51 protein-coding genes and 2 riboswitches (1 of these 53 cut by a window edge) are annotated in these 57,671 nt (G+C 25.2%); of the genes, 10 read left to right on the top strand and 41 right to left on the bottom strand.

Going from position 1 to position 57,671, the window contains the following annotated elements; translation table 11 throughout:
* The 11 genes from nagB to T364_RS0107875 all read right to left on the bottom strand — a co-directional run.
* A protein-coding gene (gene nagB / locus T364_RS0107925) for a glucosamine-6-phosphate deaminase (protein WP_027129103.1) crosses the window boundary here: on the bottom strand, positions 1–25 show its start. It extends 815 nt beyond the left edge of the window; only the first 25 of its 840 coding nucleotides appear in the window; it begins with the start codon at positions 23–25; its stop codon lies beyond the left edge, outside the window.
* Positions 26–53: 28 nt separating this feature from the next.
* Positions 54–908: a MurR/RpiR family transcriptional regulator gene (locus T364_RS0107920; RefSeq protein ID WP_027129102.1), complete on the bottom strand. Its 855-nt coding sequence runs from the start codon at positions 906–908 to the stop codon at positions 54–56.
* A complete protein-coding gene (gene mnmL, locus T364_RS0107915) occupies positions 892–1,827 on the bottom strand; it encodes a tRNA modification radical SAM protein MnmL/YtqA (RefSeq protein ID WP_027129101.1) in 936 nt (311 codons plus the stop codon). The genes T364_RS0107920 and mnmL overlap by 17 nt, the downstream gene beginning before the upstream one ends.
* Positions 1,820–2,479 (bottom strand): epoxyqueuosine reductase QueH, encoded by a 660-nt coding sequence (locus T364_RS0107910; RefSeq protein WP_027129100.1) that lies wholly within the window; start codon positions 2,477–2,479, stop codon positions 1,820–1,822. The genes mnmL and T364_RS0107910 overlap by 8 nt, the downstream gene beginning before the upstream one ends.
* A gap of 317 nt (positions 2,480–2,796) precedes the next feature.
* Positions 2,797–4,359 carry a hypothetical protein gene (locus T364_RS0107905; protein ID WP_027129099.1) on the bottom strand — a complete coding sequence of 521 codons (1,563 nt, stop codon included), beginning with the start codon at positions 4,357–4,359 and terminating at the stop codon, positions 2,797–2,799.
* Positions 4,360–4,384: 25 nt separating this feature from the next.
* Positions 4,385–6,118: an adenine deaminase gene (gene ade, locus T364_RS0107900; RefSeq protein ID WP_027129098.1), complete on the bottom strand. Its 1,734-nt coding sequence runs from the start codon at positions 6,116–6,118 to the stop codon at positions 4,385–4,387.
* Between the two features lie 29 nt (positions 6,119–6,147).
* Positions 6,148–7,929: an adenine deaminase gene (locus tag T364_RS0107895; protein ID WP_027129097.1), complete on the bottom strand. Its 1,782-nt coding sequence runs from the start codon at positions 7,927–7,929 to the stop codon at positions 6,148–6,150.
* 333 nt (positions 7,930–8,262) lie between these two features.
* Positions 8,263–8,946: a hypothetical protein gene (locus tag T364_RS0107890; protein ID WP_035945574.1), complete on the bottom strand. Its 684-nt coding sequence runs from the start codon at positions 8,944–8,946 to the stop codon at positions 8,263–8,265.
* Positions 8,947–8,968: 22 nt separating this feature from the next.
* On the bottom strand, positions 8,969–10,414 hold the full coding sequence (locus T364_RS10975; RefSeq protein ID WP_051532695.1) for a toxin-antitoxin system YwqK family antitoxin: 1,446 nt from the start codon (positions 10,412–10,414) through the stop codon (positions 8,969–8,971).
* Entirely contained in the window at positions 10,414–10,635 is a 222-nt protein-coding gene (locus T364_RS0107880; RefSeq protein ID WP_027129095.1) for a LemA family protein, read from the bottom strand. Before T364_RS0107880 ends, T364_RS10975 begins: the two co-directional genes overlap by 1 nt.
* 26 nt (positions 10,636–10,661) lie before the next feature.
* Positions 10,662–11,135 (bottom strand): DUF3592 domain-containing protein, encoded by a 474-nt coding sequence (locus tag T364_RS0107875; protein WP_027129094.1) that lies wholly within the window; start codon positions 11,133–11,135, stop codon positions 10,662–10,664.
* 353 nt (positions 11,136–11,488) lie between these two features.
* On the opposite strand from T364_RS0107875, the gene dinB reads away from it, so the two are divergent.
* The 7 genes from dinB (at position 11,489) to T364_RS0107840 (ending at position 17,306) form a co-directional block, all read left to right on the top strand.
* Positions 11,489–12,538 carry a DNA polymerase IV gene (gene dinB / locus T364_RS0107870; RefSeq protein ID WP_027129093.1) on the top strand — a complete coding sequence of 350 codons (1,050 nt, stop codon included), beginning with the start codon at positions 11,489–11,491 and terminating at the stop codon, positions 12,536–12,538.
* 62 nt (positions 12,539–12,600) lie between these two features.
* A complete protein-coding gene (locus tag T364_RS0107865) occupies positions 12,601–12,783 on the top strand; it encodes a hypothetical protein (protein ID WP_027129092.1) in 183 nt (60 codons plus the stop codon).
* A gap of 248 nt (positions 12,784–13,031) precedes the next feature.
* Entirely contained in the window at positions 13,032–13,514 is a 483-nt protein-coding gene (locus T364_RS0107860; protein WP_027129091.1) for a precorrin-2 dehydrogenase/sirohydrochlorin ferrochelatase family protein, read from the top strand.
* Between the two features lie 69 nt (positions 13,515–13,583).
* A riboswitch (FMN riboswitch) is annotated at positions 13,584–13,697 on the top strand.
* Between the two features lie 141 nt (positions 13,698–13,838).
* Positions 13,839–14,300: a 6,7-dimethyl-8-ribityllumazine synthase gene (gene ribH / locus T364_RS0107855; RefSeq protein WP_027129090.1), complete on the top strand. Its 462-nt coding sequence runs from the start codon at positions 13,839–13,841 to the stop codon at positions 14,298–14,300.
* Positions 14,301–14,302: 2 nt separating this feature from the next.
* Positions 14,303–15,421, top strand: a complete 1,119-nt coding sequence (gene ribD / locus T364_RS0107850) for a bifunctional diaminohydroxyphosphoribosylaminopyrimidine deaminase/5-amino-6-(5-phosphoribosylamino)uracil reductase RibD (protein ID WP_245596693.1) — start codon at positions 14,303–14,305, stop codon at positions 15,419–15,421.
* A gap of 1 nt (position 15,422) precedes the next feature.
* Positions 15,423–16,073, top strand: coding sequence for a riboflavin synthase (ribE, locus tag T364_RS0107845; protein ID WP_027129088.1), 651 nt, complete (start codon positions 15,423–15,425; stop codon positions 16,071–16,073).
* An 18-nt stretch (positions 16,074–16,091) separates the two neighbouring features.
* Entirely contained in the window at positions 16,092–17,306 is a 1,215-nt protein-coding gene (locus T364_RS0107840) for a bifunctional 3,4-dihydroxy-2-butanone-4-phosphate synthase/GTP cyclohydrolase II (RefSeq protein WP_027129087.1), read from the top strand.
* A gap of 200 nt (positions 17,307–17,506) precedes the next feature.
* Here T364_RS0107840 and nrdG read toward each other — a convergent pair whose 3' ends face one another.
* The 5 genes from nrdG to htpG form a co-directional block, all read right to left on the bottom strand.
* A complete protein-coding gene (nrdG, locus tag T364_RS0107835; protein ID WP_027129086.1) occupies positions 17,507–17,980 on the bottom strand; it encodes an anaerobic ribonucleoside-triphosphate reductase activating protein in 474 nt (157 codons plus the stop codon).
* Positions 17,981–17,989: 9 nt separating this feature from the next.
* The gene (locus T364_RS0107830; RefSeq protein WP_027129085.1) at positions 17,990–19,333 is read right to left on the bottom strand and encodes an amidohydrolase family protein; all 1,344 of its coding nucleotides are present in this window, start codon (positions 19,331–19,333) and stop codon (positions 17,990–17,992) included.
* A gap of 127 nt (positions 19,334–19,460) precedes the next feature.
* Complete coding sequence (lysA, locus tag T364_RS0107825; protein WP_027129084.1) at positions 19,461–20,765, bottom strand: diaminopimelate decarboxylase; 1,305 nt, start codon at positions 20,763–20,765, stop codon at positions 19,461–19,463.
* A gap of 98 nt (positions 20,766–20,863) precedes the next feature.
* A riboswitch (Lysine riboswitch) is annotated at positions 20,864–21,037 on the bottom strand.
* Positions 21,038–21,115: 78 nt separating this feature from the next.
* A complete protein-coding gene (nrdD, locus tag T364_RS0107820; protein ID WP_035945572.1) occupies positions 21,116–23,311 on the bottom strand; it encodes an anaerobic ribonucleoside-triphosphate reductase in 2,196 nt (731 codons plus the stop codon).
* A gap of 399 nt (positions 23,312–23,710) precedes the next feature.
* The gene (gene htpG / locus T364_RS0107815; RefSeq protein ID WP_027129082.1) at positions 23,711–25,543 is read right to left on the bottom strand and encodes a molecular chaperone HtpG; all 1,833 of its coding nucleotides are present in this window, start codon (positions 25,541–25,543) and stop codon (positions 23,711–23,713) included.
* Positions 25,544–25,736: 193 nt separating this feature from the next.
* Between htpG and T364_RS0107810 the strand changes: the two genes are divergently transcribed.
* On the top strand, positions 25,737–26,237 hold the full coding sequence (locus T364_RS0107810; RefSeq protein WP_027129081.1) for a DUF2628 domain-containing protein: 501 nt from the start codon (positions 25,737–25,739) through the stop codon (positions 26,235–26,237).
* Positions 26,238–26,317: 80 nt separating this feature from the next.
* Here the strand turns inward: T364_RS0107810 and T364_RS0107805 are convergent, their stop codons facing one another.
* The gene (locus T364_RS0107805; RefSeq protein WP_027129080.1) at positions 26,318–26,809 is read right to left on the bottom strand and encodes a hypothetical protein; all 492 of its coding nucleotides are present in this window, start codon (positions 26,807–26,809) and stop codon (positions 26,318–26,320) included.
* A 73-nt stretch (positions 26,810–26,882) separates the two neighbouring features.
* Positions 26,883–27,209, bottom strand: coding sequence for a hypothetical protein (locus T364_RS0107800; protein ID WP_027129079.1), 327 nt, complete (start codon positions 27,207–27,209; stop codon positions 26,883–26,885).
* Positions 27,210–27,378: 169 nt separating this feature from the next.
* Here T364_RS0107800 and T364_RS0107795 point away from each other — a divergent pair, with 169 nt between their 5' ends.
* A complete protein-coding gene (locus tag T364_RS0107795) occupies positions 27,379–28,692 on the top strand; it encodes an MATE family efflux transporter (RefSeq protein ID WP_027129078.1) in 1,314 nt (437 codons plus the stop codon).
* Between the two features lie 126 nt (positions 28,693–28,818).
* Here the strand turns inward: T364_RS0107795 and T364_RS0107790 are convergent, their stop codons facing one another.
* The 9 genes from T364_RS0107790 to T364_RS0107750 form a co-directional block, all read right to left on the bottom strand.
* Positions 28,819–31,269, bottom strand: coding sequence for a glycogen/starch/alpha-glucan phosphorylase (locus tag T364_RS0107790; protein WP_027129077.1), 2,451 nt, complete (start codon positions 31,267–31,269; stop codon positions 28,819–28,821).
* Positions 31,270–31,464: 195 nt separating this feature from the next.
* On the bottom strand, positions 31,465–32,895 hold the full coding sequence (gene glgA, locus T364_RS0107785; protein WP_027129076.1) for a glycogen synthase GlgA: 1,431 nt from the start codon (positions 32,893–32,895) through the stop codon (positions 31,465–31,467).
* Positions 32,896–32,917: 22 nt separating this feature from the next.
* A complete protein-coding gene (gene glgD / locus T364_RS0107780; protein ID WP_027129075.1) occupies positions 32,918–34,030 on the bottom strand; it encodes a glucose-1-phosphate adenylyltransferase subunit GlgD in 1,113 nt (370 codons plus the stop codon).
* A gap of 21 nt (positions 34,031–34,051) precedes the next feature.
* Positions 34,052–35,191: a glucose-1-phosphate adenylyltransferase gene (locus tag T364_RS0107775; RefSeq protein ID WP_027129074.1), complete on the bottom strand. Its 1,140-nt coding sequence runs from the start codon at positions 35,189–35,191 to the stop codon at positions 34,052–34,054.
* 18 nt (positions 35,192–35,209) lie between these two features.
* Positions 35,210–37,243, bottom strand: a complete 2,034-nt coding sequence (glgB, locus tag T364_RS10740; RefSeq protein ID WP_035945570.1) for a 1,4-alpha-glucan branching protein GlgB — start codon at positions 37,241–37,243, stop codon at positions 35,210–35,212.
* A 15-nt stretch (positions 37,244–37,258) separates the two neighbouring features.
* Positions 37,259–37,699 carry a 2-thiouracil desulfurase family protein gene (locus T364_RS0107765; protein ID WP_027129073.1) on the bottom strand — a complete coding sequence of 147 codons (441 nt, stop codon included), beginning with the start codon at positions 37,697–37,699 and terminating at the stop codon, positions 37,259–37,261.
* A 9-nt stretch (positions 37,700–37,708) separates the two neighbouring features.
* The gene (locus T364_RS0107760; protein ID WP_027129072.1) at positions 37,709–38,584 is read right to left on the bottom strand and encodes an RluA family pseudouridine synthase; all 876 of its coding nucleotides are present in this window, start codon (positions 38,582–38,584) and stop codon (positions 37,709–37,711) included.
* A 146-nt stretch (positions 38,585–38,730) separates the two neighbouring features.
* Complete coding sequence (nagA, locus tag T364_RS0107755; protein ID WP_027129071.1) at positions 38,731–39,885, bottom strand: N-acetylglucosamine-6-phosphate deacetylase; 1,155 nt, start codon at positions 39,883–39,885, stop codon at positions 38,731–38,733.
* Between the two features lie 101 nt (positions 39,886–39,986).
* Entirely contained in the window at positions 39,987–40,625 is a 639-nt protein-coding gene (locus T364_RS0107750; protein ID WP_027129070.1) for a helix-turn-helix transcriptional regulator, read from the bottom strand.
* Between the two features lie 271 nt (positions 40,626–40,896).
* Between T364_RS0107750 and corA the strand changes: the two genes are divergently transcribed.
* Positions 40,897–41,946: a magnesium/cobalt transporter CorA gene (gene corA, locus T364_RS0107745; protein ID WP_027129069.1), complete on the top strand. Its 1,050-nt coding sequence runs from the start codon at positions 40,897–40,899 to the stop codon at positions 41,944–41,946.
* 35 nt (positions 41,947–41,981) lie between these two features.
* Here the strand turns inward: corA and T364_RS0107740 are convergent, their stop codons facing one another.
* The 14 genes from T364_RS0107740 to T364_RS0107680 form a co-directional block, all read right to left on the bottom strand.
* A complete protein-coding gene (locus tag T364_RS0107740) occupies positions 41,982–43,211 on the bottom strand; it encodes an ABC transporter permease (protein WP_027129068.1) in 1,230 nt (409 codons plus the stop codon).
* A complete protein-coding gene (locus T364_RS0107735; RefSeq protein WP_027129067.1) occupies positions 43,208–43,885 on the bottom strand; it encodes an ABC transporter ATP-binding protein in 678 nt (225 codons plus the stop codon). Before T364_RS0107735 ends, T364_RS0107740 begins: the two co-directional genes overlap by 4 nt.
* Complete coding sequence (locus tag T364_RS0107730) at positions 43,860–44,972, bottom strand: efflux RND transporter periplasmic adaptor subunit (RefSeq protein ID WP_027129066.1); 1,113 nt, start codon at positions 44,970–44,972, stop codon at positions 43,860–43,862. The genes T364_RS0107735 and T364_RS0107730 overlap by 26 nt, the downstream gene beginning before the upstream one ends.
* Positions 44,969–45,688 (bottom strand): TolC family protein, encoded by a 720-nt coding sequence (locus T364_RS11295; protein WP_245596665.1) that lies wholly within the window; start codon positions 45,686–45,688, stop codon positions 44,969–44,971. The genes T364_RS0107730 and T364_RS11295 overlap by 4 nt, the downstream gene beginning before the upstream one ends.
* A gap of 121 nt (positions 45,689–45,809) precedes the next feature.
* Positions 45,810–46,217, bottom strand: coding sequence for a hypothetical protein (locus tag T364_RS11290; RefSeq protein WP_245596663.1), 408 nt, complete (start codon positions 46,215–46,217; stop codon positions 45,810–45,812).
* A gap of 283 nt (positions 46,218–46,500) precedes the next feature.
* Complete coding sequence (locus tag T364_RS0107720) at positions 46,501–47,088, bottom strand: hypothetical protein (RefSeq protein WP_027129065.1); 588 nt, start codon at positions 47,086–47,088, stop codon at positions 46,501–46,503.
* A gap of 81 nt (positions 47,089–47,169) precedes the next feature.
* Positions 47,170–48,375 carry a type III-A CRISPR-associated RAMP protein Csm5 gene (gene csm5, locus T364_RS0107715; RefSeq protein ID WP_027129064.1) on the bottom strand — a complete coding sequence of 402 codons (1,206 nt, stop codon included), beginning with the start codon at positions 48,373–48,375 and terminating at the stop codon, positions 47,170–47,172.
* Entirely contained in the window at positions 48,375–49,367 is a 993-nt protein-coding gene (csm4, locus tag T364_RS0107710; RefSeq protein WP_027129063.1) for a type III-A CRISPR-associated RAMP protein Csm4, read from the bottom strand. The genes csm5 and csm4 overlap by 1 nt, the downstream gene beginning before the upstream one ends.
* Before the next feature lie 14 nt (positions 49,368–49,381).
* On the bottom strand, positions 49,382–50,074 hold the full coding sequence (gene csm3 / locus T364_RS0107705) for a type III-A CRISPR-associated RAMP protein Csm3 (protein ID WP_027129062.1): 693 nt from the start codon (positions 50,072–50,074) through the stop codon (positions 49,382–49,384).
* A 12-nt stretch (positions 50,075–50,086) separates the two neighbouring features.
* Positions 50,087–50,560, bottom strand: a complete 474-nt coding sequence (gene csm2, locus T364_RS0107700) for a type III-A CRISPR-associated protein Csm2 (protein ID WP_027129061.1) — start codon at positions 50,558–50,560, stop codon at positions 50,087–50,089.
* Between the two features lie 11 nt (positions 50,561–50,571).
* A complete protein-coding gene (gene cas10 / locus T364_RS0107695; RefSeq protein WP_027129060.1) occupies positions 50,572–53,094 on the bottom strand; it encodes a type III-A CRISPR-associated protein Cas10/Csm1 in 2,523 nt (840 codons plus the stop codon).
* A gap of 18 nt (positions 53,095–53,112) precedes the next feature.
* Complete coding sequence (locus T364_RS0107690; protein WP_027129059.1) at positions 53,113–54,885, bottom strand: hypothetical protein; 1,773 nt, start codon at positions 54,883–54,885, stop codon at positions 53,113–53,115.
* A gap of 72 nt (positions 54,886–54,957) precedes the next feature.
* Complete coding sequence (locus T364_RS0107685) at positions 54,958–55,452, bottom strand: hypothetical protein (protein WP_027129058.1); 495 nt, start codon at positions 55,450–55,452, stop codon at positions 54,958–54,960.
* A 114-nt stretch (positions 55,453–55,566) separates the two neighbouring features.
* The gene (locus tag T364_RS0107680; RefSeq protein ID WP_027129057.1) at positions 55,567–55,770 is read right to left on the bottom strand and encodes a hypothetical protein; all 204 of its coding nucleotides are present in this window, start codon (positions 55,768–55,770) and stop codon (positions 55,567–55,569) included.
* Between the last annotated feature and the right edge of the window lie 1,901 nt (positions 55,771–57,671).

The raw sequence follows: 57,671 nt of genomic DNA, 5'->3' as shown, positions 1-57,671 counted from the left end.
TTTTTTCTGTGATTATTAATCTCATTATTATCCTCCTATCTAGATTTGTTTATTTATAATTTAAATTTACTAACTATTTCTATGGCATCTCCAATATATCTTTCTGCTAATTTTTTATCACCAGCAATTAGAGATACATATATTACATCTATTATTGTAAGCTGAGAAATTCTAGAATATAAAGATGTTGACCTAAAATTATTTTTTTCTATAACTGTATTAAGTTGAATATCTGCTAATTTTTTTATAGGATTATCACTTTTTTGAGTAACTGAAATTATTTTTATTTTTCTTTTTTTTGCTAATTCCACAAGATGATAAATTTCTAAAGTTTTACCACTTTGAGAAATTACAAATAATACATCATTTTCTTCTAAAGTAGGAATAATAGTTAACTGTGTATGATAATCTTTTTCACATATTGAGTTCATTCCTAATTCTAAAAGTTTATAATGTAAATCTTTTGCTACAACTCCTGAATATCCAGCACCTATAATCATTATTTTTCTTGCTTTTTTTAAAGATAAAACTGTTTCTTGAATAGTAGCTATATCTATCATTGAATAAGTATCTTCTATTATATTTGTATTAATTCTTATAACATTTTTTATAACATCATGAATTTCTCCATTTTCAGAAAAGTTTTCATAAGTAAAAGTTACTTTTTCTTTTGCTTCTCTTCTTCCAAGTTCTTTACTAAAATCTACTTTTAACTCTGGAAATCCAGAATAACCTAATTTTTTTGCAAATCTTACTACAGATGCTTGACTTGTATTACATTCTTCTGCTATTTCATAAGTATTCATATACATTATTTTATCTGTATTTTCTATAATAAATTTATAAATATCTTTCTCTTTAGATGTAAATTTATCTTTTAGAGAATTCATTCTAAATATTATACTCATTTTTGCCTCCTACTTCTTTGCTTTGGAATGTATCTTTTATTTTTAATTTTTTTTCAATTTCATTAAGAATTCCTCTTTTATTTGAACTCCATTTTGGTTCAAATAAATCTTCTTTTTTAGCATCTCCTGTAAGTCTATGTACAACTATATTTGAATCTAACCTTTCCAATAATTCTACCACTATATCTGTATATTCATTTTGAGTATAAATTTTGAAAGGAGATTTTTCATAATATTTTAATAATTTACTATTTTTCAAAATATATAATAAATGAATTTTTATTCCCCAAGACTTAACAAAATTTATAATTTCAATAGTTTTATATAAATCTTCTTTTGTTTCATTAGGTAATCCAACTATCATATGAGTAACAAACTTTATATTTTTTTCTCTTAAATTTTTTGTAGCCTCTAAATAACAATCTAATTTATATCCCCTATTGATAATTTTAGCTATTTCATCATTGGCAGTTTGAAGTCCTAATTCTATCCAAAGAAATGTTTTTTTATTAATTTCATTCAAAAGTTCTATAATTTCCAAAGAAAGACAATCAGGTCTTGTTGCTATTGCTATCCCTATCACTTTCGGATGCTCTAAAGCTTCATAATATTTTTTTCTCAAATTTTCAACACTATCATAGGTATTGGTAAAATTTTGAAAATAAGCAATTACTTTTTCATCTTTTATTTTATTTTTCATAAAGTTTAATTGCTCATCTATTTGTTCTCTTATACTTTTACATCTACTTCCAGCAAATTCTCCACTTCCAGAATCACTACAAAATAAACATCCTTCTCTTGAAATTTTTCCATCTCTATTTGGGCAAGTAAAGCCACCATCTAAAGAAACTTTATATATTTTTTCTTTAAAATTTTTTCTAAAAAAAGAATTAAGTTTATAAAATCTATCATTATTCATTTTCTTTATTTTTTTCCTCTAGTTTAGATTTTCTATAATTTTCAGCTTCAATTTTTGAAAAAATACATCCACAATAATCTTGCCTATATAAATTATATTTATGAGAGATTTTTATCCCTTCTTGATATCTTCCTTTCTTTTTAAAATCTCCATACAAAAAGTTTATAGAATATTTTTTTCCTAAATCTTCTCCAATTTCATTTATCCAATTTGCTTTTTTTAGAGGACTGATTGATAATACTGTTGTAAAATAATCAAAATTATTTTCAAATGCAAACTTTGCTGTTTCTTCCATTCTAAGAGAGTAACATTTATAACATCTTTCTCCACCCTCTTTACAATTTTCAAAACCTTTTACTTTAGCAAAAAAATCTTCTACAACATTATATCTTCCTTCTATTACTTTAATATCCTCTCCTATATCACTAACATATTTTTTCATCTCTTCAAGTCTTAAAATATATTCATCTTTCTCAGTTATATTAGGATTATAGAAAAATATTGAAATATCAAAATAATTTTTTAAAGTTTCTATTACCATTGTGCTACAAGGAGCACAACAAGTATGAAGTAAAAGTTTTGGTTTATTTTCAAGAATTTCTATTTTTTTTAATTGTTCCATCATTTTTAAATCATAATTTATTTTTACCATTTTCTACCTCTTGCTTATATTGTAATACATTATCTTTTTAATATCAAGTATTATTTTTACAAAAAATATATATTTTTGAATTTTTAAATCATAATTTTTTCATAAATATTTTTTCTAAAAATTTAACACATTTTTTATTTATAAAATTTTTTATATTATACTTTTTTTACATAAAAATTTAAAATTATTTTTTATTTTTCTAATACTTATAAAAAAAAGGATTAATAATTTTCTTTTATAAAATAAAAGGATTGATTTCTAAATTAAGAAATCAATCCTCAATATTTACATCATTCCCCAAAAATTATTACTAATGTTTATACATAATCAAAATTATCTTGAGATTCTAACCAACTTTTACTTCCTATATGTAAAACAAATAATAATACTGCTGATATTATATATCCTAAAACAAATTGAGATGTTGGATAAAATCCTAAAGAAGCACTATGAACAAATCCAAATAAAGATAATATAGCTGCCACTAACATTGTCATTGCTGCTTTATTTAATTTTCTTTCTATTATAAAAGCTGTCATAGCTCCAGCTAAAATTCCTACAATAATTGCTCCAGCTTTTACCTCTGGAATTCCTCTCCACATAACTCCAGCATTCATTATCATAGTAGTTACTTCTGGATTATATCCATTTACTCCAGAAGCTGTAACTTCAGTCCAAATATTTGCAAGTCCTATAGAACCAGTTATCTGGGTAAATAAAAAGTCTGCTACTGGTGGAACCATTGATACTGTAATAGCTGCAAAATATTTTCCTTCACATACTCTAAATGCTTGTGAAACCATTATAACAGCACACCATAAATAAGTTATTCCACATATAGCTGGTGGAACTAACTCGCTAAAGAAAGTAAATAATCCAAATACTCCAGCTACAAAAAAGATTAATCCTGATACTAATGAGAATCCTATTCCAGCATCAGCTTTTTTAAGTCCAGCATGACCTAGCCAAACTGTATTAGGGACAACCCCTCCAAATAAAGCTGAAACCATAGTACAAATTCCATCAGCGAATTGAGCTTCTCTTACACTATAATTGTCTCCAGCTGCATTAGCTGCCTCAACATTATCCATTGTTTCAACAAAATTATAAATTTCAATTGGAATTATAATTGTTAAATAAGGAGCAACCACAGTAAATCCATTTATTAAATTTTGAATAGTATTTACTGGATTAGGAAAATAAATACCAACTCCTGTAAAGTCAATTTGAGTTCTTCCTAAACAAAAAGCATAAATTACCCCTCCAACAACAGCTACTACTAAAGGTGGAAGTTTTTTAGGAAATAAATATCCACCAAATAATCCTACCATAGCAACTATAAAAATTGGGAATCCTACAACAGGGTCACTAAATATATCAAATAATCCTTGAGTAGCCATCCAAATAAACCCTATTCCAGCAACTGTTCCTAAAAGAGCCGCACGAGGAATATTATTTTTCATCCAAGGACCTATAAATCCACCTGAAAATTCAACTACTCCACCTATAAAACAAGCTGCCACAGCTGCTGACCATGTAAGTTGAGGGTCACCTAAAGCATAATGAAGTGGCATTATAACTCCATATAAAATAACAAACATTGCTGGAGTTGATACTCCTGATGGAAGAGCTGTTACATCATTTCTTCCCTCTTTTTTAGCTAGTTTCATAGCCATATAAACATAATAGATACAACTTAAAGCTAATCCTATTGACATTCCAGGGATAACTTCTCCATAAACTATTTCATTTGGCCATCCCAAAACTCCTGATAAAGTAGCAATTACTATAAGATAATTTATAATGTTGTTTGTTACAACATATGTAAGAGCTCCTATATCTCCCTTTTTAAACCATGGTATTTTATAATTATCTATCATTATTTCTCCTTATGAAAATCTAAATTTATTCTGCCTCTAAACTAATAAAATCAAATTTTAAAACATCAAAAAGTCCTCTATCAGTTATTTTTATTTCTGGGATAACTATTAAAGACATAAAACATAAAGTCATTACAGGTTCAACATTTCCATGAATTCCTAATTCTTTATAAGCTTTTTCATGAAGTGAAGTAAGTTTTTTATCTACCCATTCTCCAGTTTGGTCACTCATAAGACCAGCTATTGGCATAGGCATACTCTCTATTACTTCATTACCTTTTACTAAAATAACTCCTCCCTCTTGTTCTATTAACTTTTCAACAGCAAGAGTCATCTCTTCATTACTTGTTCCTACAACAATTATATTATGAGAATCATGAGCTACTGATAAAGCTACAGCTCCTTTTTTAATTCCATATCCTCTTAAAAATCCTACTGCTACATTTCCTGTATTTTTATGTCTTTCTATCACAGCAACTTTTACTATATCTTTTTCTTCTTCAAATACAAAATCATTATTTTCATCAAGAGTAATTTCAGCTACACTTTTCTTTGTAACAACTCCTCCTGGTAAAATATCAATTATATGTACTTTATTTGATTTTAAATTAAGTTTTAATTTTTCAATAGAGAAATCTTTAACATGCATACTTCCTCTAACAGAGCTAGTATCATATTTTTTAGTTTCTAAAAGATATTTTCCATCTCTTGCAACTTCTTTTCCTTCTATAAAAACATTTGTAACTTTGAAATCTTTTAAATCTTCTAATAATACTATATCAGCACGAAGACCTGGAGCAATAGCTCCTCTATCATTTAATCTAAAACATTCAGCAGCATTTATTGTGGCCATTTGAATAGCTGTTATTGGGTCAATTCCCTCTTCTACACAAATTTGTAAATGATTATCTAAATGTCCTAATTCTAATATTGTTTTTGGTTGTCTATCATCAGAACATAGTAAACATCTTCTACTATTTTCTTTAGTAACACCTTTTAATAAATTTCTTAAATCATGACAAGCTGAACCTTGTCTTAATAAAACATAAATTCCTCTTGAAATTCTATCCTCTAAATCTTCAACTGTTGCACACTCATGGTCTGTTCTCACTCCAACAGAAGCATAAGCATTTAGATTATTTCCAAAAAGACTTGGACTATGTCCATCTATTAATTTATTAGATTCTTTAGCCACCATAACTTTATCTAAAATATCACTGTCAGCTGCTACTACTCCTGGGAAATTCATAAGTTCTCCAAGTCCTAAAACATTATCTCTTAAAATTGGCTCTTTCATTTCCTTAGCATTTATAATGGCTCCAGCATTTTCAAATGGAGTACATGGAACACAAGATGGTATCATATATTTTATATCTAATACTGTATTTTTGGCAGCTTCCATCATATAATCTAAACCATTTATTCCACAAACATTTACTATTTCATGTGGGTCAGCTATTATACAAGTTCCCCCATGAGGCACCAAAAGTCTTCCAATTTCTTCTGGAGAAACATAAGATGATTCTATATGAATATGACTATCTATAAAACCAGGTGTAGCATATTTTCCACACCCATCTATAGTTTCTTTTCCTTGATAACTTCCTATTCCAGCAATTAATCCCTCTACAACAGCTATATCTCCTTCAATAATTTTTGAAGAATATACATCTACAACTTTACAATTTTTTATAACTAAATCGGCTGGTACTCTTCCAGCAGCAACATCAACAAGTTTCTTTAAAATTTCTTTAGTCATTTTATCCTCCTAAAAAATATTATAAATTATTATAAATTTTCTTCTAGTATAGGGTTAAATGTTTTTAAAGCTATACAATCTACAGGTCCAACATCTGTAATTGCATAATCAGGAATTGCTGTAATTGGTAAGAAGAACATATACATTAAAGGTTCTGGTAAATCACATCCTAATTCATTAGCTGCTTTAGATAAAAGTTTTTCAATTCTTGCTATTTCTTCTGGTTCATCATCACTACAAATTCCACCAACAGGTAATGGTAAAAATTCTATAACTTTTCCATCACATACTACAACTTGTCCTCCACCATTTTCAATTAAATGATTTACAGCCACAGCCATGTCCTCTGGATTTGCTCCTAATACAACTATATTATTATCATCTGGAGCTGCTGAAGAAGCCATAGCTCCTTTTTTCAATTTCCATCCAGAACAGAATCCTAAAGATTTATTTCCATTTCTTCCAAATCTCTCTATAACTGATACCATTAAAACATCATTTTCAACATCTGGTTGAACAAAATGATTTTCTACATTAAGAATAGCATCTCTTCTTTTTCTTACAAAAGGTCCAATAACATTCATAGATAAAACTTTAACTTTTCCATCTTTTTGAGCAACTTTAAATTTAAAGTCTTCTCCTGTTACCTTGTCACATTTTAATTTACTTGTTAATACTGAACTTCTTTTTGGTGCTTTTAATTCATATGTAAGTTTTTTATTTTTAGCTACGATTTTTCCATTAGTAATAACTGTATCTACTTTAAAGTTTTCTAAATTATCTACTAATAATATATCAGCAATTTTTCCAGGAGTTACAGACCCTATTAAGTGGTCTATTCTATAAGCTTCAGCACTATTTATAGTAGCCATTTGAATAGCTGTCATAGGGTCGATTCCTTGTTCTATTGTAAGTCTTACAACATTATCTAAATGTCCTTTTTCTAATACATCACTTGCTGTAACGTCATCAGTACAGAAACTTACTCTTCTAGCAAAAGCTGGGTTAACTTCTGTTACAGCTCTCATATTTTCTTTTAAGAAATGAGTAACAGAAGATTCTCTTATAAGCATATGCATTCCATTTCTCATTTTTTCTACTACTTCTTCATGGTCATAACTTTCATGGTCTAAACGAACTCCACCACACAAGTAACCGTTTAATTCTTTTCCTCTAGCCATTGGTGCACAACCAAATACTGGTAAACGATTTTTATTTGCTTCTACAATAGCTCCTAAAGTATTTTCATCTTCCTCTTGAATAAATTCTCTAACTGTTTCCCAAACACCAAAACATTGACTCCATTTTTGAACTTTTTCATGAGTTTCTTTTGTGAAATTACATGCTATTGTTGATTGAGGAATTGTATATGGAGTTTGATGTGGAGCTCCCCAAAATACTTTTAATGGACTTTTTTCAATTTCGTCAAAAATTTCTTTTAATCCTTCTAATCCTGCAACAGAAATATATTCATCTAATCCAGATATCATACTAGTAGTTCCACAAGGTACTACTGCTTTAGCATAACTTGTGATACTTAATTTACTACACTCACTATGGATATGTCCATCAATAAGTCCAGGAGTTATATATTTTCCTGTAGCATCTACTATTTCGGTATCTTTTCCAATATAATCTTCTACATTTCCTATGGCAACTATTGTATCTTTGTAAACAGCCACATCAGCTTTATAAATCTCACTTGACATAACATTTACAAGAGTTCCATTTTTAATTACCATTGTTGCTGGGATTAATCCTCTACCAGCTCTTACTAATTCTTTTAAACTTTCTACTGTTACTTGTTTCATTTTTCCTCCATTTTTATTTAAAAAGTAATATTAAAAATAAAAAAACACCATACGGCATGTGCAAATCAGGTTTCCCGTCCTGCGTCTAGTGTTTCAAATGGAATTTTTATTTAGTTGTTTAAAATTATGTGAGCATTTTATCATATTGTTTTTTATTAGTCAATATGTTTTTTAAATTTTTTTATAAATAAAAAATGAATTTTAAATTAAAAGTTATTATAGACTTTTTAATAAGTTTTATTCTATGTTATTTTTCACCTCTAATATATAAAATTATTAAATAAAAAATTAGGTAGAAAATTTTCTACCTATATTTTCTTATTTTTTAATTATTTAGTTTTCTATATTTTTTAGAGGTGTTTCATTTAATATTTCTACTTTAAATGGTTTATTTTCTAAATCAAAATATATACTAACACTTCTTTTATTATTATCTATAGTATATTCTGTTGAAATTCCAAATTCTGGGTGATTTCTATAATTTGTTGGAATATGTTGCCAACCATCATTTAAAGAATAATCTTTTATTAAAATATCTGGTGTTAAATCTCTTAATTCTCTATTATTCAATTTTATACTATTAATCATTTTATTGTAAAAAACTAAAATAGAATTAACTACCCCTTCTTCAATTTTTTGATATTGCTCATCATTTTCAGAAATATTCTGATTTGTTATAGTTACTTCTAAAAATATTCCATCTTTTTCTAGAAGTCTAATAATTTTTCCTCCTTTAATAATGCTTTTTTTATCTTCTGATAATGACCAATCTTTTCTTACTTCATAATAATCTTCCCCAACTAATGGATTTAAAAAATATGGTGTTTCATCACTTATTTTCCAACCATCTTTAATAAGTTTCTCTAAAGTAATTGGAACAGGAAAATATTTGTTATTAATAGTTAATCCAAAATCAATATCTTTTTCCATTTTATTTTCTACCTCCATATCTTTCCCATATAAATTCAAAGAAATAATTAGTAATAAATAGCCTACAAATATTAATATTTTTTTCATCAATATCCCCTCCAAAATTATTTTAAGAGTAATTTTTTATAGAAATAGTTATATCAAAAAATTTAGCCTCCTTTCCTTCCACTTTATAAAAATCATCTATTATAGGATAAACTAATTCTTCAAGATACTTTCTAATTTCCTTTTCATTATTTTCTCTAAATTTTTTATATTCTTCAAAAAATAATTTATGTTCCCCACTTTTATTTTCTTTTAACTGAACCCACAAATAATTATTATTTTCAATAGGAATATTAACTCCATATACTCCATTTTTATAATTTCTTTTATAAGGAATTTCATCCTTATCATTTATTTTTAATTTTTCTTCAGATATTTCTATTTTTTCAAAACTCATAAGGTCTATATAGACAAGATTAGAAATTATTAAAGTTTCAACCATAGAATTAAAAGCATTTCCTATTGTTTCCCCTAAAAGTTCTATCTCATCATTTCCCTCTTCTAATTTTTCTGTTTCTTTTTTATTATTTTGAGATTCTGATATTATATTTCCCTTATCATCAACTTCCTTTATAGTTATTTCTTCCTCATTCTCTGTGATATTACTTTCCTCAAAAGCACCAACAACAGTTTCACTTACAAATACCTTATCATCATTTTCATCATAAATTGTTCCATCTCTATTAAATCTTTGTTCCTCTATAATTTTCCCTCCTTTTATTTTAGCTTTTAATTGAGGAGTTCCATCTTTATAATAAACTTCATAAATTCCTTCTTGAATATTATTTTTAAATTCACTTCTTGTCCAAACTTTTCCATTATCATAATAATCTTCTTTTAATCCATTCATTTCTCCATCTTTATAATTTACTATTGATTGTAAATTACCTTTTTCCAAATAAAATTTCCACTCTCCATTTTCTAAACTTTTTTTATAATTCCCAACAAGCCTTAAATTTCCATTTTCATAATACTCTTTAATTTCTCCATTCATCTCTCCATTTGTATAAAATACTTCTCCTTGTAAAGCTCCACTAGGATAATAAGCCTTATATTTTCCATCAAGTACTCCATTTTTAAAGTTTGCTGCTATCCTTAATTTTCCTGTAGCACTATAATATTGTTCTGTAAGACCATCTCTTTCTCCATTTTTAAAATTAGCATTATCAACTAAGATTCCATCTTCTGTATACATTTGAAAAAGTCCATTTTGTTTTCCTTCTTTCCAATGACCTATCTCTTTTATTTTATTTTTATAATATATTACATTTAATCCATCCAATTCTCCATCTTTGTAAGAGTAGATATTTAAGTAAGAATCACTTCCATTTTTAATTCTTCCACTAAATGCTTTACCATCTTCATCACACCATTTAAAATTGATACTTTGAAGTTTAGACTCATCTTCAGCAGGTAAATATCTATAAAAAGAATATTTATTTTGATAAATATATGTTCCAACTGCTATTCCTAATATAGTTATCACACTTAAAACTATTTTTACTTTCATTATTTACCTCCATAAAAATCAATATTTATATTATTACTTGCTTTTTCATCAGCTTTAAAAAACTTTTCTTCACTAAAATTAAAAAAGTTAGCTATTATATTTCCTGGAAACATTTTAATATTTTCATTATATTTTGTTACTGTATCATATAAATCCGTCTTTTGTATTTCTATTATTATTCTTAAATTATCTATTGTATATAATTGATATATCTTTATCAAAATATATTAACCTTTTTTCTATCTTTCTAAAATTTTAATTTAATAAGTTTTAAAATAAAAGATGCCATTAAAAACATAATTCCTATCCCTATCCAAATATATTCTCTTCCTTTATTAGTCCCATCTTCTGCTATCCAATATTCTTTAGGGTTATTTTTATTCACTAATAATTTATATTCTTTTCCAATTTCATATTCTATATAATTAACATCTTTTAATTTTTTTATAATTTTTTTAGTTGCTTTTGGCATTTCATCAATATTTATATTTTTTAATTTTTCTATTTTTTCTTCACTTTTGTAAACTCCTCTATATTCTTCCTCATAAATTACTCCATCCACTGTATATCTAAATACAGGAAAATATCTATTTACAGATGGAGAATAACTATAATCAATAAGAGTTCCATTTACATAAAAATTTCTCTCTGTAGCTTTTTTATATTGAAAAAGGTTAAAAGTTCCTACAATTATAAGTATTATTCCGACTATCTTTAACATAAATATCCCTCTCTTTTCTTAAAAATTTTAATAAAAAAAATGCTCATGACAAAATTATCTTTTAATTTCTAAAAAATAATTTCTCATAAGCATCACCTCATTTTTATTAAGTAAGTAATAATAAAAGAAAATAAATATAACATTCTATTAATATTATACCATATTTTTTACTAAATATTATTTTTTGTTTTATTTATAATAATTATATTAAGTTTTTCGATAATAAAATATCTTTTAAATATTTAATTTTATTTAATAATTTTTAATTTTGACTTTTTTATATAGGTATATTATAATATCTATATATGTATATATTTTTATCTATAATTTTATTTTTATGAAAGGTGGTTAAATTGGATAGGGTTATTCTCCACTATGATATGGATTGTTTTTATGCTTCTATAGAAATTAGAGATAATAAAAAATATCGTGGAAAACCTTTAGTTGTTGCTGGGGGAGTAGTTACAACAGCTAGTTATGAAGCTAGAAAATTTGGTATTCATTCAGCAATGAGTTTATTTGAAGCAAAAAAACTTTGTTCTCATCTAATAGTAGTTCCTCCTGATAAAGAAAAATATATAAAAGAATCTGAAAAAATTCATAATTTAGTATTAAAACTCACACATAAAATAGAATTCATAGCTCTTGATGAAGGCTATATAGATGTAACTGAAATTATAGATAAATATACTTCCAAAGAAAAATTTGCAAAATTATTTAGAGAAAGAATTTTTAAACATACAAAACTAACTTGTTCTATTGGAATTGGTTATAATAAACTTTCGGCTAAAACAGCCAGTGATATCAATAAACCAAATGGACAATTTATTTTTAATTCTCAATCAGAATTTATAGAGTATATAAAAGATAAAAAAATTAGGAGATTACAAGGAATAGGAGAAAAATTTGAAAAAATTTTAAACAAAGATGGATATTTTTATGTAAAAGATATTTTTCATCTATCTTTAAAAGAACTAACAACAAAATATGGAAAATCAAGAGGAGAATTATTGTATCTTTCTAGTAGAGGGATAGATTATAGTGAAGTGGAATTTGATAGGCCGACTCATTCTGTTGGAACTGAAAATACCTATTCTTATCCCTTGAATACAGAAGAAGAATTTAATATGAAAATAGATGAAGTATTTGAAATATCTTATGAAAGATTAAAAGAAAAAAATTTTTTGACAAAAACTGTTACTATAAAAGTGAAATATAGTAATATGAGAGTAATTAGCAAATCTAAAACTCTTTCTTTAATAACTAATGATAAAGAGCAATTAAAAATTATTGTTAATGATTTATTCAGTTCTTTAGAAGAAAAAACTGATATAAGGCTTTTGGGAGTTTCTTTTAAAAATCTTATAGAATTTTCTTCAAGACAGCTTTCTTTTAAAATTTAACTTGTAATATAAATTTAAAGTGATAAAATATCTATATAAATATTTATTTATGGAGGAAAATTATGACTTTAGAAGAATTAGAAGAATTTAATGCTAAACCAATTACAGAAGAACAATTAGAAGAACTTAAAAATTGTGATTTAGTTGATAATGTTCAAGATAATGGAAGTGCTCCTATGTATCCTAATCTTAATTGGTTTGTTATAACATTAATAAATGGTAAAGAGGTAAATGTTTTTGTTTAAAATTGAAAAATTCTTTTAAAAATATTTGGAAAGATTGTTGTAAAATTATTAATAAAAAATAATTTATAACAATCTTTTTATATACAAAAAATTATAAATTAATTTTTTATTTTTTTATATCAATCAAAAATTAATATATAGTAATTTTTATCGGACTAATAAAAAGTGTTATTTTATTTTTATTTACAATTAATATTTTGTATGATAAAATAAAAAATATCATTTATTTAAAAGGAGCTGATATAATAATGGCTAAAAATAATTTTTTCCCATTTTTCATTGATTTAACAGGAAAAAATATTTTAGTAATAGGAGCTGGAAAAGTGGCTGCTCGAAAAATCACAACACTTCTTTCTTTAGGAGCTCATATTCTAATCTACACAAAACAAATAAAAGATAAATCTATAACATCTTTTTTATTTGATAAAAAAAATATTCAATTAATTATGAAAGAGATAAAAGAAGAAAATTTTGAAGAGTTTATTACAAAAGATGCTTTTATGGTTATAGCTGCTACTGATGATAAAGAGTTAAATGAACAAATTACAAATTATTGTAAAGATAAAAATATTTTAATAAACAATGTTTCTTCTAGTGATAATATGACTGTGAGATTTTGTAGTGTAATTGAAAATCAAAATTATAAAATTGGAATTTCTGCCAATGGTGACCCTAAAAAATCCTTGCTATTAAAGAATAAAATTGAAAAATTTTTAGAAAATAAAAATTAAATTTATTTAGCTTGACAAAGGAATTAAAGTGCTATATAATTTAGTTAGATATAAAACTAAATTAAAATTGTAAAACTTCAGGGCAGGGTGAAATTCCCGATCGGCGGTAAAGTCCGCGAGTGTTATCACTGACTTGGTGAAATTCCAAGACCGACAGTATAGTCTGGATGGAAGAAGATTACAAAGTACATAATTTATAAATCATTAAATAAATTTTATATTTATTATATTCTTTATTTATTTGTATACTTTGTTATAAATGCCCGAAAGTTGATTTCGGGTTTTTCTTTTTCCCTGTAAGTTTCAAAAAAACAGGAGGAAATAATGAGAGTTTTAGAAGGAAATTTTGATGGAAAAGGATTAAAAATAGGAATAGTTGCTGGAAGATTTAATGAGTTTATCACTTCAAAATTAGTTAGTGGAGCTAATGATGCTTTAAGAAGACATGGAGTTAATGATGATGATATTACTCTTGCTTGGGTTCCAGGAGCTTTTGAAATTCCTGTAGTAGTTCAAAAAATGGCTGAATCAGGAAAATATGATGCTGTCCTTGCTTTAGGAGCTGTAATAAAAGGAGCTACTCCTCATTTTGATTATGTGTGTGCTGAAGTTTCTAAAGGATGTGCTACTATATCTTTAAAAACAAATATCCCTGTTATGTTTGGAATTCTTACTACTAACAGTATTGAAGAAGCTATTGAAAGAGCTGGAACTAAGGCTGGAAATAAAGGATTTGATGTAGCAAATGGTGCTATAGAAATGTGTAACTTATTAAAGGGGATGTAATAATGGATACTAAATATATGGAATTAGCTCTTGAACTTGCTGTAAAAGGAAAAGGTCAAGTTAATCCAAATCCATTAGTAGGAGCAGTAGTTGTAAAAGATGGAGAAATAGTAGGTAAGGGGTATCATAAATATTATGGTGGTCCTCACGCTGAAGTTTATGCCTTAGATGAGGCTGGAGAAAAGGCTAATGGAGCTACTTTATATGTAACTTTAGAGCCTTGTTCTCATCATGGTAAAACTCCACCTTGTGTTGATAAGATAAAAAAAATGAAAATAAAAAGATGTGTAATTGCTGTTCTTGACCCAAACCCTCTAGTAGCAGGTAGAGGAAAAAAAATTCTTGAAGAAGCTGGAATAGAAGTTGTTGTAGGTGTCTTACAAGAAAAAGCATTAGAAATAAATAAAGTTTTTTTCAAATATATTCAAACAGGTAAACCTTATCTTTTCTTAAAATGTGCCATAACTTTAGATGGAAAAATTGCTACATCTTTTGGAGATTCAAAATGGATTACAAATGAAAAGTCAAGAGAAAAAGTACAATATTTAAGAAATGAATATACAGGTATAATGGTTGGAGTTAATACTCTTATAAAAGATAATCCTAGATTAAATTCTAGAATTGAAAATGGAAGAAATCCATATAGAATAGTTATTGACCCACATTTAAGAACACCTTTAGACGATTGTCATTTTATAGAATATGAAGATTCAAAAAGTATAATAGTTACCTCTATTGAAAATACAAAAAGTAATAATAAAAATGTTTTAAGTTATCAAAGACTTTTAGATAGAGGAATAAAATTTATTTTATTAGATGGGTATGATTTTTCTGTAGATGAAGTATTAGATAAACTTGGAGAAATGAAAATAGATTCTGTTTTATTAGAAGGTGGTTCTCATCTAATTTCTAGAGCTTTTAAAGAAGATAGAATAGATGGTGGAGAGATATTTATTGCACCTAAAATTTTAGGTGGTGGACTTTCTTTTATAGATGGATTTAGTTTTAGAGAAATAAAGGATTGTTTTCATTTAGAAAATGTAAAATATAATATTATAGATGATAATGTATCTATTGAATTTCATAAAAATATAAATAATAGCCTTAAGGTAGGTGATTAATATTTTTACTGGATTAATTGAAGAAATGGGACAAGTTTTATCTATAACAAATGGAGATAAATCTGTTCAATTAAAAATTAAATGTAATAAAGTATTAGAAGGAGCAAAATTAGGAGATAGTATTGCTACTAATGGTACTTGTCTTACTGCTATTGAAATAGGAAAAGATTATTTTATAGCTGATTGTATGCACGAAACTATAAAAAGAACTAATCTAAAAAGATTAAAACCAGGAAATATGGTAAATCTTGAAAAATCTATAACTCTTTCTACTCCACTTGGAGGACATTTGGTTACAGGAGATGTAGACTGTGAGGGAAGAATCTCATCTATAGAACAAGATGGTATTGCAAAAATTTATACTTTTGAAATAGAAAATAGATTTATGAAATATGTTGTAGAAAAAGGAAGAGTAAGTATAGATGGTGCTAGTCTTTCTATCGTTGGGCATAAAGATAATACTTTATCAGTTTCTTTAATTCCACATACTCAAGAGATGATTACTTTAGGAAAAAAGAAAGTTGGAGATTATGTAAATATCGAAACTGATTTAATAGGAAAACATATTGAAAGACTTCTAAATTTTAAAGAAGAAAAAGAAGAAAAATCAAAATTAGACTTGAATTTTTTAGCTAAACATGGATTTTTCTAAAATTTTAAGGAGGAACAAATGTTTAATACAATAGAAGAAGCTCTTCAAGATTTAAGAGCAGGAAAATCAATTATTGTTGTTGATGATGAAAATAGAGAAAATGAGGGAGATGTTATTTGTGCTGCTGAGTTCGCTACATTGGAAAATGTAAACTTTATGGCTACTCATGCAAAAGGGCTTATTTGTATGCCTATGTCTGATTATTATGTAAAAAAATTAGATTTACCTCAAATGGTAACTAATAATACTGATAATCACTGTACAGCTTTTACTGTATCTATAGACCATATAGATACTACAACAGGAATTTCTGCTTATGAACGTTCTGTTACAGCTATGAAAGTTGTTGATGAAAATTCAAAACCAAGTGATTTTAGAAGACCTGGACATATGTTTCCATTAAGAGCTCTTCCAAAAGGGGTACTTGAAAGAGATGGACATACAGAAGCTACTGTTGATTTAATGAGACTTGCTGGACTAAAAGAAGTTGGACTTTGTTGTGAAATTATGAAAGAAGATGGAATGATGTCTAGATTAGATGATTTATTAGAATTTGCTAAAGTCCATAATTTAAAAATAATTTCTATCGAAGATTTAATTCATTATAGAAAAGTTCATGATGAATTAGTAAAAGTAGAGTGTTCAGCAAAACTTCCTACTGATTCTGGAACTTTCGAATTAGTTGGATTTGATAATCAACTAGATGGTAAAGAACATATTGCATTAGTTAAAGGTGAGGTTTCTGGAAAAGAAAATGTATTAGTAAGAATCCACTCTGAATGTTTCACAGGAGATATTTTAGGTTCTTATAGATGTGATTGTGGTTCTCAATTAAAAAGAGCTATGAAAGAGATTGATGCTAAAGGTGAAGGAATTATTTTATATCTTAGACAAGAGGGAAGAGGGATTGGGCTTATTAATAAAATAAAAGCTTATAAATTACAAGACAATGGTTATGATACTGTTGAAGCTAACCTTGCTCTTGGATTTGGTGAAGATGAAAGAGATTATGCAGTAGCAGCTCAAATGTTAAAAGCTCTAGGCGTAAAATCTGTAACTCTTATGACAAATAATCCTGCTAAAATTTCTGGACTTGAAAGTTATGGAGTTAAAGTTGAAAAAAGAGCCGAAATAGAGATTGCTCCTAATAATGTTAATGAAAAATACTTAAGAACTAAGTTTGAAAAAATGGGACATAAACTTCATTTTGATTGTTGCAAAGAAAATAAATAAAAACAAATTCTATCTATCCCAAAAAAATCTTTTATGAATATTTTTTCGTAAAAGATTTTTTTATTGATAAATTATGTTAAAAAATAAATTATTAAGATTCTGTAAAAATATTCAATTAAATTTAAAAATCCATATAAAACTTTTTATAAAAATTTATTAACTATTAATAAAAGCTCGAGAAAATTTTCTCGAGCCTTTTTTTAATTTATTTTATCTATATCTTTCATCTCAATTCCCTTATGAAATACTCTCTGGTTAGAGCTTCCACGAAGTTTTAGCCTTAAATCTTTTCTATCAATTTCAAATCTTCCTTCTATAAGATAATCAATGATACTTGGGTCAATCCATTCTTGAATTTCTTCTATAGTATATCCTGTCCATAAATAAATATTTTTACTCGTATTTTTTTTAATGAAATAGATAAGCTCTATGACTTCTTCTCTATTTTTAAAATAAAATGGATCCCCACCTAAAAAAGTTACATTTTTCCAACGAGAATTAAGAATAAGTTCTTTTATGTCTTCTATCTCATATTCTTGACCACTTTCATAATCCCAAGTATTTTGCGAAAAACACCCTTTACAATAATGGTCACACCCTGCAAAATAAAATGTTAAAGTGAAACCTGTCATACTATTTATTGGGTCATTTTCTACTATTGATATTATTTTCATTTTTCCTCACTAGAACTTTCTTATAGATTTTCCTAAATTAGAATTCATTATTTTTCCATTTTCTAAAGCAACTTCTCCATTAATTAATACATATACTATTCCATCTGATAATAATTCTGTATTTTCAAAAGTTGCATAATCACGAATATCTTCTAAAGAGAAAATTGTAATATCTGCATCAGAACCTATAGATAAATTTCCTTTATTGATTCCTAAAATTTCTGCAGGTTTTGATGTCATTTTCTCTACTGCTTCATATAAATCAAGAACTTTAGCATCTCTTGAATATTTTCCTAAAACTCTAGGGAAAGTTCCTGTTGCCCTAGGATGACCTATATTTTTTGCATTAAGTATTCCATCACTACCTATAACTGTATAAGGATATGATAGAGCCTTTTCCATATCTTTTTCATTAATTGTATAAGCTATTATCATTGTATCTGGTGCTTCTTCTCTTAAAGTATTAAAGAATTCTTCGGTACATCTTTTTCCTCTATATTTTCCTTCCATAACCTCTAATTTATCATAAGTAATATTATATCTTTCTAAAAATCCTTCATCAAATGTGATAGAACCTATTTTAGCACTAAAAGCTGTATAAGGATAACAATCACAATATACATTTATTCCTTCTTCTCTTTTTTTATCTAACATTTCTAAAGCTTTATCCATTTGACCAAAACCAGCCATACTTCCAATATGTGATACTAAATAATTAGCTTTTACATAATTTCCTAAATCTAAAAATTCATCTATTGCATTAAATATATTTTTAGCATCTTCTCTTAAATGTGCTGCAATGATTTTATGTTGTCCAAGCTTCCCAAGAGTTGTCATCTCATTAAAATCTATTCCAGGAACATATCTAAGACCAAAACTAATTCCTAATAGCCCTGATTCTCTCATAATTTTCTTCCCTATTTCATACATTTTTTCTACTTGGTCATTTTCAAGACTTACATATCTATCAACACCTATTTTTTCTCTTAATATTCCATGTGGTAATAACATTCCAAAGTTAATAGGATGTCCTTCATCTACTCCATCTAAAAATTCCTTTGGATTAGAAACTCCTATTCCAGAATTTCCCCCTATTCCTGTAGTAACTCCCATAGATAACATTCTTTTAAATATTTCTCTATCTGGTGTTGTTCCATCAGTTAAAACTTCATGCATATCAATATCTATAAATCCAGGACAAACACACATACCTACTGCATCTATTTCATGATCTCCAGTTAATATCTGATGAGATATTTCTACAATTTTTCCATTTTCTATTGCAATATTTAATGGCTCATATAAACTATTTTTTGGGTCTATAACTAATCCGTGATTTATTACTGTTCTCATATCCTAATTTAAGTTACATTTTTTATATTGTAACTTTCCTCCCTTCTTTATTTGTTTGTATATCTAAGTTGTGTTATAAAATAATTATATCATATTTTAATAATTTCCGCATATTGTTTTTTAGATATTATAATTCTATAAATACATCATTAGCTACTAAATCTTCAAAAGATTCTCTTTTTATTGAAAGATAAGATTTTCCATCTTTAACAAATACAACTGCTGGTCTTGTAGCTTTATTGTAATTACTAGACATTGAATATCCATAAGCTCCTGTTGTAGATACAAATATATAATCTCCCTCTTGAGCTTTAGCAAGTTTCATATCTTTTCCTATTAAGTCTCCAGACTCACAACATTTTCCAGCAATAGTAACTATATCATCAGCTTTTTCATTAAGTCTATTAGCTATTACAGCCTCATATTTTGCTTGATATAAAGCTGGCCTTATATTATCAGTCATTCCTCCGTCAATGAATACATATTTAACTCCTCCATATGTATTTTTTATTCCACCAACTGTATATAAAGTTCCACCTGCATTACCTACAATGCTTCTTCCAGGTTCAATTGAAACTTTTTTTAAAGTCATCTTTTCTTTTTCTAAAGTTTTTTCAATATGTTCTATCATAGATTTCATAAATTTTTCAATATCTACTTCTACATCTCCATCTACATAATAAACTCCAAATCCCCCACCTAAATTCATTTCAGGAATTTCTATATTAAATCTTTCTGAAATTTTCTTAGTAAACATTATCATTGTTTCTATTCCTTCATGAAATGCTTTAGTGTCAAAGATTTGTGAACCTATATGACAATGAAATCCTAAAAATTCTAAATTTTTATAAGAAATAATTTTTTCTATTATACTGTAAATATTTTCATCAAATATAGATTCTCCAAACTTAGAACTATGTTTTGATGTTCTTATATATTCATGAGTATGAGCATCAATTCCTATATTTATTCTTAACATAACCTTTATTTTTTTATTCTTTTCTTCTGCAAGTGTTCCAAGTTTATCTATTTCACTTATATTATCCAATATTACTATTCCTATATTCCAATCAAGACACATTTCAAGTTCTTCTATACTTTTATTATTTCCATGCATATGTACTCTATTCATAGGAAATTTTGAAACTTTTATAGAATACAATTCTCCTCCAGAAACTGCATCTATACTTAATCCATATTTATCAATTATTTGGCACATAGCTTTAGATAAAAATGCTTTTGAAGCATAAACTACTTCAGTTTCAAATTTATTTGACTTAAAATTTTCTATATATTTTTTTATATTACTTTCTATTAATTCTTGGTCCATAATATATAACGGAGTCTTATATTCTTTTGCAAGTTTTTCTACTGATACTCCTCCTATTTCAAGAATTCCATTATTATTTTTCATTGTTCCAAAATATCTCATAAAACTTCCTCCAAAATTTTTATAAAAAAAGACAGTCTCCTCAATTTTAGACTGTCTTTAGTAACCTATATAAAAATAATAATTATATTTTAGATAACTTACTTGATAGCCCTCCATTGAAAACTCAATGACAGTAAAATAGATATTATCTAATTTACCAATAAAAATGTTTTGACCTTCACTTCTATTTCGGCAAAATCTCCTTTCAAATTATTCTCCGTTTGTCAGACTAAAATAATTTTACTCTTATCATTTGCTCCTCTATCTTAAATTCTTTTAAATAAAAGTATATCTAAAATTTATTAATTTGTATAATATAAATTATATATATCTGATATATATTTTTTTTATTATTTTACATGAATAGCTCTATTTTTTATTTCTTTCATTCTTCCTTCTAAAGCATGAGTTATATTATAATTTGAAATATATCCACAACATCTTCTTTGAATTTTCATTTTCATTCCCTCTTCATTACCACATTGTGGACATTTATATTTTGTTGTATGTTCATCATAAGATATTTCTCCTGTATATCCACATTCAAAACATACATCTGATACTGTATTTACTGCAAAGTATTCTATTCCTTTATCATGAGCATATCTCATAAGTTCTAATATTGCATCAGAATTATAAGTTTTTCCTCCATTTTCAACATACATAATATTTCCACCATTACAATATTTAATAAATGGAGCTTCTACATCTATTTTGTCAAATGCATCTATTGGTAATTCTGATGAAAAATGGAAAGAATTTGTATAATATTCTCTTTTTAGTAACCATTCAGGCATTACATCACTATAATTTTTCTTATCTATATTAAAGAATGTTGCTATACTAGCCTCTGCTGGTGTTCCATAAACTGATACAGGTAATCCTGTTTCTTCTTTTATTTCATCAGCTTGTTTTCTTATTTCTTTCATTATTCTAAGCCCTAACTCTCTTCCAGCTGGTTTTGATATATTTTGCTTATCATCTGTAAGTATTCTTACACAATCATCTATTCCTAAGAAACCATATGATACAGATGCTCTATCTGATTTTAATAATTTTTCTACTGTTTCATTTGGTTCTAATCTAGCAATAGCTCCATATTGAAATAAAATAGGTGCTTGTTTAGCCTTTAATTTTCTAACATTTTCATATCTTTTTAAAATACCTAATTTCATAAGTGATTTCTTTTCTTCTAATAGTTTCATAAATGTTTCTACTACATCTGTTCCCTTATGTCTTAAAGATTCTAAAGCTATTTGAGGTAAATTTAATGTTATAACACCAAAATTAAATCTTCCATATTGTTGATATTTTCCATTTTCTTGAAATTCATGGTTTACTCTTGAACGACAACCCATTCTTGCATAATATTTTCCTGCATCATAGTCTTCTTTAGAATAGAATAATAAATCTGGATAATATGTATGTGCTATACATTTAGAAACTTCTTTAGTTATATAATAATATGGGTCTCCCTCTTTTAAATTGTATCCATCTACAACTATATAAGATAGTTTAGGGAAAATTGCTGGTATTTTTAGAGCTCCTAATCCTGTTTGTCTAACTTTTAAGTAAGCTAGTATTATTTGCTCAGATTCCCAAGAAGTAGGAATATTAAAAGTTATTGTAGAAAATGGAGTTTGAGAAGCTGACCCTAAAATACTATTTGTTTGATACTCAAATAATTGACAAGCATCATAAATTTCTTTTGCTGTCTTTTTGATAACTTTTTCAAATACTTTAGGATATTTTGTTTTCAATTCTTCATTAGCTGAATCTAGTTCTAATGTATCATCATACTCTTTTTCATATAAAAACTCAAAATAATCATTAAAGTTTTTAACAAAATTTTTCTTTGCATATTTTGCAAAAACTTCATTAAAGTTAGGTATAGAATTTCCTCCATATTGTTGCGAACTAACACTAGCCATTATTTGCATTGCGATATTCATAGCAGTTCCAACTGATTTAGGAGTTTCTACATCAGTATTTGTTATTCTAGTTCCATGGTCTAACATATCCTCAACATTAATTAAACAACAGTTTGTTAATTCCTTTTCTACATCTGAATCATGCCAATGAATAGTTTTTTTTCTGTGAGCTTCATATAACTCTTTACCAATAGATTTTTCTACATTAAATCTAAAATATTCTCCTGATATTAGGTCTCTAGCAACTGATGGCAATGTAGAATTTTTATTTGAATTTTCTCTATCTCCATTTTCTAATATTCCTTCTATTCTTTGGAATAAACTATCAGTTTCTTTTAACCTAGCTTCACTTCTTTTTGTTCTATATCTTTCAAATTTTTGAGCTTGACAAAAATATCCAAAATCACATAAAGTTTTAAATACAATATCTTGTATTTCTTCAATATCTATTTTTTCTTTCTTCATTAATTTTATTTTATTTAATATATGGTCTAACATTTCTACAAGAACAGCTTCATTTTTGAAAGGCATCTCTTTGTGAACTTTTTGTAAAACTATAAATATTTTATCTTTATTAAATGCTACTACATCGCCATTACGTTTAATAACTTTCATATTAACCCCCATATCATATTTCTATTCAATTTATATAATAAGATTTTTTATTTTTCCGCTCTAATATAATAGCATATATTGTGTTTTTTATCAATGTTTTTTCACTAGATATTGTGATTTTTTAACAATTATTCCTTTATTTTCAATGGATTTAATAATCATTCTTTTTTTATATAGAAATCTAATCAAAAAATATATTTGACGACTTTTCTCTTTAATGTTAAGCAATTTTAAATATTTTTATATATTTTTTTTAATAACTATATATAGTGGTAATTTTTTCAAAAATAACACAACAAAAAATATTTTATAACTAAAAATTATGAAACTTTTAGATAAATATATTTTTTTAAAATAAAAAAGGAACTGTTATAAACTATACAACAGCTCCAAAAAATTTTATTTAGATATTATTTTATTTAATTTTTCAGCAAATTCTACTGGATTTTCTATTTGTAATCCCTCTATTAATAGTGATTGATTATATAATACATACAATAAATCTTTTAATTCATCTTCATCACTAATATTTTTAATTTTTTCAAATAAAGGATGTGTTGGATTAAATTCTAATATTTTTTGAGCTTTAATATTTTCATTTCCAGGAATTTCTGATAATGTTTTTTCCATTTCAAGAGAAATCTCTCCTTTAGACGCAAGACCAACAGCTCCACTTCCTAAATTATTATTAAGTCTTACCTCTTCTATTTTTTCTCCTAATAAGTTTTTAATTTTTTCTAATAAAGTTTTATTTTCTTTTTCTAAATTTTCTCTTGTTTCTTTTTCTTTTTCATCTTCTAAATTAGATAAATCTGAATCATTTATAGATTTAAATATTTTTTCATTATATTTCATAAGAGTTTTTAAAGTAAATTCATCTATTCTATCTGTTAGATATAATACTTCAAATCCTTTATCCTTAAACACTTTTACTTTTGGTAAAACTTTTAAGAATTCTTCATTTTCTCCTGTTACATAATAGATTTCTTTTTGTTCTTCTTTCATTCTTTCAACATATTCTTTCAATGTAGTATATTTATCTTCAAAAGATGATTTAAAAATTAGTAAATCTTGTAATTTTTCTTTATTTATTCCAAACATATCTTGTACACCAAATTTTATTGTACGACCAAATGTTTCCCATAAAGTTATATATTTTTCTCTATCATCTTTTATCAATTTTTTCAATTCAGTTTCTATTTTTTTCTCTATATTTTTAGAAATTTTTATAAGTTCATTATCTTGTTGTAATATCTCTCTTGAAATATTTAAAGAAAGGTTATCTGTATCAACTATTCCTTTCATAAAACTAAAATATTCAGGAATTAAGCTTTCAGCATTTTCCATTATAAATACATTTTTTGTGTATAATTGTAATCCTCTTTTATAATCTCTTGTATAGAAATCCATAGGTGTTCTTTTTGGAATATAAATAAGTGCTGTGTATTCTAATGACCCTTGAACTTTTAAATGAAAATGTAATAAAGGGTCTTCATGGTCATAGAAAGTATTTTTATAGAATTCATTATATTGTTCTTCTGTAATATCTTTTTTATCTTTTTTCCATAGAGGTGTTTCATCATTTAACTTCTCTTCACCAAAATAAATTGGATATTTTATAGAATTTGAATGTTTTCTAACTACTGTTCTTATTTTATAATCTTCTAAAAATTCTTTTGATTCTTCATTAATAGTTAAAACAATTCTAGTTCCTCTTTTTAAATCTTCTAAGTTTTCTATTTCTTCTATTTCATAAGTTCCATCTCCTTTAGAAGACCACTTAATAGTTACATCACTATAAGGAGATTTTGTATATAAAGTTATATCACTAGATACCATAAAAGCTGAATAAAATCCAACTCCAAATTGTCCAATTATATCTAATTGTTCATTTTCTTTTGCTTCTTTAAATTTTTCTATAAATGCTTTTGAGCCAGATTTTGCTATTGTTCCTATATTTTCATTAACTTCATTAAAAGTCATTCCTATTCCTGTGTCTTCTATTATTAATTGATTTTTATCTTTATCAACCTTTATCTCTATTTTAAAATCTTTAGAATCTTTTAAAAGTTCTGTATCTGTTAAAGATTTAAATTTTAATTTATCTATAGCATCACTAGCATTTGATATTAATTCTCTTAAAAAGATTTCTTTATTTGTATATATAGAATGTATCATAAGATTTAGTAATTCTTTTGTCTCTGCTTGAAAATTTTCTGTTTGTTTTCTCATTTTATGCCTCCTAATAATATTAGCACTCGTTTATATAGGTTGCTAATTCTCTAATATTAAAAATATCACATTTAATATTATTTGTCAAGGCTTTTCATAATTTTTTTTATTTTTAGAAAAATTTTATTTTTTTATAGTCAAATTTAATATATAATCATTTTAAGGAAAAATTTTACATTTGAAGGAGAGATTTATGGATGAAAAATTATATAGAAATTTAGATATATTAGAAGCTTATATAGGAACACCTGAAAAATTTCAATGGTATGAGAAAGCTTTTGATAAATATGATGTTAATGGCATAGAAAAAATAGCTTGGAATTGGTCTTGGTATGCTTTTTTCTCCACTCCTATTTATCTACTTTATAGAAAATGTTATATAGCAGGAATTATTTTTTGGATTCTTCAATTTTTCACAAATATCTATTATGGATTCACCGGAGTTATTCTTTCAATAATTTTAGCTGGAATAGCTCCAATGTTGGTTTTTAAAAGATATAAAAGAGTTGTAAAGCAAATCCAAGAAGTTGAGAGTAATCCTAATTTAAGAATTGAAATGGCTAGAGATTTAGGCGGAGTTAACAAAACAGCAAGAAATTTAGGAATTATTTTTCAAATAACCTTACTATCTTCTTTATTACTTTCTTTAATATTATATTTTGGAACTATGGCTTCTATAATTAATTACTATTAACAGTAAAAGATCTAATAAAATTTAAGCTGTTACATTTATTAAATTATTAATTATAATAAAATGTAACAGCTCTTTATATTTTATAATCTTATATTTAATTGTTTATTATATATATTAATTTTTTTCAAATTAGTGCTATCAAATGTATAATCTACTTCTATTTCACTATTTTTTAATAAATTTACATCACTAATTCTCTTACTTGAAAATACTTTATTCCTATTTTTATCAATAGCAAAAAGGTTTTCTGATTTATCTAAATTTATTACTCGCAAAATTTTATTACTTTTATTTTTATAATTAATTGTTACTACAGTAGAATTTTTAGTATTTTTTATAGCTGTTATTTCTATATCCACATATTCTTTAAAAGTTTTTGGATTATCTATTGTGACAATCATTTTTTTACCCTTTTCAATTCCTTGATCTATTCCTTGTTTAATTCCTGTTGCAACTTCTTTACTTCCTTCTACTGCTGTTGAAACTATACTAGAAACTGTATCAGTAAATTCATTATTTGCTCCAAAAGATATTATAGTTATTAAAAATAATCCAAATATTATCTTTTTCATATCCTGCCTCCTTAAGAAATAATATTTTATATATTTTAGACTTATTTTTAATAGATTTTTCTAAAAATATTTTTTATAACCCCACTTCTAATCCTTTACTTTTAGATTTGGTAATAGAAGTTGTTTCAGTATGAGTTATAATATCTCCATTCTTATTTATTTGAGTATTAGAATTAAGTTTTGTATCTGTAGTTGATTTTGTTTTTACTATCCCCTCTCCATAATCTATTCCATAAGTATTATATAATCCAGAAGCTATAAGAACATTTAATATAAAACCAGTTTTTTCAGCTACAGTTTTATTCTTAGATATTTCTCGTTGTTTTTCATTGTTTGTATTAGTATTACTACATCCTATTAAACATAAAATTATTCCCAATGAAATTATTATTTTTTTCATAAATCACTTCCTTTTTTTATCTTTTTCTAGTATATTATTGTAATTTTAAATTTAAATTTTGTCAATATTTTTCTTTGATAATTTTTCATTTTTCCATTGATATTTAAAGAAAAACATGATATACTTCTCTTTACGGACATTAATAATTTATTATTTTATAAGGAGAATTATGTTTTCAAAAATTAATCTTAGTGAAGATTCTGTGTCAAAATTATTTGTTAATTTTTCTGTCCCTTCTGTTACAGGAATGGTTATATCTGCTCTCTATGCTATTGTTGATGGAATATTTATAGGAAGAGGAGTAGGAGCAGATGGTTTAGCTGCCATTACTTTAGCATATCCTATTATTAACTTAGGTGTGGCTTTAAGTTTTCTTTTTGGAATGGGTGGAGCTACTCTTATGTCTTTGCATCCTAAAAATATTAAATTTAGAAATACCTGTTTTTCTCATTTAGTAACATTAAATATTATTTCCTATTTAATTTTAGTGGCTATTACTTTTATTTTTAATGATAAATTAATGTTACTTATGGGTTCTAACGAAAGATTATTACCTATGGTTAAAGAATATCTCTATACTTGTGTTGTAGCTATGATATTTTTAATGTTATCAAATAGCCTTAATGCTGTTGTTAGAAACGATAAAGCTCCTCTTTATGCTTTTATTTCTATGATAGTCGGAGCTATCACAAATATTGTTTTAGACTGGGTATTTATTATAAAATTGGGTTGGGGATTATTTGGTGGTGCCCTAGCTACTGGAATAGGTCAATTTCTTTCATTTTTAATTTTAATTTGGTATTTTATTCATTCTAAAACAACTATTAAATACAAATTTGAAAAAATAAAATTAGTTTTCTTAATTAATATAGTTTATATAGGTTTTCCATCATTTACTATTGAATTTGCTGCTGCTGTTACAAATACTTTACTTAATAAAACTTTCATGGAATATCTTGGTGGATTAGGAGTTGCTGCTTTTTCTATAGTTGCCTATATTTGTTATATTTTTAGAATGGTATTCTCTGGATTTGGTCAAGCTTTACAACCAATAGCAAGTTTTAATTATGGAATAAAACTTCATGATAGAGTTAAAAAAATATTTAAAATTGCTCATTTGTATTCTTTTGTTACTGCATGTTTATTATTATTTATAATGATAAAATATGGAAGTTCTATTGTTAAACTATTTAATGATGATAAAGAATTAATTGAAGTAGCTAGTAATGGTCTTATATTATATTCTGTAGGTATTATGTTTTTAGCTGCAAATTTTATAAATATATCTTATTTACAAGCTAAAGGTGATAAAAAAATTTCTAATATTCTATCAATTTTAAGAAGTATTATATTTATTACTATTGCTATTATTATTCTTCCTAGAATTTTCGGTGAAACAGGAATTTGGCTTTCATTTCCTGCTGCCGATATTATGACTTTTGTTGCTAGTATATTTTTTTACAAAAGAATTATTGCATCATAAAATAAGCAAAATAATAAATGACTACTATTTTGTTAAAATTTAAAAAATTTCTTTAAAAAATTATTTTAATTTTTTAAATTTTTCAATTATAAAAAAAGTCCCTTATCAAATGATAAGGGGCTTTTTTTAATCTTCTTTTTCAACTATGCAAGGTTTTATATTCCAAATTTCATCTGCATATTTTCTTATTGTATTATCAGAAGAGAAAATTCCTGAATGAGCTATATTTATTAAACTCATCTTTTGCCATTTTTCTTGGTCTCTATATAATTTATCTATTTTTTCTTGAGCTTTTACATAAGCATCAAAATCTTTAAATACAAAGAATTCATCATTTTTATTAAATAAATCATCAGCTATCATTGAAAATTCTGATGCTGGTACTCCATAATACCCATCAGCTATTTGATGAACTATCTTTTGTAATCTAGGGTCATGGTCAAATATATCTCTCATGTTATAACCACCATGAGCATTATAATGCATTACTTCTTGAGAAGTTAATCCAAATACAACTATATTATCTCTTCCTACTGCTTGGTCTATTTCAACATTAGCTCCATCAAGTGTAGCTATAGTTATAGCTCCATTCATCATAAATTTCATATTTCCTGTTCCTGAAGCCTCTTTAGATGCTGTTGAAATTTGTTCACTAACGTCTCCAGCTGGTATTACTTTTTCTGCTAAACTTACTCCATAATTTTCTAAGAATACAACTTTTATCTTATCTTTAATTTCTGGGTCATTATTAATTTTATTAGCAACAGTATTTATAAGTTTTATAATTTGTTTAGCTAAAGAATATCCAGGCGCTGCTTTCGCTCCAAAGAAGAATGTTCTTGGAACTATATCTAGATTAGGATTCTCTTTTAGTTCATTATATAAATACATAATATGGAATAAATTTAGAAGTTGTCTTTTATAAGCATGTAATCTTTTTACTTGAACGTCAAATATAGATTTTGGATTTATTTTAATTCCATATTCTTTTTCTACAAATTTAGCAAGTTCTAATTTTTTATTTGCCTTTATATCAGCAAGTCTTTGTAATATTTTTTTATCATCTTTATATTCTAATAATTTTTTCATAGAACTTGTATCTTTTATCCATGCTTCTGAACCACCATATAGTTCAATAAATAAATCTGTTAATGGACGGTTAGCTTTTACAAGCCATCTTCTATGAGTAATTCCATTTGTTTTATTATTAAATCTTTCTGGATACATTTCATAGAAATCTTTTAATTCTCTATTCTTTAAAATTTCTGTATGTAGCCAAGCAACTCCGTTTATAGAGTGAGAACCTACTATAGCAAGATTTGCCATTTTTATATTATTATTTTGAATAATTGACATAGCATTTACTTTACTCCAGTCATTGTAGAATCTATTAGCTACTTCATTACAGAATCTTCTATTGATTTCTTCTATTATCATATAAATTCTTGGAAGTAATTTTTTAAATACATTTACATCCCATTTTTCTAAAGCTTCTGCCATTATTGTATGATTTGTATAGGCTAAAGTTTTTACTGTAATTCTCCAAGCCGTATCCCAATCTAATCTATGGTCATCTATTAATATTCTCATAAGTTCAGCTACTGCTACAGCTGGATGAGTATCATTAATGTGAATTGCTACATAATTATGTAACTCTGTTATTGGTTCACCTAATTTTAAGAAAGTTCTTAGAATACTTTGAATTCCAGCACTTGTAAAGAAATATTCTTGTTTAAGTCTTAATCTTTTTCCCTCTACACTTCTATCATCTGGATACAATACTTGAGATATTTCTTCAGCTGAATATCTTTGCTCTAAATATCTCAAATATTCTCCTCTTTGTAAAGTTGATAGATTTATTGGTTTATCTGGTAATTCAGCGTTCCATAATCTTAAAGTATTTACATTTGCTGTTTGATATCCTGGAACTGGCACATCATAAGGAGTAGCACGAATAATTTCTGGATTTTCATAAACAGGAACCATTCTTCCATCTTCTTCTTTTAAGTATACATTTCCACCAAAATATACATCTACACCTTTATCTGCTCTTTTAATTTCCCAAACAAAATCTTTCTTTAACCATTCATCTAGTTGTTCAACTTGATAACCATTTTCAATTTTTTGCTTAAATAATCCATGTTTAAAACGAATTCCATTTCCATGAGCTGGTAAAGATAGAGAAGCCATTGAATCTATAAAACAAGCTGCTAATCTTCCTAATCCTCCATTTCCTAATCCAGCATCTTCTTCAAAGGAAACTATTTCATTAAAATCAATTCCAAGTTCTTTTAATGCTTCTTCACAAACATCTCTTATTCCTAAATTAATTAAGTTAGTTTCTAATAATCTTCCTATTAAAAACTCCATTGAGAAATAGTAAGTTTGTTTAACTTTATTTTCTCTATAAACTTTGTTTGTTTCAGCCCATTTTTCTGTTAAATAGTCTTTAATTAGTTTACCTAACGCATAATACTTATGTCTTAACGAAGCTGTTTCTATATCTTCTGCAAAGGTAAAAGTAAGTCTTTTAAGATAATCTCTTTTGATATCTTCTTTTGTTTTGTTAAGTATCATCCTATCCTCCTATTTATGTTAATTTAATGTTGCTTACAATATTTTTTCATAAAAAAACCCCCATCCTTTGACAGGGGCTTTCTTTTATTTAGTTATTAATTTCAATTTTCCTGCCTATGTAAATTATATACATTTGTCAAGAAAATTTCAATAAAAAATTTTTTAAATACCAATTTTTACTAAAATTGTTCAAAATTATATCAATTTTTCATATAATTTTTTATATTCTTCAGCTGATTCTTTCCAACTTATATCTGAAGACATTGCATTTTCTTGTAATTTTCTCCATACTTTTTTATCTTTATAAAGCTCTACTGCTCCTTCTATAACATGAAGCATATCATGAGCATTATAATTTGTAAATGAGAATCCATTACCTGTTCCATCATATTTATTATATGGTGTAACAGTGTCTTTTAGTCCTCCAGTTTCTCTAACTATTGGTAAAGTTCCATATCTTAATGCTATTAATTGTCCAATTCCACAAGGTTCAAATTGTGAAGGCATTAAGAATAAATCAGCTCCAGCATAAACTCTTTTAGCTAATCTATTATCAAATCCTATAAATCCAAACATTTTATTTTTATACTTGTAAGTATAGTATCTAAACATATCTTCATAAGATTTATCTCCTGTTCCTATAACTACAAATTGTACATCAAGACTTAAAATTTCATCCATTACTCTTTTAATTAAATCAAGTCCTTTTTGAGAAACTAATCTTGATACTAATCCTATCATAGGAACATCTTCTCTAACAGGTAAACCTAAATCTTTTTGTAATTCTAATTTATTTACAACCTTATATTTTAGATTTTCTTTATCATATTGTTTATATATGTTTTTGTCTGTTAAAGGATTATGTTCATCATAATCAATACCATTTACAATTCCATATAATTTATAACTTATTCCGTTTAATAATCCATCTAAGTTTTCACCAAAATATGGAGTTCTTATTTCTTCTGCATAAGATTTACTTACTGTATTTACTATGTCTGAATACATTATTCCTGCTTTCATAAATGAAATACCATCATAGAATTTTATTGCATTTTCTGTAAAGAATGAATCATCTAAACCTAATAATTCACCTAAAACAGTTTTTGAAAATACTCCTTGGTATTTTAAATTGTGAATTGTATAAACTGTTTTTATTCCTTGATATCTTACATCATAACTATAATGTGTTTTTAAGAATAATGGAAGAACTCCTGTATGCCAGTCATTACAGTGAATAACATCAGGTTTAAAGTCATCTAAATATTTTAATGTTTCTAATATTGCTCTAGAAAAGAATGTAAATATTTCACCATCATCATAATGTCCATATGGCTCTGGTCTTTTAAAATAATATTCATTATCTAGAAAATAAAAAGTAACCCCATCATATTCTAAACTTTCAAGTCCACAATATTGATTTCTCCAACCTACTGGAACTTTAAATTCAGTTACTTTTTCCATTTTTTCTTTAAATTCTTCTGCTATTTTTCCATATTTTGGAAGAATTACTCTCACATCAACATTTATTTTTTTTAATGCTTTAGGTAAAGCATAAGCAACATCTGCTAATCCTCCTGTTTTTAAAAAAGGAGCAGCTTCAGAAGCAGCAAATAAAACTTTCATTTTACACCTCCATAGAGTAGAGTTATTTAGAAGTTTCTTTTTCTATTATTAATGGATAAATTGTACTTCCCCTAAGTTCTGTACCTTCAGCTAAAACAACATTTTTATCCATTATAACATTTTTAATTTTACATCCACTTTTTATTGTACAATTTTGAAGAATTATACAGTTTTCAACTTCTGCTCCCTCTTCAATAGTAACTGATCTAGAAATAACACTATCTTTTACTGTACCTTTTATCACACATCCATTAGAAATTAATGAATCAATAACTTTTGAATCTTTATAATATTTTGTAGGAACAGAATCTTTTGATTTAGAATAAATAGCTCTTGTTTCTTTAAAGAATAAATCTTTAGTTATTTCTTCATTTAACATATCCATATTTGTTGTATAATAAGTAAGAAGTGAATTTACACATCCTAAATATCCTTTATGTTCATATCCTCTAACTGAGATTTTTCCTAAATTTTCATAAACTACTGATTTCAATGTTCTAGCATAATCAGCATAAGCTACTTTATCTATTAATGACTCTAAATATTCTTTTTTCATAATAAATATTTCCATAGATACATTAGCTATTTGTTCTTTTCCATTATTTTTTTCTACTCCAAAAACTTCTCCTGTAGGACTTATTTGTAATAATCCACAATCTAAATATTTTTTATCAGCATCTTCTACATGTTTGTAAACTACTGTTACAACAGCTCCAGATTCTTGATGTTTTCTAACTGCATCTTCTATATCAACATTAGCAATTAAATAAGTAGAAGCAAATACTACATATTCTTCTTTTACTTTATTTAAGAATTCTTTATTGTCTCTTAAAATTTGTAAATCATAACTTACAGCTTGGTTTCTTTTATCATGGAACATATATATTCCTTTATTTCTTCTATTTAGGTCCCATGCTCCTCCACTTCCAATATGGTCTCTTAAAGATCTACTATCAGTTTGTGTTAAAATTCCCACTAATTTTATTCCAGCATTAACCATATTAGATAATCCAAAGTCTACTATTCTATATTTTCCACCAATAGGTATAGAAGCTACTGCTCTATGAGCTGTTAATCTTCTTAAGTTATCTCTACTTTCTGTAGCACTTAGTATTCCAAAACAATTATTTAACATTCCTCTTCACACTCCCCTAAATTATTTTACATCTTCTGTTACTATTCTATCTTCTTCAATTAAAGCAATCTCTTTTCCACCAATAACCTTTTTATCTTCTTCTACTACTACATGTCTTCCACAAATAGCTCTTTCAACTACTGAATTCTTCTTAATTACAGAATCACACATAATAACAGAATCTTTTATTACTGCTCCTTCTTCTACTAATACTCCTTGGAATAATATAGAATTTTCTACTGTTCCTTTAATTACACAACCTTCTGTAACAAGGGAATTAGCAATAACTGCATTATCTCCTATAACTTGACTTGGTTTATTTGTAGATTTAGAGAAAATTCTCCAGTTTTTATCAAAGATATCAAATTTAGGTTCTTCTCCTAATAAATCCATATTTGCTTCCCATAAGCTTTCTACTGTTCCAACATCTTTCCAATATCCTTCAAATGGATAAGCTATAAGTTTTTTATTTTCTCCTAATAATTTTGGTATAATGTCTTTTCCAAAGTCATTAGATGATTTTTCATTTGCTTCATCTTCTATTAAGGCTTGTTTTAATACTTTCCAATTGAAAATATAAATTCCCATAGAAGCTAATGTACTTTTTGGATGAGCTGGTTTTTCTTCAAATTCATAAATTTCATCTTCATTTTTAACATTCATAATTCCAAATCTACTTGCTTCTTCTAAAGAAACATTTAAAACTGCTATTGTTGCATCTGCATTTCTTGACTTATGATACTCTAACATTTTGTTATAATCCATTTTATAAATATGGTCTCCTGATAGAATTAAAACATATTCTGGATCATAGTCATCTATAAAATCTATATTTTGATATATTGAGTTAGCAGTACCTTTATACCACCATCCTCCATCTTCTTGCATATATGGTGGTAAAATACTAACTCCACCAAAGTTTCTGTTTAAATCCCATGAAGCTCCAATACCAATATAACTATTTAAAGCTTTTGGTTTGTATTGAACTAAAATTCCAACAGTATCAATACCAGAGTTTGTACAGTTACTTAAAGGGAAATCTATAATTCTATATTTTCCCCCAAATGGAACTGCAGGCTTTGCAATATTTTTAGTAAGAAGTTTTAGTCTACTACCTTGACCTCCTGCTAATATCATAGCTATCATTTCTTTTTTCATAATTTTCCACACCCTCCTATTTTATTTGTTTAAATTTATATTATTTTTTAATAATTTTTCTTTATCTATTTTTTCTAATAACTTTTTCTCTTTAAATTTTGGCTTTAATATAATTGTTGATAATGGTGGAATATTTAATTTTATTGCATAAGGGATACCATTTATATTTCTTTCCATTACTTTTATATCATTACCATTTAAAATATTTGTTCCTGCATAAATATCTCTATCACTATTAAATATTTCTTCATAATCTACCAAAACTTCGCTTCCAACTAAATAATCAAAATGTGGAACTGGAGTAAAGTTACATACAAACAATAAGAAATCTTTTTCATCTTTACTTTTTCTTACAAAAGATATTATACTTTCTTGATAATTGCTATGGTCTATCCACTTGAAACCATCATAAGTTGTATCTTGTTCCCATAAAGCTTTTTCTCTTTTATAAAGATGATTTAAATCTTTTACATAAGTTTTTATACTATCATGCATTGGATATTTCAACATTTTCCATTCTAATTCTTCATAGAATCTCCATTCCATAAATTGCCCAATCTCTGTTCCCATGAAATTTAATTTTTTTCCAGGATGTCCATACATATATCCTAAAAACATTCTAAGACTTGCAAATTTATCTTCATATTTTCCAAACATCTTATCAAGAACAGATTTTTTTCCATGAACAACTTCATCATGAGATATAGAAAGTATATAATTTTCTGAGAAACAATACATTAAAGAAAAAGTTACTAAGTTGTGATGATATTGTCTATATATAGGGTCCATTTCCATATATTTTAACATATCATTCATCCAACCCATATTCCATTTATAATTAAATCCAAGTCCTCCTACATAAGGTGGCCTTGTTACTAATGGCCAAGCTGTAGCTTCTTCAGCTATCATAAGAGGATTTTTAAATTCTGTAAATATAGTACCATTTAAAAGTCTTAAAAATTCAATAGCTTCTAAATCTTCTGTACCTCCATATTTATTTTTTAATCCTCTAACTTCAGGATGACCATATTCTAAATAAATTATATTAGAAACTGCATCAGCTCTAATTCCATCTATGTGATAAATATCAAATAAAAATACTGCATTTGATATTAAAAAGCTTCTTACTTCTGGACTTCCTAAATTGAAATTGGCTGTTCCCCAACCTTTATTTTCTGCCCTATACTCATCTGGATATTCATAAAGAGGACTTCCATCAAATTTATATAATCCATGTGAATCTTTACAAAAATGTCCTGGAACCCAGTCAAGTATAATTCCAATTCCAGCTTTATGAAATTCATTTACAAAATATTTAAATCCTTCTGGATCTCCATATCTACTTGTTAAAGAATAATAACCTATTGCTTGATAGCCCCATGAAGCATCTAATGGATGTTCAGATAATGGCATAATTTCAATATGAGTATATCCCATTTCTAATACATATGGTAAAAGTTTATCACAAATCTCTTTATAATCTAAAAATCCACTTTCTGCCTTCAATTCATCTTGGCTTTTTTGTAAATCAGGTTTATCAATTTTTTTTATTTCTGATTCTGGCTTTCTTTTCCAGGAACCTAAATGTACTTCATATATATTCATTGGTCCTTCAAAAGGATTCCATTTTTCTCTTTTATCTAGCCATTCTTTATCTTCCCACTTAAATGGCTTAAAAATATCTTTTGCTACAGAAGCTGTACCAGGTCTAAGTTCTGAATAAAAAGCAAAAGGGTCTGATTTTAAAAATGTTCTTCCATCTTTTGATGTAATTTCATATTTATATATATCTCCCTCTTTTATTTCAGGTATAAATATACTCCATACTCCATGATAGCCATTATAAAACATCTTATGTTTAGAGCCATTCCAATTATTGAAAGCTCCTACAACTTTTACATCTTTGGCATTAGGAGCCCATACTTTAAATTCAGCTCCTTTTTTTCCATTTTCTGTTTTTAAGTGACATCCTAAGCTATAATAGAGCCTATGATTTATTGCTGAATGAAATAATCTCATTTCTTCGCCAAATTCTTTAATCTCTTTTGATATCATAGCCCACCTCTATTCCTATTTATTTTTTATGTATTCTTCATTATCTATCACTTTTATATTATTTTTTAAGAACAAATCAACAGTTATTCCATTTCCCTCTATTAAAGTTTTAGAAAAAGTTCCATCATATATTTTTCCGTATCCACATGAAGGGCTTTTACTTTTTAAAATTACTGTATCTATTTCTAAAGCTTTCAAAATTTTTAAAGCTCTCTCTGCTCCTAAAAAATATTCTTTTGTTACATTTGTGTTATTTTTCGTAATTACTTGAATTTTTCCTTCTTTATCTTTTTGAATTTCAGCTGGAACCCTTGGAGTTGAAAGTCCACCTAATTGTTCTGGACATATCGGAACAGCTTCACCTTTATTTAACATTTCTAAAAATATTGGATTTAAGTTATTTTCTCCATTATATTTACAATTTATTCCACAAAGGCAACTACTAATTCCTATCATTTTTACTCCTTATTTTACTTTAAACATTGATGAAAATCTTACTGGTATTTTAGTTTCAAAAGAAAGTATTTTATTTGTTCTAGGATGCTTAAATACTATTGTTCTTGCATGTAATCCTAATCTTCTAAGAGGATTTGTCTTAGCGCCATATTTTTTATCTCCTATTATACTATGTCCTAATCCTTGCATATGAACTCTAATTTGATTTTTTCTACCAGTTTCTATATTAGCTTCTACTAATGAGTAAGCTCTACTTCTTTTTAATACTTCGTAATGTGTTATTGCTTTTTTAGAACCTTCTATTTCCACAGGACTTGAAAAAGTTACCATAGCATTATTTTCTTTTAAATAAGATATTATTGTATCTCTATTTTTTTCAACTTTTCCTTCAACAACTGCCACGTACTTTCTTTCTTTTACAAAATTTTGCCAATTAGTTTGTAAAACTTGTTGTATTCCTTCAGTTTTTGCAAATATCATTACCCCTGAAGTTCCTTTATCTAATCTATGAACGATAAATAATTTTTCTTGAGGATTTTTAGCTTTTATATATTCTTTAACTATATTATAAGCTGTCCTTTCCCTTTCTTTATCAGTAGCTATAGACAACATTCCTTCAGGTTTTTCTATAACTATTATATCATCATCCTCAAAAATTATTTTTATTCCTTGTAAATGATTTTCTGTCATTCTTGAAGCTGATACTATTACTTCATCTCCTTCTTTTAATAAATAGTTAAATTGAGAAGTTCTAACTCCATTTACTAAAATTTGACCATTTTTTAGAAGAGACTTTATATTATTTCTATTTTTTCCAGGTAAATTTTCTATCAAAAATTTCATTAATTCATCATTTATTTTGACTTTTAAACTTAAATTTTTCAATTTTTCCCCCGATTTTTTTCTATTCCTTTTTATACCTAGATTTTAACATATTTCTATTTATTTTTTAAGAGTTTTTTTCACTTTTTTATATAAAATAAAAGTTATGTTATATTTTTCAAATATAACATAACTTTATACTTAATTTTTTAAATTTGGTATTTTATTTTTCCACCAACAATTGTCATTGTTACATTTTTTTCAGAATCTAATATTGCAAAATCTCCTCTTTTTCCAATTTCAATTTTACCAGCATTAATTCCAAATTCTTTACAAGCATTTGTACTTGACATTTTTACCGCATCAAATATTGTATATCCTAAAGATAATACATTTCTAAATGCTTTATCCATAGTAAGAACACTTCCTGCTAAAGCATTATTACTTTTTAATCTTGCTTGACTATCTTTTACATATACATCTAATTTTCCAAGTTTATAATCTCCATCTTTAAGTCCTGTAGCTGACATAGCATCAGTTATTAATACAACTTTATCTGTTCCTTTTGCTCTTATAAGTAAATCTACAGCTTTTGGATGAACATGTATTCCATCAAATATAACTTCTGCATTTATTTCATCAGTTACTAATACTCCACCTGCTATTCCTAATTCTCTATGTGTAAATCCTTTCATTCCATTAAAAGTATGAGTTGAGTGTGAAAGACCTGCTTTTACAGCTTTTACAACATTTTCATAATCTCCATTTGAATGTCCTATAGAAGAGATTACACCATTTTTTCTTAAAAACTTAATAGGTTCTAAATAAGAATCGTCACTTGCTGAAAGTGACATTAATTTTAAAACTCCTTTTTTAACATCTAAATATTCTTGTAATTCTTCTATTGTTGCTTTTAGCATAAATCTATCATCTTGTGCTCCTTTAAAAGCAACATCAAAATAAGGACCTTCCATATGAGCTCCAAAAATATTTGCTCCATCAATATCTTTATTTTGTAATTCTCCAATACATCTTAAAGCTTCTTTTAATTCATCTTTAGGACTTGTAAGTGTTGTAGGTAAAAAGTTTGTAACACCTTTTGTTGCAACAAATTTTGACATTTTTTTAAGAGATTCAACAGATAAATCCATTGTATCAGCACCATCACAACCATGAATATGTACATCAACAAACCCAGGAACAACTAATTTTTCTTCTAAATCAATTATTTTATCTCCAGTTAACTCTTCTCTATATTTATCTTCAACTATTTTTTTTATTATTCCATCAACTACTAAAAGACTTCCATCTATAATTCTATCTTCTAAAAGAATTTTTCCATTTTTTAAAACTAAACTTTCCATTTTTCTCCTCCTTATTTTTTATATTTTATTTATAAATATATTATAACATATTTGTATTATTTTTTCAAAGAGAATATTATTTTTGATTTTAAATTTCATTTTTATTTACATTCTTTTGGGTTAATTCCTAATTCTTTTAAATAATTATAAATAGTAAATCTTGTAACTTCCATATTTTTAGCTAAATTTACAACACTTTTTTTCAAAGAAAATCCCCCATGGTCTTTTATATAAATTATAAAATCTAATTTTTCTTCTTTACTCATAAATTTTGGGTCTTTTGCAAAATACATTACAGCTTCCCTATAAATTTCATCAAACATTTTTTCATTAGGGTTTTCATTAACAACTTTTGTTACATCTACCCCTGTTTTCATAAAAGCAGATAAAACTTTACTTACATCATAAAATTTTGTATAATCAAAATTTATTCCAAAAGCATAATGAAAATCTTTTGATTTAAAATGGACTGTTGTTGATTTTATAAGTCTTCCATCATTTGTTTTACAGAGACAATTATAGAAATCTTTTCCATTTTCCATTTCTTCTAATTCATATACACCTAAAAGATTTAACTTATCTCCTATATTTCTTCCTGTTACATGTCCATTATAAATAGCAACTATTATTTCATCTTTAGATCTCAAATCATGAATAACTGTTTCACAATCAGGTCCAAAAGTAGCTGATATTCCTTCGGCTAATCTTTTTAAAAAATTAAGTGTTTCTTTTTTATTCATAATTTATACTCCCTCAATCTTATGTTATTCATATATTATTATACATTTATTTTTTTAAAAAATAAACTTTTTTATTTAATATTATTTTTATTAAAAATAAATAATATATAATATTTTATCGGTCTATATTTACAAAAAATTATATTTTTAATTATTATTTTTTATAGTTTTTAATTTAAGTAAATTTAAAGAAATAAAAAATACTATCTAATAGTTTTTCATTTAATTTTATGTTATAATTATATATATAATTTATTTTTGGAGGAAGTTTATGAATAAAAAAGTTGGTCTTCAACCTGGTAGTTTAATTTATACAGGTATAATAGATAAAAATATAGACATCCCTATTACACAATATTTTTATAATAATCAATCTTTTAATAAAGTTCATTTTATATATAAAGAAGACTTTAAAATAAATTTAAAAAAGGATTTTAAAACTTGGATAAATATAGAAGGTATTCATAACATTGATTTAATTAAAAAAATTGGTGAAAAGTTTAAAATAGATTCTTTAATACTTGAAGATTTATTAAATAATTCCCAAAGGCCAAAATTAGAAGTCAGAGAAAATTTTATTTTTATAACTTTAAAAATGATAACTCATAATAAAGTTAATGATAAATATGAATGTGAACAGGTTTCTTTTATCCTTTTTAAAGATTTGCTCCTTTCATTTCAAGAAAAATCTAATAATATTTTTGATAATATAAAATTAAGAATAGAGAATCATATAGGTATTATAGCTGATAAAAATGAAGATTATCTTTTATATGCTCTTATTGATAGAATTGTAGATAATTATTTTTTAATAACAGAGGATTTAGAGGAAAAAATTCAAAACTTAGAGATTGAAATTAGTAGTAACCCTACGAAAAAAGCTTTTGAAAATATCTTACTACAAAAAAAAGAACTATTAAAAATAAAAAAATCTATTTTTCCTTTAAGAGAATTAGTTTCAAAATTTTCTGATATTAAAGTAAGAGAATTTATTAAAAATGATATAAATATTTATCTTATAGATTTACAAGACCATATTATTGTTATAAATGAAAATATTGATTTTCTTTTTAATAGGCAAAATGATTTAATTCAACTTTATCATTCCACTTTAAGCAATAATATGAATGAAATTATGAAAGTTCTTGCAATGATTTCTACAATTTTTATTCCTCTTAGTTTTTTAGCAGGAGTTTATGGAATGAATTTTCAATTTATGCCTGAACTTACTTGGAAATATGGTTATTTTATAATTCTTATTATTATGTTTATTATTTTTGCTGGAAGTATTTTATTTTTTAAAAAGAAAAAATGGTGGTAAAAAAATAGAGGTAACAAGTTGTTACCTCTGAATTTTTATTCTGTTCTTAAAGCATCTATAGGATTAAGTTTTGCTGCTTTTTTAGCTGGTGTAACTCCAAATAATATTCCTATTCCCATTGAGATTAACATAGAAATAGTAATCGTGAAAATAGAAAAAATTGGAAAAATTCCTATTATATATCCTATTCCCAATCCAAAAATTATTCCAAAAACTACTCCTAAAATTCCTCCTATTCCTGTCAAAATAACTGATTCCATAAGAAACTGTGATAATATATCATAATCTGTAGCTCCTATAGCTTTTCTTATTCCTATCTCTTTAGTTCTTTCTACTACACTTACAAGCATAATATTCATAACTCCTATTCCTCCAACAAAAAGAGAAATTCCTGCTACAAAGGTAACAAAAATATTTAAGGTTGTTAAAATATTATCAAAAGAACTAGCTCCATTATTTTCCACATTAATATCATATAATTCTGAATCATCAATCATATTTCCTAAAATTTCTTTAGCATCTAACATAGTTTCAGCTAATTGTTCTGGGTCCTTTGCTTCTAATATTAAAGAAGTGTATCCTGTTCCTTGACTATCAAAAAGTTTTTGATATGTATTAAGTGGAATTCTCCCAAATCTTGGAATTCTTTTTCCACCCATCATTTTACTCATCTGTTCTAAGGGATTTTTAAAAACTCCTACTATTTTATAACTATAATTAATTCCATTTCTTCCTTTTGATAAATCTATCTTTTCTCCTAAAGCATTTCTAGAATTTCCAAATAAATTTTGAGCTGTTATATTATCTATTGTAATTATTTTTTCTCCCTCTTCATACTCAATTGGCAAAAAATTTCTTCCATATAAAATTTCAACTTTATTAATATTTTCATAATCAGGAGTAGTAACATCAAACATCATCATTTCTTTTCTAGGATTATTGCCTATTTTTAATCCAAAGTTAGTACTAATTTTAGGACTAACTTCTTTAAATTTCCCACTATCTTTTAATTTTTTTATTATATCTTCATCTAATAAATATTTCCATCTAAAATTTTCATCTGTTTTATCTACTGTAATATTAAACTTTCCATATCCTCCCTTTTTTAAATCTCCTGTTATGTTTTCTTGACCACCTTTTCCTATAGATGACATGGTTATTACAGAAGATATTCCTATAATTATTCCAAGCATTGTTAAAAATGACCTCATTTTATTTATTTTTATACTTTGTATAGCAGTTTTTAAACTTTCCAAAAAATTCATAACCTCTCACCATCTTTTATTATTTCTCCATCTTTAAATAAAATTATTCGTTTAACATAGTTTGCTACCTCTGGTTCATGACTGACTATAATAATTGTTTTTCCTTGGTTATTAAGTTCTGTAAATAATTCCATTATTTCTTTTTCTGATATACTATCTAAATTTCCAGTTGGTTCATCTGCTAATATAATTGATGGATTATTTATTAAAGCTCTTGCTATAGCCACCCTTTGTTTTTGCCCTCCAGAAAGTTCTGTTGGTTTATGATGTATTCTATCTATTAAACCTACTTTCGTTAATATCTCTTTTGCTCTTATTTCTCTTTCTTTTTTATTAACTCCAGCATAAACTAAAGGCAATTCTACATTTTCTAATGCTGTTAATTTTGATAATAAATTAAATGATTGAAATACAAAACCTATTTTTTGATTTCTTATAGATGAAATATCTTTTTCTCCTATCTTAGAAATATCTATTTTATCTAAAATATATTTACCTGAAAAATTTCTATCTAAACAACCTAATATATTCATCATAGTAGATTTTCCACTTCCACTACTTCCCATAATAGCTATAAATTCTCCATCTTTTATATTAAAGTTTATATTTTTTAAAGCATGTAATTTCATATCTCCATTTATATAAAATTTATTTAGATTGTTTACTTCTAACATTGTTTCCATTTTTCTCACCTTTTACTTTTATTATAACTTTTTCTCCATCTATTAAACTTATATCTGGAGTTGTAAGTATAATTTCATCAAAAGTTAGCCCCTCTTTTACTATTAAATTATCTCCTTTTAAACTTTCAACTTTTATATTTTTCTTTTTAATTGTTCCATCATTATTGTAAACAAAAACATAATAATTATCATTTTCAAATATTGCAGATGTTTTTGGTATTAATATTTCTGATACTTTTCTATCTAAATATATAGTAGCAGTAACTTTAAAACCAGGAACTATATATGGAATGGTTTTATCTGGTTTTACTTCAGCTGTCAATACATTTTCTGAGGTTATTTCTGATACTTCTGATATTTTAGAAATTTTTGTTATTACTCCTGTAAAAGATTCTTTCTTTTCAAAAACTTCAGGTTTCAAAATTAAACTTTGACCTAAATATATATTTTTTACATCATATTCTGGTACTTCTAATACAATTTTTATATCTGATAAATCGGCTATTTCCATAAGTGGAGAATCTGTATCAACTAAATAATTTTCTTGAGCTGTCAAAGATGTTATAGTTCCACTTACAGGACTTTTTATTTCTTCTGCTGTTTTTTCTAAATCTTCCATATATTCTTCAATATTAATTTGAGTTCTTCTAATATCTTCTTCATATTCTAATAAAGTATTATCTGGACTTCCACCAATTTCATTTAATTGTTTTTCAATTTTATAATCTCTTTCTAATTTTCTAAGAGTTAGTTGTTCTCTCTCTAAATTTCTCATAATATTATTTCTTTCTGTTTCGTCAAAAGTCATAAGAAGTTGTCCTTTTTCTACATAATCTCCCTCTTGAACAAATACTTCTTCCACTTTTAATTTTTTATCTACAAAGACTTTTTTAGTATCATTTACTTCAACATGTCCATTTACTTCTATATATCCTCGTCCACCATTAGAATTTATTTTTATAGCTTCATAAGTTATGGTATTATCTATATTTTTATCGTTAGTCTTTAAAAATTTATAACCTAAAATTATAAATATAATTACTATTCCTAAAATTAATTTTGTATTTATATTTTTCATTTCTTTTCTCCTCTTATCATAATCTCATAAATATATCCGTTTAGATTATTCTTAGCTTTTTCCTTTTCAATTTCATAATTTAAGTAATTATTAAAACTTTCCATAACTTCTAAATAATCAACTTTTCCCAAAGAATATTCTAATTTTTTTACATTATATTTTGATAACTCTAGTTCTGAATTATTCTTATTTACAATATAATTTTTCATATATTCATCATAAGTATTGTATATTTGTAATTTTTCTCCATTATTTTCAGATTTTTTCTGTTCAATTTCTATTTCTTGTTGACTTAAATTATTTTTTCCTGTTTCTAAGTCTAAATCTAAATCAAAAAGTGGTTTTGAAAATTTTAAGACTACTCTATTTTCATCATATCTATTGCTATGTTCTAACCCTATAGAAATATCTGGCATATTATTAGTATAATTCATATATTTTATATCTTCTTCTAAAATAGATTTTTGTTTCTCTAAAATCTCTATATCTTTTTCTCCATAATTATTTATATATTCATCAATATTTATTTTAGGGGCAATTATCTCTTTTAATGTTTTTTCTCCAATTTCAATTGCAAAATTATAACTAAAAATCTTTTTAATATTCTCTAAATTATTTTTTAAGACTTGAATTTCTATTTTTAAATTATTTATACTACATTTAATAGAATCTAACTCTATTTTTGCAACTGCTCCTAAGGAATAAGCCTTTGACATTTTTTCCTCTTCTTTTTCTAAAGTTTTTATCCCATTCTCTTTTATTTTTATTCCTAAATAATTATTTATATATTCTTCATATAAATTTATCAGTTGTATTTTTTGATTTTCTATATTTTTTCTATAATTCTAAATTATTTATATTTTTGGTGTACTCTAACTTTTTTAATTGATTTTTATCACTTGAATATATAATATCTTTTATATTTTTCTCTATTCCATATATTATTTCATCATCTGTATTATAATTTTTTATTCCCTCTAAATAAAATGGACCATATTCTAATCTTCCTGTAGTTTGAAATTCATCTTCAACATCACTATATTTTGAATCAACAGTAGTTACTATTCCATTAAAATCTCCTAATTTATGATATTTTTCTATATCATCATCAATTTGAGTTTGAATATTATATATTTTATTTTGATAAGAAGTCTTGTCTAAAATATTTAACATTTCATCTAAAGTTATTTCTTCACTAAAAGCTAATACTTGAATTAATAAAAATAAAATTATTCTCTTTTTCATAAGTTCCTCCTTTATATTTTTTATTTTCACATTGATTTGTGATATGAAAATGACAAAATAAAAAATTATAAAAAAAAGAACTATTGCATTTTTTTGCTCTAGTTCTACTTCTTATTTTTATATTTTTATAATTAAATTATATATATTGCTTGTCCATACCCTTTATTACAACCATGACCTACTCCAGAAAATTCTGAAAAATATCCTAATATATTAAACATCTCTTTTAATTTTGTATCTTTATCATCTACTAATTTATATGTAATTTCCCCTTGTATACCTTCTATATTAAAGTTTTTATATATACTTTTTTTATATTTTTTTCTTTTATTTCTACTTTTGAGAAATCTAAATTTCCTATATTAAATTGATTTCCTATAGAGCTTCTCTTAAATTTAGTTAATATATTTTTAAAAAAATATCTTGAATCTTCTGTTCCTATGAAAATACTACCAACTTTATAAAAAGTAGGAGTTAAAAATTTTATGGTAATCTCATCTTTTAAAGGATTTTCTAAGAAACTTTCTAAATCTAATTGCTTTGAATATTTATTATTATGATATATATTTGATACTAAAAATGTTGTATTCGATATTTTCAATGTTTCATTAGTTAATCTTTTATAAAAAAATATTTTTAAAATTTCTAAAGTTGTTTTAGAATCAATAGAAGAAAATCTTATAGAATAATTTTTTTCTTCTTCTATTTCTCTGTCTTTTGTAAGAAAATTTGATATAGTTATATATTTTAATTGTTTTTTATCTATTCCATTGTTTAGCAGAAAATATTCTATATCTCTATCTAAAGAATATTTTTTTATTTTATTTCCAAATTCTAAAGGTTTAAAATTTATAACGAAACTACAAATCATAGTTATCTCCTAATATTATAAAGAAGCTATTATAATTCATCAAACTATAAACTACAATAGCTTCTTTTTTATTTAAAATTTTTATACTTCTTCAAAGGTAATCAATGCCCAACCAATAGGACAATCTCCAGCTACTACTCTTGTATAAACTTCTTCATTGGTATTTACTAAATTAAAAGTTGTATTATTAAATCCCGAACCTCTACCAAATCTTATTAGTGCCTCTTTATATTCAACTCTATCTTCATTTTTTTCTTCAAGTTTTTCTAATTTTTCTAATAATTCTTTTGAAATTTTTTCATATTCTCTATATTTAGTATTTTTCTTAAAAAATTCTAAATCTTTTTCTAATACTTTTTTTGCTTTTTTATTTAAAGCATATGCAATATCTGATATTTCAAAATATACATCTTCTTTTATAATTCCTTTATCCAAAGAATCTTTCTTTAATAAACTACTAGGTATTAATTTTAATATTATATCAAAATTTAATTTTACCTCTTCATTATCACTATATTCTGATTTTAAAACTTCAGCTCCAAAAGATAATTTATTATTAACTCCTAATGGCATTAATCTAGAAATTTCTTTTATTACCGTATTCTCTTTAGTTACTTGAGTATCTGTAACTATAAAATTTTTAAAAGGGTCAAATTTAGGTTCTAATCTCGTTAATTCTAACATTTTCGCTTCTATTTTATTAGCTTCATTTTTACTATTTCTTCCCATTAAAGTTTTCCCATATCTATCCACTAATACAAAAGGTTTAGCTGTTACTTCTATTTTTTTATTTAATTCTTTATCGTACTTTAGATTTTTCTTAAAATCATATTTATCTCTTTTTTTATCAAATTCATTAAAAAGAAAAGCTGACCTAATAGCCCCTTTTATTGTACTACCAGGAATGTATTTTGCTTCAACATTTCCTATAAATTCTTCAATTATAAAAGAATTTTCATCATTTTTTTTATTAGCACCTTTTATTTTTTCTAAATATTTATTTTCAAATTCTCTTTCAACAGGAGCTTTATAAATATATCCATATTCTTCTTTATAATTTTCAAATATAAAACTTCTAATTTCAATCATATTATTATTTTCTAATAATTTTATAAACTTAAATTTGATATTTTGAGGAAACTTTTCAATAATTTCTGATAAATTTATTCTATAATAAGTACCATTTTTTACAACATAATCATAAGGATAAATTTGATTTCCATTTCCTATTTGAATAGGTGTCAAAGGTATTAATGTACATTTATATTGTATTCTCTCTACTTTCATTATAATTCCACCTCCAAAGTAAATGGTATTCCTATTTGAACAATGCTTTTATCTATATGAATATCTTTTAAAACTTTTCCATAAATAGAGTTTTTAGATTTTTTAAACAATGAACCAGCAGTAAAACAACTAAAAGGTTTTTTAAACGGAAAATCTATATCTCCATAAACCTTTCCTTTTTTCACAAGATAATTTGCTGATATAACTTCCTCATAATCAAATTCTTTTGGAATATAATTTGATAATACAATAAAACCATTTCCATTTTTTACTTCATTAAATTCATTGTATTTTTCAAATGAAACTCTTTCTATAGCTCCTTTTCCTGAACTTACTTTTTTTCCATAACCATTTTTTTCCACAAATTTTAAAAGAGTATCTAGTATATTTATATCAAAATCTTTTCTAATTTTTATAAATATAAAAATATTTCCTTCTATGAAAGTTTCTTTTAAAGCAAAAACTCCATTATCTCCGGTAGAACCCATTATTCTATTTATTGTGTTATGCATAACCAAAGTTTCTTGAATTGCTGTATCTTTTTTATCTAATTTTTTCGATTTAAAGTCTATACTATTTGCATTCTCTTCTTCTTTATTTAATTCCTGTAATTTAGAAATTATAAAATCTTTTTTATTATAATTTTTTTCTCTTAATTTATTAAAATCTTCTATAGGAATAAATTTAATTTTATTTATCTCTTTTAATTTTTTTACAGTTTCTATTTGATTTTTTCCATAAATTTTTGCAAATTCCTCTGTATCACTTCTTTTTACTGTTCCTTTATTTATCATTGGTAATTGTCCATCTATAAAGCCATCTGAAACTATAAATGGAGGAATATTTGAAAATTCATCTATTAATTTTTTTACAAATTCATCTCCATATAATAAACTAGCTCCATATAATAAATGTCCATAGATAGTATCGCTTTGCCAAGGTGTCATCTGTGATGAAAGAGGTTTTATTTTCCATAAATATGTATTATACATATTCTATCACCTCTTTAAAGTTTTATATTTTTTACTTTTTCTAAATAATCTACTCCATCAACTAATATTTCTGTAAATTCTATTTGTCCATTTCCACGAGAAACTCCTCCACCAATTCCCTCTATTTCTAAACCTTTTAGCCCTTTTAAAACTACTTCTTCAAATAATTCTTTATCCTTTTTTCCTCCATCTTCCATATCTAAAACTTTATAAGTCATTTTAAATTCAAATTCTATTCCTGCTGGTATTCTTTCAGAGTTACGAGGATTTGCTTCTGAAGTAAGTCTATTTATTGTATTTTCATATTTCCATTCTGTATCTAAACCAGTTCTATTTTTTAATTCATCTAAAGATTTTTTACTATCTTCTGTTAAAAAAGCATCTTTTATAGAAATTCTTGTAGGTCCAGATTTTGCCTTTTTACTATTTTCTGCCCCTCTTCCAAAAACTCTACATATTGGACATTCAGTATCATCACAATTATGAGTTTCTCCTTTTACATCAATTTTATCTTTTAGCCATTCCATAAGCATTCTCATTTTTCCTTTTAGAGAAGAACCAGGAATATATAACTCTTTTGTAAGTGGATTTCTAACTACTGGACTATCATTTCCACCAATCTCTATAATATCATTACTTCCACCAACTCTTGTTCCTGTTATTAATCTAAATTTTACATTTATTTCTTTAATTTCATTTATTTTCATAAAATTTCCCTCCTAATTATTTTTTAGTTTTGCAAATCCCATTGTAACCTCAAAATATATTACAAAATTTTTAAATGTTTCATATCCATTATTTTTTTTGTTTTCTTCTATAATTTTATCTACAGATTTTTCTATAAATTTTTTTAAAGTTTTTAATTTTTTTTCACTGTCTTTATTTCTATTATATTTATAATTAATCTTTGATTTTAACATTAAAGTCATTGGATATACTTTATTCCAATTTTCTTCTTTGTTATCTAAAATATTTCTTATAGCTTTAACTTCATTAAAAAAGTTTCTAATTTGCGAATTTGTTAAATTCTCATATCTAAAACATTCAGCTAAAGCTATTGCCTCATTTGTAAGTAAATTCTCTCTTAAAAAACCTGTTTCAATATCTATATATCCCTTTTCATCAAATATAAAAGCCTCTTTTAAATTCTTTTCAAACTTTTGTTTTTCTTCTTCTATATTATTTGGTCTCATATTTTCCCTCCTTAATTTTCTTCTCTATTCTCTCTATTTTTTCTAACAATATAATTTATTACAACTCTCATATAAATTTTTAAGAATTTCATATCTTCTTGATTTTCTATAACTTCTATTCCAAAATATTTATTAAGTTTTATTATTCTGTCATCTTTTTTTATCTTTTCATTTATAAGTTTATCATCAGTTATACCTTTATTTTTATATTCCTCTTTTAGTTTAGGAATAATATTTCTTGATAAATCATAAGTAAAGTCAGATATAAATTTTAAATATTTAGGATTTTTAGTTGTTTCATAACTTTCTGCCATATCAGTATAATGTAAAAGTCTATATATAAATCCTTGATTAAATATTCCATTATTTTCTTTTTCTTTTCTATAATTTTTACCAAAGAAATCTATTAAACCAAAAACTTTTTCTAAGTTTTCCCAAGGAATATAAGTATCAAAAAGTACAAGTCCATTTCTTCCACTTGATTTTCCTTTTTCCTCTGCTTCTGTTGCCCATTTAGAACTAAAATATATTGGGTCAGATGGTTTTGTAATACTTATTCCTATTGTTATAGTAATATCATCATTATTTGCTACATATTTATTAAACTCTTTATTTATATATTTTGAAACTTTTACTGCTTTATCCCATGAAGAAACTATCATAAAGTCATCTCCACCAGAATAAACAACATAATTTGAACCAAGTTCTTTTTTATTCTTCTCTAAAGTTTTTGGTAACCAGTACGAAAAGAAATTATCTAACATTCTACTTAAAGTAGCAATTCTTGAAATAGATATTACCCCTTTTCTCGTTTCTTCTTTTCCTGTTTTTTCATTTTTAATTTCTTCTTCCAAACCACTCATACCAACACTAAAAATAAGTCCTAAATTATCAACATCACCTTTAATAATTCCTAAATTTTTTGAAGATGATTCTTTGGCTATCTCTTCAAACTCTTTTATTGCTCCATTATCATTTAAAGGAACATATCCACCATAAACATCTTTTACATATCCCATATTTCTTTGAATTTCATCACTATAATAATTTAGTAAATATGGTTCTCCCTCTATTTCTTCATCTTTTATAATTTTACATAAGATTCCAAAAAGATTTATGCTTCCTTCTTTTTGTTTGATATCATCTATATTTTTTGTATAAAAGGCTAGTTTTTTCATTTTAGGTAAAAAAGAACCAAATTCTAAATCTTTTAGACAATGTGGACAACTTTCTTCATTTTCTCCTATAAGAAATTTATTACAAATAGGACAAAGTCTTACTTTTTTCCCATTTCCATAATCTTTATTTTCTAATATTGGCTCATGTAAAATATTATCTATAAATTTCTTCCCTTTTCCCACATCTAATTTATCATTTAATTCATCATATCTTTCAGAAAACTTTTCTCCTAAATCTCTACCAGAAACTTCTAACCATTCTAAATTTAAAAATAAGTCAGCTTGATATTCTTTATATAAAGTATCGTTTATCTCTTTTTTTATTTTTAAAAGTTCCTCTCTAGTATTTTCTGTATTTTGAGCTAAGATATAAAATTTTCCTCCTGATGAAATAATTATATTTGCTATTGTTAAATCAAGAGAATCTATAATTTTATAAGCTCCTACATCTGATAAAAGTTTTATAAAAAATGAACGTGCTCTAAGTCTTTTAGCTGTATTTTTAGTATTTTCCAATCCATAAATATATTTTTGTATTCCTGAAACATCTCCACCTATTAAAAGAAAATGGTTTTCATCTTTATCTCTTTTTATACTTTCTTGTGTAATATCTTTTAAATTTCCTTCTTCTTCAATATGATAATTATATGAAGCAAGAGCTATGGCTGAAGTAGTTTTTAAATGGTCAAAAAGAGAAATATCACATACTTTTCTTTGAGTATCTGAAGGAATTGACCAAGTATATTTTTTTAATAAATCAAATAAATTTATAAAAAGTGATTTTGCGTCTTGTACTTTTATATTTTTAACTTCTTTTAAAAATTCATCAATAACAAAGTTTAATGCAGTCTGTGGATTTTCATCTCTAGTATCAGGAAAAATATTATCTTCACTTAACATAGAAATTTTATATCTACTTATCTCATCTTTTTCATTTTCTTTTCTAAGATTTATTCTACTAAAAATAGAATCTAAAGGTCTTGTTTTAAAATTATTTTTTCCAAAATTACTTTCTTCTTCTATTCTCTCTGCTGATGAATAGTTATCAGAACGAGCGACTATAAGCCCTAATTTCTTTAATCCATTTTTTTCTCTAGTTTCCTCAATAGAATTAAGATTTATACTTTTATCATAATAAGGTCCTTCATGATGTTTTTGTACTAACTCTTTTAATTCATTATCTTTTTCTAAAATATTATTTTCAAATAAATAATCTATGAACCAAGATGAAAGATGAGGGTGTTGAGTTCCCAAAGTACAATTTTTTCTATATTCATCGCTTCTATTTAGTAACTTTCCTACATCATGTAAAAGTCCAGCAAAAGCAACTTTTTCATTATCTTGTAACTTTATCATAATATACTCCTTTCATTTTTATACTATTTTATAAATCTCTGGATTTATTTTTATACAATGTTTTAAATCTACATCTATATTTTTATTTACATTTTTTTCATATATAATTACATCTGGTAAAATTATATTATCCCTTTTGGCTATCTCTTTTATATTTTCATTAAAATCTTTTATTCTATCTTTCATAACTGTTAGATTTTTTCTAAAACGTCCTTGAATTTTTTCACTTTCCACTTCATCAGAATCATTAGATAATTTTCCTAATTTTCCATATAAGATTTTACCCTGTATCTCTCTATCTGGATTTTCTAATAATTCTAACAATAGTTTAAATCCCTTATTTTTCATAAAACTTAATTCTGGATATTCATTTATATTAATTGATAATTGGAATTTTTCTATATATAATATATTATTTCTAAAATAGAAATCTCCTTTAACACTTTCTATCAATATTTTTTGTGGGTCTAATTTTTCTAAATCTTCATCTATATCAATATCAAAAAGTAATTTAGGATTATCTAATAATTTTTCTTTTGTAATTTTTCTATTAGTTTCCAACTCCCTCAATATTGCTCCTGATATTTGTAATAAAAATCTATCATAAGAATAAAGATTTTCTTTTTGTCTAATCTTTAAATATTTTATAACTAGATAATAATAAATTTCACTCCGTTTAAAAAATAGATATGAAGCTTTATTGTCTACATTCTTTTCATCTATTGAAAATATCTTTAAGAATTTATTTTTCCAAGAAAAATTTCTTGGTTCAATCTCATCTAAATCTTCTATATCCTTTTCATAATAAACTAAGGAATAAATATATTCTAAATACTCTTTTATTTTTCCACTTATTATATTTTCTCGTGAAATCTTATTTGTTATATCTTCTAAAACTTTTTCTAAAGTTTCATAAAAATTATCTACATCTAAAGTAATCATATTTTCAAAGGAATATAGTTTAGATAGATTCTTAAAAAACAATTCCATTTCTCTATTTCCAACTTTGCTATACATACTTTCTACCAAAGAAAAATTATAATTTTCTATTCCTTCATTAATTTTGGAATATATTTTAGAATTTTCTTTTCTAGGTTCTATCATAATTTTTAATTTTGTTGTAAAAGGTAATCTTTTAAAAAACTTTTTATCTATCAATCTATATTCATCTTTATCTTGGATTTTTTCATAACTAAGAAGTTGTTCTGTATACCAATTTATAGCATAAATATCATTTTCAACTGCTAATTTATAGAAAAATACTGTTACATACTTCATTCCTAAAGTTAAATCAATTATTGTATTATCACGATTTATATTTTTTTCTTGGATAATTTGTTGCATTGCATTATCAATACAGTTATATCCCTTAGAAAAATCTGTAAGTATTCCTGTAATTTTAATTCCAACATATTCTTTCTTTAACATCTCTAATGTTTCTTCTGTTTCTCTAGAATACAATAGAATAAACTCTTTTATATTTTTAAAAATCTTTAAATTTTTATTAAAAAGATTTTCATCAATAATATCTTCCAAATCATTTTTACTTTTGATAGGAGAAATACTTAGGAACATTATAATCTTATCTATATTGTCTATATTAATTTTTTGTGATATAAAGTTTTCATTTTCTTTTATAACTTTGTTATATATTCCAATAAGTTGGATTTTTTCATTCTCACCTAATTTTTCATTTAAGTGATACTTAGTAAAAAGTTCTAAATCATTTTCACTAATTTTATTTTCCAAAAATTGTTTTTTTATAATACTTTTAATATTATTTCTATCCATAATTCCCTCTTTTCATTTGATAAAAATATACTACAATTATTTATATTTGTCAACTATTCTAATTTAAAATCGTTATATAAATTTTATTTTCTTTAGAATAATTACAATAATTTTTAAAATTCCTATAAAAAATAAAATTTTTACTAATATTGATACAATCACTATAAAAGCCAAAGAAACATTTAAAAAATTTTCACAAAGGTTATCAAATTTTAAAAGAGTTAATAAAAACACTATACAAAAAGAATAGAGATATGCCATAAAATGTATTATTATACCACTTAATAAAAAGTATAAGCTATTATCAAAAAATTCTTTTGGTTTTTCAAAAATATATTGTATTGTTTCTATAATCAAATAAAATGGGGTTCCTATTCCTGCAAAAATTATCCCTCCAAAAAAACTTTCTACCATTACCCAAAGAATTATTTTTACAAAAATAGAAAATTCACTTTGCCATTGAAAAAATGTTATAGCAATACTTAACATTAAAATAAAAAAATAAATATATATTTCTCCTAAGATAGTGTATTTTATTACTTCCTTACAATTAAGTTTTTCTTCCATATATTTTTATAAATCTCCCTTCTATAATTTTCTTTATAATAACATATGAAAATTACCATTTTTATTTTTTAATTACATTTTTACATAAAAAAATAGAACTGTATCTCTACAGTTCTACTTTGAATTTTCTTCTTCTAAATTGTTTTCTAATTCTTTTTTCTCTTTTAAATCAAATCTTATCTCTCTTAATATATTATTTGTTTCTTTTTGTAGATTGATAATTTCATTGATTCTAAACATCCAAGCTCCTATTAATCTACCTAGTAAAATCATTCCAATAAGAATTAGTATTAAAAAAATTCCTGATATAGCTTCCATAATTCCTCCTTAAAATATTTGTTTGATGAAAATATTTTAATATATGGAAATTACATTTTTTATTTTTTAATTACATTTTTATAACCTTGTTTTTAATGGAATTTAATTTTTACAAGACTATGAAAAAGTGATAATTGATAAAATGGTAGTTTCAATCCTTATTTTCATTGGAATTTAATTTTTACAAAAGTAACAACCGATTATTATTATACGGATGATTAGTTTCAATCCTTATTTTCACTGGAATTTAATTTTTACTTAAAACATTATGTATTAAAATTGGAGGAATTTTTGTTTCAATCCTTATTTTTACTGGAATTTAATTTTTACATGTTTAAGACCTTTGAAAATGTGGTGGAATGGCGAGTTTCAATCCTTATTTTCATTGGAATATAATTTTTACTGAAAATTATAATAAATATAGAATTGTGGGTGAAAAAGTTTCAATCCTTATTTTCACTGGAATATAATTTTTACAGCAACAGAAGTAGAATATAATGAAGAAAAGAAATATGTGTTTCAATCCTTATTTTCATTGGAAGATAATTTTTAAAATACATCATTACTCAAATTGACCTTGTGATTGATGAGTTTCAATCCTTATTTTTATTGGAATATAATTTTTACTATTGATAATAAATGTAAGTGGAGAACTTATTATAAGTTTCAATCCTTGTTTTTAATGGAATATAAATTTTACTTCTATCCCTAACAGAACTTGGAAACCAATTTTAATGTTTCAATCCTTATTTTTAGTGAAGATAATTTTTATAGAGTATAGACCAAAGTATAATGAATACTTATCAAGATTTCAATCCTTGTTTTTATTAGAAGATAATTTTTACTTTAATAAGGATTTTTATCCTACACCTGAAAATTAGTTTCAATCCTTGTTTTTAATGGAATATAATTTTTACTATTGCAGAGGGAAATAATATAGATATTTCTAAGATGTTTCAATCCTTGTTTTCACTGGAATATAAATTTTACGAAAAAACTATACAGAAGAGCAAGCAGAAATTTATAGTTTCAATCCTTATTTTCACTGGAATATAAATTTTACTAAAGACGGTACAATCATACAAACTCTAGAACAACACGTTTCAATCCTTATTTTCATTGGAATTTAATTTTTACCTAGAGATAGAAAGAATTAAAGAAAGTCTTGAGGGTTTCAATCCTTGTTTTTAATGGAATTTAATTTTTACATGAAGACGTGCCATTTTTAAATTTTTCTTACTTGTTTCAATCCTTATTTTTGCTGGAATATAAATTTTACTACTTACAACGATACAACAAAATTTTTTGTTTTTAAAATTTCAATCCTTATTTTTAATGGAATTTATTTTTTATACAGCTATAAACAATATGGTGATGAACTAAGATTTAAGTTTCAATCCTTATTTTTATTGGAAGATAATTTTTATTGCAAGAAAGACATGATAAGGCAACTTTACCAAGTTTGTTTCAATCCTTGTTTTTAATGGAATATAATTTTTACAGTTCTGTATGTAGATTAATGCCTACTGTGGCACCAGTGTTTCAATCCTTGTTTTTAATGGAATATAAATTTTATATAATATGAAATGCCCAATATGTGGAAAAGAAATGGTTTCAATCCTTATTTTTACTGGAATATAATTTTTACGTATTACCCTTACAGAAGCAGAGGAACTAAAAGAAGTTTCAATCCTTATTTTTACTGGAATATAATTTTTACTATAAAATAAAAGTGTATGACCTAGAAAAAGAAAAATTGTTTCAATCCTTATTTTCACTGGAATATAAATTTTACAAAAGAAAAAAGGATATAAATATGTAGTCACTTACAAGTTTCAATCCTTATTTTCACTGGAATATAAATTTTACTTTATTATTATTTGATATTGATTTTAATATAA

This window comes from Fusobacterium perfoetens ATCC 29250 (genome assembly GCF_000622245.1).
Lineage (GTDB): Bacteria > Fusobacteriota > Fusobacteriia > Fusobacteriales > Fusobacteriaceae > Fusobacterium_B > Fusobacterium_B perfoetens.
Note: the sequence above shows the minus strand (reverse complement) of the source record. Positions and strands in the feature narration are given on the sequence as shown.

What these genes read in the sequence shown, in the direction of transcription:
- T364_RS0107860 (WP_027129091.1), top strand. Translation starts at nt 13,032, where the DNA reads ATGGCTAAAAATAATTTTTTCCCATTTTTCATTGATTTAACAGGAAAA.
- T364_RS10975 (WP_051532695.1), bottom strand. Translation starts at nt 10,414, where the DNA reads ATGAAAGTAAAAATAGTTTTAAGTGTGATAACTATATTAGGAATAGCA.
- T364_RS0107875 (WP_027129094.1), bottom strand. Translation starts at nt 11,135, where the DNA reads ATGTTAAAGATAGTCGGAATAATACTTATAATTGTAGGAACTTTTAAC.
- T364_RS0107750 (WP_027129070.1), bottom strand. Translation starts at nt 40,625, where the DNA reads ATGAATAAAAAAGAAACACTTAATTTTTTAAAAAGATTAGCCGAAGGA.
- T364_RS11295 (WP_245596665.1), bottom strand. Translation starts at nt 45,688, where the DNA reads ATGTCAAAGGCTTATTCCTTAGGAGCAGTTGCAAAAATAGAGTTAGAT.
- mnmL (WP_027129101.1), bottom strand. Translation starts at nt 1,827, where the DNA reads ATGAATAATGATAGATTTTATAAACTTAATTCTTTTTTTAGAAAAAAT.
- ade (WP_027129098.1), bottom strand. Translation starts at nt 6,118, where the DNA reads ATGACTAAAGAAATTTTAAAGAAACTTGTTGATGTTGCTGCTGGAAGA.
- glgB (WP_035945570.1), bottom strand. Translation starts at nt 37,243, where the DNA reads ATGATATCAAAAGAGATTAAAGAATTTGGCGAAGAAATGAGATTATTT.
- T364_RS11290 (WP_245596663.1), bottom strand. Translation starts at nt 46,217, where the DNA reads ATGAAAAAGAGAATAATTTTATTTTTATTAATTCAAGTATTAGCTTTT.
- csm4 (WP_027129063.1), bottom strand. Translation starts at nt 49,367, where the DNA reads ATGTATAATACATATTTATGGAAAATAAAACCTCTTTCATCACAGATG.
- T364_RS0107920 (WP_027129102.1), bottom strand. Translation starts at nt 908, where the DNA reads ATGAGTATAATATTTAGAATGAATTCTCTAAAAGATAAATTTACATCT.
- corA (WP_027129069.1), top strand. Translation starts at nt 40,897, where the DNA reads ATGAATAAAAAAGTTGGTCTTCAACCTGGTAGTTTAATTTATACAGGT.
- lysA (WP_027129084.1), bottom strand. Translation starts at nt 20,765, where the DNA reads ATGAGATATTTTGGAACAATGAAAAATAATAATGGAATTCTTGAAATA.
- T364_RS0107740 (WP_027129068.1), bottom strand. Translation starts at nt 43,211, where the DNA reads ATGAATTTTTTGGAAAGTTTAAAAACTGCTATACAAAGTATAAAAATA.
- T364_RS0107830 (WP_027129085.1), bottom strand. Translation starts at nt 19,333, where the DNA reads ATGAGAACAGTAATAAATCACGGATTAGTTATAGACCCAAAAAATAGT.
- T364_RS0107810 (WP_027129081.1), top strand. Translation starts at nt 25,737, where the DNA reads ATGGATGAAAAATTATATAGAAATTTAGATATATTAGAAGCTTATATA.
- nagA (WP_027129071.1), bottom strand. Translation starts at nt 39,885, where the DNA reads ATGGAAAGTTTAGTTTTAAAAAATGGAAAAATTCTTTTAGAAGATAGA.
- ribD (WP_245596693.1), top strand. Translation starts at nt 14,303, where the DNA reads ATGGATACTAAATATATGGAATTAGCTCTTGAACTTGCTGTAAAAGGA.
- nrdG (WP_027129086.1), bottom strand. Translation starts at nt 17,980, where the DNA reads ATGAAAATAATATCAATAGTAGAAAATGACCCAATAAATAGTATGACA.
- glgD (WP_027129075.1), bottom strand. Translation starts at nt 34,030, where the DNA reads ATGTTAAATAATTGTTTTGGAATACTAAGTGCTACAGAAAGTAGAGAT.
- T364_RS0107680 (WP_027129057.1), bottom strand. Translation starts at nt 55,770, where the DNA reads ATGGAAGCTATATCAGGAATTTTTTTAATACTAATTCTTATTGGAATG.
- T364_RS0107790 (WP_027129077.1), bottom strand. Translation starts at nt 31,269, where the DNA reads ATGATACTTAACAAAACAAAAGAAGATATCAAAAGAGATTATCTTAAA.
- glgA (WP_027129076.1), bottom strand. Translation starts at nt 32,895, where the DNA reads ATGAAAGTTTTATTTGCTGCTTCTGAAGCTGCTCCTTTTTTAAAAACA.
- T364_RS0107890 (WP_035945574.1), bottom strand. Translation starts at nt 8,946, where the DNA reads ATGAAAAAAATATTAATATTTGTAGGCTATTTATTACTAATTATTTCT.
- T364_RS0107905 (WP_027129099.1), bottom strand. Translation starts at nt 4,359, where the DNA reads ATGATAGATAATTATAAAATACCATGGTTTAAAAAGGGAGATATAGGA.
- T364_RS0107720 (WP_027129065.1), bottom strand. Translation starts at nt 47,088, where the DNA reads ATGATTTGTAGTTTCGTTATAAATTTTAAACCTTTAGAATTTGGAAAT.
- T364_RS0107795 (WP_027129078.1), top strand. Translation starts at nt 27,379, where the DNA reads ATGTTTTCAAAAATTAATCTTAGTGAAGATTCTGTGTCAAAATTATTT.
- T364_RS0107805 (WP_027129080.1), bottom strand. Translation starts at nt 26,809, where the DNA reads ATGAAAAAGATAATATTTGGATTATTTTTAATAACTATAATATCTTTT.
- csm5 (WP_027129064.1), bottom strand. Translation starts at nt 48,375, where the DNA reads ATGAAAGTAGAGAGAATACAATATAAATGTACATTAATACCTTTGACA.
- T364_RS0107730 (WP_027129066.1), bottom strand. Translation starts at nt 44,972, where the DNA reads ATGAAAAATATAAATACAAAATTAATTTTAGGAATAGTAATTATATTT.
- T364_RS0107910 (WP_027129100.1), bottom strand. Translation starts at nt 2,479, where the DNA reads ATGGTAAAAATAAATTATGATTTAAAAATGATGGAACAATTAAAAAAA.
- T364_RS0107840 (WP_027129087.1), top strand. Translation starts at nt 16,092, where the DNA reads ATGTTTAATACAATAGAAGAAGCTCTTCAAGATTTAAGAGCAGGAAAA.
- nrdD (WP_035945572.1), bottom strand. Translation starts at nt 23,311, where the DNA reads ATGAAAGTTATTAAACGTAATGGCGATGTAGTAGCATTTAATAAAGAT.
- cas10 (WP_027129060.1), bottom strand. Translation starts at nt 53,094, where the DNA reads ATGATAAAGTTACAAGATAATGAAAAAGTTGCTTTTGCTGGACTTTTA.
- T364_RS0107685 (WP_027129058.1), bottom strand. Translation starts at nt 55,452, where the DNA reads ATGGAAGAAAAACTTAATTGTAAGGAAGTAATAAAATACACTATCTTA.
- htpG (WP_027129082.1), bottom strand. Translation starts at nt 25,543, where the DNA reads ATGAGAAAACAAACAGAAAATTTTCAAGCAGAGACAAAAGAATTACTA.
- T364_RS0107735 (WP_027129067.1), bottom strand. Translation starts at nt 43,885, where the DNA reads ATGTTAGAAGTAAACAATCTAAATAAATTTTATATAAATGGAGATATG.
- T364_RS0107765 (WP_027129073.1), bottom strand. Translation starts at nt 37,699, where the DNA reads ATGATAGGAATTAGTAGTTGCCTTTGTGGAATAAATTGTAAATATAAT.
- T364_RS0107895 (WP_027129097.1), bottom strand. Translation starts at nt 7,929, where the DNA reads ATGAAACAAGTAACAGTAGAAAGTTTAAAAGAATTAGTAAGAGCTGGT.
- csm2 (WP_027129061.1), bottom strand. Translation starts at nt 50,560, where the DNA reads ATGAGACCAAATAATATAGAAGAAGAAAAACAAAAGTTTGAAAAGAAT.
- T364_RS0107800 (WP_027129079.1), bottom strand. Translation starts at nt 27,209, where the DNA reads ATGAAAAAAATAATAATTTCATTGGGAATAATTTTATGTTTAATAGGA.
- T364_RS0107690 (WP_027129059.1), bottom strand. Translation starts at nt 54,885, where the DNA reads ATGGATAGAAATAATATTAAAAGTATTATAAAAAAACAATTTTTGGAA.
- ribH (WP_027129090.1), top strand. Translation starts at nt 13,839, where the DNA reads ATGAGAGTTTTAGAAGGAAATTTTGATGGAAAAGGATTAAAAATAGGA.
- T364_RS0107865 (WP_027129092.1), top strand. Translation starts at nt 12,601, where the DNA reads ATGACTTTAGAAGAATTAGAAGAATTTAATGCTAAACCAATTACAGAA.
- csm3 (WP_027129062.1), bottom strand. Translation starts at nt 50,074, where the DNA reads ATGAAAATAAATGAAATTAAAGAAATAAATGTAAAATTTAGATTAATA.